Source organism: Spirillospora sp. NPDC052242 (genome assembly GCF_040679555.1).
In the GTDB taxonomy this organism is placed as follows: Bacteria; Actinomycetota; Actinomycetes; order Streptosporangiales; family Streptosporangiaceae; genus Spirillospora.
On record NZ_JBFAUZ010000011.1, the window covers coordinates 111,258 to 168,928 of the forward strand.

Sequence of the window (57,671 nt, forward strand, 5' to 3'; positions counted from 1 at the left end):
CGCCGTGGAGCGAGTTCAGCTACGGCGTGTCGGACCGCGGCGCGTCGGTGCGGATCCCGTGGCAGGTCGAGGTGGACAAGCGGGGGTACATCGAGGACCGCCGCCCGAACGCCAACGTCGACCCGTACGTGGTGACGCGGCTGATCACCGGCACCTGCTGCGAGGCGCTGGAGAAGGCCGGCCAGATCTGACGTCCCGTCCGCGGCGCGCCGTTCCCGAAGGGGCGGCGCGTCGTGCTGTTATGCCGCCAAACGTCTGCAAATTTTGGGCTTCGGGGAGTTCCCGCGAATGGGCTCGGGTAGTACCTGGTCGATTTCGCAGCGGGGGAGGGGACATGCCCGATTCGTCATTCGGGCGGCCCGGCAGGAGCCGCCCGGCGGCACGGCCGTGGGAGCGGTCGTTCCGGTGCCCCTCGACGGCGGTGCGCAGGCGGGAGGCCCCGGCCCGGCGGTTCGAGGAGTTCGTCGCCCTGCACGCCGAGAGCGAACCCGAACTGCCGCTGCGGCAGCTGTGGTGGACGGGCCTGTCGTGCGCGGCGGGCGGGTCGCTGCTGACGTTCGCGGCGGTGCTCGGCCTGCGCGGGACGTTCGGCATCGAGGTCCCGGTGTTCGCGGGGACGGACGTCGCCGTGGAGGGCGCGGCGACCAGCTACGCGCTGTGCGTCCTCGCCGCGACGGTGCAGGGCACCGCGCTGATGCATCTGCTGCTGGCGGGGGCGGCGCGTCCGGTGCGGGCGTTCGCGTTCATCGGCGGGCTCGCGGTGGCGCTGATGGTGGTCGTGCCGCTGCTGCTGAACGGGCCGCTGGACGCGCGGGTCGTCACCGCCGGGATCAACCTCGCGGGCGGGGCGGCCGTGGTGGTGGTGCTGTGCGCGGTGGTGTCGGCGTCGATGGCGTTCAGGCCCGGCCCACGGTGATCGTGAGCGGGTCGGGCGCGGCCGTGGACGCGACCCGCACGTGCCACAGCCGCCGCCACACCCGGACGTCCACGGGTTCGGCCGGCGCGAGCACGCGCAGCTCGCGGTGCATCCCCGAGAAGCCGAGGCACAGCCACGCCTCCCAGGCGCCGCGGGGCAGCGGCTGGTCGATGAACGCCCTGGTCAGCGGCAGGACGGCGGTGTAGTGCAGGCCCTCGGGGCGGTCGTCGAGCATGCAGATCACCTCGTAGGTCCGGCCGCCGCGCTCCCGCAGGTCCAGCGTCGCCGAGATCGGCGTCGCGAGCCCGGCGAGGTCGAGTCGCCCGCTGATCTCGACGTGCCCGGCCCGTTCGTCCCACGCGAGCGCGTCGGCGCGGACGGCGCCCGCGGGGTGCGTCCGCCCGCCGACGTCGATGGCGAGCGTGCCGCGGGGGCTGACGTAGGCCGCGACGGTCGTGCCGCCGTCCAGGAACCTGCGCTGCGGGGAGGCGTCGAGGCCGGGCGCGCGCCCGAGCGGCACCGCGTCCGCCGCGTCGACCGACAGTCCGGCGTCCCAGACGCCGCCGGGGAGCGGGGCGCCGCCCGCGACGGCGGCGACGTCGATCAGCGCCTCGAACGCGACGTGCGGGCCGTCCGTCCGGACGGTCGCGGGGACGCGGACGATCGCCTCGCCGCCGCGCTCGCGCAGCAGCAGCTCGAGGCGCGGGGTCCCGCGGTGCTCGAGCCGTCCGGCGAGCCGCAGGGCCGTGCCCGTCCAGCCGACCTCGGTCAGGTAGGGATCCGACGAGATTGGACCCGACATCGCCGCTCGCCTCCCGGGCGCCCCGAAACGTGCACCCGGGTCCCTTCCCGCGAACCCGCCGTTCTACCGGTCAGGGGACGACGGTGACGGGCCAGCGGCCCGCGCGCACCAGCCGGACCGCCACCGACCCCACCAGCCGGTGCCCCGCCTGCGCGGACGCGCCGACGACGACGGCGTCCGCGCGGGACTGGTCGGCGACGCGCGACAGGACCGTGTACGGGTCGCCCTGCGCGGTGACGATCTCGTAGTCGACGGGGGCCTGCGCGTAGGCGCGGCCGAGGTCCCGTTCGAGCTCCCCGACGATCTCCTCGGCGGCCTCCTGCATGACGGACGCCCCGCCCGGGGTGAGCATGGACAGCGCGGCGATCGGCGTGGCGTGCACGAGGATCAGCCGGGCGCCGCCGCGGCGGGCGAGGCCCCACGCGTACGCGGCGGCCCGCAGGGACGTGTCCGATCCGTCCACGCCCGTCACGATCACCCGGGGCCCGTCGGCGCCGTACTCGAACGGCGCCGCGTCCGGGGCCTCGCCGGGCCGTCCTTCGGCGGTCATTCGAGCAAGGGTATCGGCCGTGCCGCGACGGCCGGGCGGGAGGCGGCCCGGGTCGCGGATCCGTCAAGGGACGTCCCAATCTCCTTTGCGGTGACGCCATGGCCGCGCCCACGGGTGTGTCGTCCCGGTATTCGCTCGGTTGCCGAACGTAGTGTGACGAATCGTTGTCGAGCCGCGCCCGGTCACGGCGCGGGACGTCGGGGGGCAGTGCATGACGGCGGACAGGGGCGAGAACCGGTACGGGCGCGGGCCGGGGGGTGCCCCCCAGGCCGAGATCATCGGGGTCGCCCCGTTCGGGGGTCCGGCGCCGCGCCTGGCGGTGGCGGTCGCGCGGGCGGGCGGGCTCGGGGTCCTGGACCTCGGCACCGACCGCGCGGCGGGGCCGGCCGCGCTGGACGAGGTGGTCCGCTGGTGGCCGGGCCCGTTCGGGGTCCGGGTCGCGGCGGGCTGCCGGGTGCGGCCCGACGAACTGCCGGACGCGGTGAGCACCGTTCTCGTGGACGCACCGGTGCTCGGCGCCGCGGACGGCCCGGACGTCGCGGCGTTCGCGCGCGGGCGGCGGCTGCTGGTCGAGGTCGTCGACCCGGCCGAGGCCGCGGCGGCGCTGGACGCGGCCCGCGCGGTCGACGGGACGCGCGGCGTCGGGCTGGTCGCGCGGGGCCGCGAGGCGGGCGGCCGCGCGGACGATGTGACGACGTTCGTCCTGCTGCAGCACCTGCTGGCCCTGGACGTCCCCGCGTACGCGGCGGGCGGGATCGGGCCCCGGACGGCGGCCGCCGCGGTCGCCGGGGGCGCCGCGGGCGTCGTGCTGGACGCCCAGCTGGCCCGCGTCGCGGAGATGGACGCCGCCGCGGACGCGCCGACCGGCCCGGACGGGGCGCTCGCGGAGCGGTACAAGACCGCGGGGGGCGTGGTGCAGGCCGTGCGCCGGGGGATCGCCGAGCATCTCCGCGCGGCCGTCCGGGTCGCGCCGCTCGCCCCGAAGGACGGGCCGCACGGCGGCGAGTACCCGGTCGCGCAGGGGCCGATGACGGAGGTCAGCGACACGTCCGCGTTCGCCGCGGCGGTCGCGCAGGACGGCGGGCTGCCGTTCCTGGCGCTCGGCGCGATGGACGGCGGCGCGGTGGCGGAGCTGCTGCGCGACACCGCCGACCGGCTCGACGGGCGCCCCTGGGGCGTCGGGATGGTCGGGTTCGTCCCGCCGGAGCTGCGGGCCGAGCAGCTCGCCGCGGTCCGCGCCGCCGCGCCCCCGTACGCGCTCATCGCCGGGGGCCTGCCCGTGCAGGCCGAACCCCTCGAAGAGGCCGGGACCCGGACGTACCTGCACGTTCCGGCGCCCGAGCAGCTCGACCGCTTCCTCGCCGAGGGCGCCCGCCGGTTCGTCTTCGCGGGCATGGAGTGCGGCGGGCCCGTCGGCCCGCTCCCGAGCTTCCCGCTGTGGGAGGCGCAGCTCGACCGGCTCGACGCGTTCTGCGACGTGCACCCCGACGAGGCCCCGCGGCTGTCGGTCATGTTCGCGGGCGGCGTCCACGACGAGCGCTCCGCCGCGATGGTCGCGGCGCTCGCCGGGCCGCTCGCCGAGCGCGGCGCGGACGTCCGCGTCCTGATGGGCACCGCGTACCTGTTCACGACCGAGGCGGTCGCGGCGGGCGCCGTCCGTCCGGGCTACCAGGAGACGGCGATCGACTGCACCGCGACCGCGCTGCTCGAGACGTCCCCCGGCCACGCGACCCGCTGCGCCGTCACCCCGTACGTGCGGACGTTCGAGGAGACCCGCACCGAGCTGCTCGGCACCGGGATGTCGCGGCACGAGGCGTTCCGGCGGCTGGAGAAGCTGAACCTGGCGCGGCTGCGGATCGCCGGGAAGGGCCTGCGCCGCGGCGCGCCCGTCGACACCGACGAGCAGCGCGCCGAGGGCCTCTACCTGCTCGGGCAGGCCGCGACGCTGCGGTCGGCGAAGACCGGCGTCGCCGTCCTGCACGAGCAGGTGACGTCCGGCGCCACCGCCCTGCTCGCCGCCCGCGCCGCCGAACTCGGGCTGGACGGCCGCGGCGCCGCGGCCCGCCCCGCCGACATCGCGATCGTCGGGATGGACTGCGTGCTCCCGGGCGCCCCCGACGCCGACCGCTACTGGGCGAACGTCCTGCGCGGGTCCGGCGCCGTCACCGAGGTCGCCCACTGGGACCCGGACGTTCACCACGGCGCCGCCGAGGACGGGAAGACGCCCTCGAAATGGGGCGGTTTCCTGCCGAAGATCCCGTTCGACGCGGACGCCCGCGGAGTCCCCGCGAGCGACCTCGGCGCCATCGACCCCGCGCACCTGCTGGCCCTGGAGGTCGCGTCCTGGGCACTGGACGACGCCGGCTACGGCGACCGCGCCTTCGACCGCGCCCGCACCTCGGTGATCTTCGGGACGGAGGGCGGCGGCGACCTCGCCGCGGCCCACGCGTTCCGCGCCGCCCTCCCCGCCTGGTTCGGCGAGGTCCCGCCCGAGATCGACGAACGGCTGCCCGCGCCGACCGCCGCGTCCCTCGTCGGCGTCCGGCCCGGCGACATCGCCGCCCGGCTCGGCCTCGGCGGCGTCGCGCACACCGTCGCGGCCGGCGGCGCGTCGTCGCTCGCCGCCCTCGACGCCGCGTGCCGGGAACTCGCCTCCGGCGGCAGCGACACGGTCCTGTGCGGCGCCGCCGACCTGCGCACCGCGATCCACGACTACCTGCGGGCCGCCGCCGCCGGGACGCTGTCGCCGTCCGGCCGCTGCGCCCCGTTCGACGCCGCCGCCGACGGGATCGCGCCCGGCGAGGGCGTCGCGTGCGTCGTCCTCAAGCGGCTCGCCGACGCCGAACGCGACGGCGACCGGATCTACGCGGTCGTCAAGGGCGTCGCCGGCGCCGACGGACGGACGCGCGCGACGCTGCGGGCCCACGAGCGCGCGGGCGTCGCACCCGAACGCACCGGGCTCGTCGAGACGTCCGGCGCCGCGACCGAGCCCGCCGACCGCGCCGAACTCGGCGCGCTGGCCTCGGTGTTCGCGAAGGCCGCGCCCGGCTCCGTCGCCCTCGGCTCGGTGACGTCCCAGATCGGGCACACCGGCGCCGCCGCCGGGCTCGCCGGGCTGATCAAGTCCGCGCGCGCCCTGCACGCCGGCGTCCTGCCCGGCGCCCCGCACCTCGCCCGCCCGAACGACGCGTGGGACGCCGGCGGGCCCCTCGCGTTCGGGACGTCCCCGCGCCCGTGGGCCGTCCCGCCCGGCGACCGGCACGCGGGCGTCGCCGGATCCGGCGACGGCACGCACTACCACGCCGTCCTGTCCGGGTACGACGGCGCGCCCGAACCCGTCTCGGGGCTCGCCGAATGGCCCGCCGAACTGTTCGTGATCCGCGCGGGCACGGACGTCGAACGGCTGCGCGCCCTCGCCGCGTCCGGGCACCGGCTGCGCGACCTCGCCCGCACCGTCGCGTCCGACGAGGGCCCCGTCGTGACGGCGTTCACCGCCACCTCGCCCGACGACCTGCGCGAACGGCTCGCCGGCACGGCCGAAGCCGGGAACGATCCCGGCCAGGTGGCGTTCCTGTTCCCCGGCCTGCTCGGCCCGCGGCCCGGCGCGCAGGCCGACCTGTTCACCGCGTTCCCCCGCCTGCAGCGGCTCCTGCGGCTCGGCCGCGACTACGCGCCCGCGATGTTCCCGCCCGCCGCGTTCACGCCGGAGGACGTCCGCCGCCGCCGCGCCGCGCTCGCCGACCCCCGCGTCGCCCAGCCCGCCCTCGGGCTCGCGGGCCTCGCCGTCCACCGGCTGCTCACCGCCGTGGGCGTCCACCCCGACCTCGCCGCCGGGCACGGGCACGGCGAGATCGTCGCGCTGTGCGCCGCCGGGGTCTTCGACGACGCCGACCTGATCGAGCTGAGCGCCGCCCGCGCCGACGCGATCCTCGCCGCCGCCGGGGACGACCCGGGCGCGATGGCCGTCGTCACCGGCGGGCTCCACGAAGTGCGCGACGCCCTGTCGGACGTGTCCGACATCGCCGTCGCCGCGCAGAACGCGCCCCGCGAGATCGTGATCGCCGGAACGTCCGCGGGCGTCGACCGCGCCCTCGGCGTCCTCGCCGACCGCGGCATGCCCGCCGAACGCCTGCCCGTCGGCTGCGCCCTGCACAGCCCGCTCGTCGCCGCCGCGTCCGGGAGCCTCCGAGCCGCCCTCGCCGGCCGCGACCTGCGATCCCCGGCGTTCCCCGTGTGGTCCGGCGCGACCGCCGCACCCTACGACGCCGAACCCGCCGACCTCGCCGCGACCCTCGCGGGCCAGCTCGCCGCGCCCGTCCGGTTCGCCGAACAGATCGAGGCGATGTACGCCGCGGGCGCCCGCACCTTCGTCGAGGCCGGACCCGGCGGCGTCCTCACCCGGCTCGTCGCCGCCGTCCTCGGCGACCGCCCGCACACCACCGTGGGCTGCGACGGCCTGCACGGCCTCCTCGACGCCCTCGCGCGCCTCGCCGCCGCGGGCGTCCCGGTCGACCCGCTGCCGCTGTTCGCCGGCCGCGACGCCCGTCCCGTCGACGCGCCCGCGCCCGCACCGGCCTGGTTCGTCGACGGGCACACCGTCACGAACGCCGACGGCGACGTCCCACCCGGCGCGCCACGGCCCGCCACCCGCCTCGACGGCCCGGACGGCGACCGCCGCCGCTCCGACGCGGCCGTCCTGGAGTACCTGCGCGCCGGCCGCGAACTGATCGCCGCCCAGCGCGAGGTGATCCTCCGGCACCTCGCCGGGGGCGACGCACCCGTCCCGGCGCCGCGCCCGATCCTGCCGGGTGAGACCCTCCCGGCCGGCCCGCTCGACGCCCGCACCGCCGTGCGCGCCGCCGTCGCCGCCCGCACCGGCCGTCCCGAGTCCCGCCTCGCCGACGACCTCCGCCTCGAGGCCGACCTGGCGATCGACCCCGCCGAGCGCACCGCGCTCCTGCACGACCTCGCCGCCCGCGCGGGCGTCGAGCCCCGCACCGTCGAACCGTCCGACGTGTCCACCATCGGCGAGGCCGTCGACTGGCTCGAGCGCCTGCTCCCGCCCGCGCCCGCCCCCACCGCGCACGTGGGCACGTCCGCACTGTCCGGCGGCCCGACGCCCCCGTCCCCACGCCCACCGGCCGAACCCGCGCTCCCGGGAGCCGAACCCGGCGAGCCGGAGGAGCCCCGCCGGGCCGAGGCCACGGCGTCTGAGGTGGCTTCCGCGCCGGGTGTGGTGTCAGGTGCCGAGCGGTCGACGGCTCGGGGTGGACGGGAGTCTGCGTCCAGCGACGAGCAGGTTTCGACGCCCGCTGAGATGGGGTCGGGTCGTCCGGCGCCTGCGACGCGACCAGACGAGCCCCCGGTGCCTGCGGCGGCTTCCGCGCCGGGAGTGGTCTCGGGTGCCGAGCGGTCGACGGCTCGGGGTGGACGGGAGTCTGCGCCCGACGGCGGGGAGGTTTCTGCGCCTGCTGAGGGAGCGTCGGGCCGTCCCGAGCACGACGGGTCCGGTCGTCCGTCGTCTGCAAACCGGTTGGGCGAGGCCCCGGTGCCTGCGGCCGAGGCGGCCTCGGCGGATTCTGGGCGGAGCACGGTTTCGGATGGTGAGCGGTCGGGCGCCGTGCACCCGAGCACACCGACTCGGGACGGACGCGGGTCCGCGCCCGGCTACGAGGACGGCGCGGCGGACGCCTCGACCGAGGAGGGTCGCCCGTCGGCGGTGACGCAGGGCGAGGAAGCCGAGGACGGTGAGTCCGTGCGGGTGATCCCGCCGGGAGAGCGGCCGCGTGATGAGAACGTTTCTGCGCCCACGGCGGGACGGCGGCGGTTGCACGCGCGCCGTCCGGGACGGGCCCCGGCTGGTGAAGACGCGGACGCGCCGGCGGAGACGCCCGTGGAAGTCGAGGAGTCCGTGCGGGTGATTCCGCCGGGCGAGCGGCCCCGCACGAAGGGCACGGCTTCGCGGGACGTCAATGACCTGGTGCGCGAGTCGGTGCGGGTCATCCCGCCGGGTGAGCGACCCGACCGAAAGGCCGCGCCCGGCCGCGCCGAGGAGAGGACCGACCGGGGCCGTTCGTCCGCCGGACGGTCCGGCCACGAGGAGTTCGTGGGCGAGTCGGTGCGGATCATCCCTCCGGGTGAGCTGCCGCGCGGCCAGCGGAGCGGCGAGTCCCCGGCGGCCCGCAAGCCCGCCGCGGACGGCCCACCGGACGTGGTCGTGGCGGGTGCCGCCTTCCGCGACCGGGACGGACGTGCCGACGGGACGCAGGACGCGCCGGTCGGGCACGGTGAGTCCGTCCGGGTGATCCCGCCGCGTTCCAAGGCGCCGCGCGGGACGGCCGGTGACGATGCGCCCCGTCCGGCCAACGCCGCGAACGCGCCCGCCGAGCCGAACGCCACCAACGCGACGAATGCGGATGATGTGACGGGCGAGGCCGACGCGCCGATCGCGACGTCCGGAGACGGCTCGACGCACGCGATGGAGTCGCCGCACGCCCCGGGCGTCATGCACGAGGCCGAGTCGGCGCCCGCCGTCCGAGGGAGGACGCCCGCCACCGGCGCGCCCCACACGTCCGGCGCGGCACCCGCCCACTCAGGGACGCCCGCGACCGGCGCGCCGCGCGAAGAGGAGCGGACGCGCGCCTCTGGCACGGCACTCGCCACCGGCGAGGCATACCCCGCCGGCAGCATGCCCGCGCCCGGCGCGGCACCCACGAACAAGCGGGGGCACACTTCCGGCGCGGCACCTGCGGCGGACGATGCGCACGGGGGTGGAGGGACGTCCGCAACCGGTGCCGAGCCCGCGCCTGAGCGGGGGCGCGCCTCTGGTGCGGCCCTTGCCACCGGTGCGGCGCACGCCGCCGTAGGGGAGCCCGCGACCGGCGCGGCGTCCGTGGATGAGCGGGGGCGCGCTTCTGGCGCGGCACGCGCGACCGGCGAAGCGCACGCTGCTGGAGCGACGCCCACAACTGAGCGGGGGCACGCCTCGGGCGCGTCGCCCGCGACGGACGAAGCGCACGCCACCGGAGCGACGCCCTCGACCAACGCGGAGCCCGCGCCTGAGCGGGCGCGCGCCTCTGGCTCGGCTCTCGCCACCGGCGAGGCGCACGTCGCTGGCGGGGCGCGCGTGACCGGTGCGGCGGGCGCGAACGGGCGGGGGAGTGTCGCATCTGGTGCGGCGCCTGCGACCGGCGAAGCGCACGCCGGTGGAGCGGCGCCTGCAGCCGGTGCGGCGCCCGCGACTGAGCAGGGGACCGCCGCCTCTGGTGCGGCACTCGCCACCGGCGAGCCGCACGCTGCCGGAGGGACGCCCGCGACCGGTGCGGCCCCCGCGACCGACGCGGCACTCGCCGGCGGGGAGCCGGCCGCCGCGCCGGCGGAGTCGTCCGGTGCCGGAGTCGAGGTCGTTCGGTATGTCGTTCGGGAGAGCGTGCTCGAGCCCCTGCCGCTGCCGCCCGACTCCGGGACGGCGTTCGCCGGGCGCCGGTTCGTCATCGTCGACGACGGGTGCGGGGTGGCGCTCGAGCTGGCGGACGCGCTGGAGCGGTTCGGGGCGCAGGTGCGGACGCCGCTCGAGGTGGACGGGGCGTGCGACGGGCTCGTGCATCTCGGGGCGCTGCGGCCCGCGGGGACGGCGGTGCTGCCGGACGCGTACGGAGGCGTCCGGCGGGCGCTGCTGGACGGCCTGCGGTGGTTCGTCACGGTCGGCGGTGCGGGCGGGGCGTCCGAGCGGCGGTTCGGCGGCGGGGCCGGGGAGCCGGGGCCGGGCGCGGGGCTGCGGGGGCTGGCGCGGACGGTCGCGCGGGAGTTCCCGGAGACGATGGTGCGGGCGGTGGACGTCGACACCGGCGAGACGCCGCGCATGATCGCGTTGCGGATCATGGCGGAGCTGCTGGCGCCGGACGGTCCGGTGACCGTCGGGTACGCGGGGGAGCGGCGGCGGACGCCGGCGCTGGTCGCCGCGGAGCCGGTGGGCGACGCGGGCGTCCCGGTCGGGGCGGACGGCGTGGTGCTGCTGACGGGCGGGGCGCGGGGCGTCCCGGCGCGGGTGGCGCGGGAGCTGGCGCGGACGACCGGGTGCCATCTGGAGGTCGTGGGGCGCACGCCGGAGCCGGTGGGGCGCACGGTGTTCTCGGAGGCGCTGGACGAGGCGGCGCTGCGGCGCGCGCTGGTCGCGGACGGGACGCGGGGGCCGGAGGAGATCGAGGAGACGATCCGGCGGATCCTCGCCGAGCGGGAGGTCCAGGAGAACCTGGACGCGCTGCGGGTGCGGGCCGCGTCGGTCCGGTACCACGCGGGGGACGTTCGGGATGCGAGGTTCGTCCGGAACGTGGTCGAGGACGTGTACGTGCGCCACGGCCGCCTGGACGGTGTCGTGCACGGCGCGGGGATCGCCGAGGACCGGCTCGTCCGGGACAAGTCGCCCGAGTCGTTCGAGCGGGCGTACCGGACGAAGGTGGACGGTGCGGCGGCGCTCGCGGCGGCGGTCCGGCCGGACGTCGGGTTCTTCGTCGTGCTGGGCGCCGCCGCCGAGGGCCGGGTGCCCGCGGACCGCGCGGCCGCCGACGACGCCTGCGAGGCGCTGGCCAGGGGATGGCGGGCGCGGCTGCGGGGGCGGGTGCTCGTCGCCGACCTGGCGCCGCCGCTGGACGGCGAGCCCGCGGTGGCGGCGCTGTTCCGCGAGATCGCGCACGGCGACGAGGCGCGCGTGGTGTTCGCGGGGCCGGTCCGGTGACGGAGGAGCCGATCGCGATCGTCGGCGCCGGGGCGGTGTTCCCCGGCGCCGGGTCGGCGGCGGAGCTGTGGCGCAACGTGCTCGCCGGGTTCGACGCGATCACCGACGTGCCGCCCGGCCGGTGGGATCCCGCGCTGTTCTACGACCCCGGCGCGTACGGCCGTCCGGAGGACGACCGCTTCTACTGCCGCCGGGGCGGGTTCGTGGACGACGTCGCGACGTTCGACCCGGAGCGGTTCGGGATCGAGCCCGCGATGGTGGCGACGATGGAGCCGGACCGGCTGCTGGCGCTGCGCACGGCGGCGGAGGCGATCGCGGACGCGGGCGGCGACGACCGGTTCCCGGACCGCGAACGGGTCGGCGTCGTCCTCGGCCGGGGCGGGCACCTGACGCCCGGCGCGGCGCGCGCCGACCAGCGGGTCATGACGGCGCACCAGCTCACCGGGGTGCTGGCGGAGCTGGTGCCGGAGCTCGGCGCGGAGCGGCTGGCGGAGATCCGGCGGGCGTTCCGCGCGCGGCTCGGACCGGACGGCCCGGACGTGCCGGCGGGTTCGGCGGCCGCGCGCGTCGCGGAGCGGTTCGACCTGCGCGGTCCCGCGTACACGGTGGACGCGGCGTGCGCGTCGGCGCTGGTGGCGGTGGAGCACGCGGTGCGGGCGCTGCGGCGGGGCGAGGCGGACGCGATGCTGGCGGGCGCGGTGCACGTGGGGCACCACCCGACGGTGTGGAGCGCGTTCAGCCGGCTGCGCGCGCTGAGCCCGAGCGAGACGATCCGCCCGTTCGACCGCGCGGCGGACGGGACGCTGCTGGCCGAGGGCGCCGGGGTGGTGCTGCTGAAGCGGCTGGCGGACGCCGAACGGGACGGCGACCGGGTGCACGCGGTGATCGTCGGGGCGGGGTCGGCGAGCGACGGGCGCGCGGCGGGGATCCTGACCCCGCTGGTGGACGGGCAGGTGCGGGCGGTCGAACGGGCCTGGCGGGACGCGGGCCTCGACCCGGCGGCGCCCGGCGCGGTGGGGCTGGTGGAGGCGCACGGCACCGGGGCGCCCGCCGGGGACGAGGCGGAGCTGGCGGCGCTGCGCCGGGTGTTCGGGACGGACGGGCCGCCGATCGGCCTCGGCACGGTCAAGTCGATGATCGGGCACGCGATGCCCGCCGCGGGGATCGCCGGGCTGATCAAGGCGGCGTTCGCGCTGCGCGACGGGGTGCTGCCGCCGACGCTGCACGTGGACGATCCGCATCCGGCGCTCGACGGCGGCCGGCTGCGCCCGGTGCGGGAGACGGCCGAGTGGGGCGACGCGCCCCGCCGCGCCGTGGTGAACGCGTTCGGGTTCGGCGGCGCGAACGCGCACGTGATCTTGCAGGAGGCGCCGTCCGGACGGGCGGCGCGGGTGCGGCGCGCGCGGCGGCGGATCGAGCCGCCGGGCGCGGAGGAGGCCGTGCTGCGGATCGCGGCGCGCACCGCCGACGAGCTCGCGGCGGCGCTGGAGGCCCCGGACGACGAGCTTCTCGCGCGGGCGCACGGGGACGTCCCCGACCTGCCGTGCCGGGTGGCGATCGTCGCGCCGACGTCCCGCCGCCTCGATCTGGCGCGGGCGGTCGTGCAGCGCGGGACGCCGTGGCGGGGCCGCAGCGACGTGTGGTTCTCGCCGCGGCCGCTGCTCGCCGGCGGCGGCCGCGTCGCGTTCCTGTTCCCCGGGTTCGAGCCCGCGTTCGCCCCGCGCGTCGCCGACGTCGCCGCGCGCTGCGGCCTCCCCGAACCGGTCCTGACCGGCCGCTCCGACCCGGCCGGGCGCGCCGCGGACGTCCTGGCCGTGGGGACGCTGCTGGCGTCGGCGCTCGCGGAGGCGGGCGTGGAGCCGGACGTGACGGCGGGGCACGGCCCGGGGGAGTGGGCCGCGCTGGTCGCCGCGGGGATGTGGGACGCGGACGGCGCGGCGGACCTCCCGGCCGCCCTCGAACCGGACGACCCGGACCTCGTGTACGGCGCGCTCGGGTGCGGCGCCGCCCGCGCCGAGGAGGCCGTCGGGAGCCGCCCCGGCGTGTTCGTCAGCCACGACAACGGCCCGCACCGGTCGGTGATCTGCGGCCCGGCGCGGGACGTGCGGGACGTGCTCGAACGGCTCGGGTCGGAGGGCGTCCTCGGCCGGGAGCTGCCGCTCGGGCTCGGCCTGCACACCCCGCACGCGGAGGCGCGCGAGAAGGCGCTGCGGCGCGCGTTCGACGCGCTGGACGTCCGCGAACCGCGCGTGCCGGTGTGGTCGGCGACGACCGTCGCGCCGTTCCCCCGCACGCCCGACGCGGTCCGCGACCTGGCCGTCCGGCACCTGCTGGAGCCGGTCCGGTTCAGCGAGCTGATCGAGGAGCTGTACGGCGCGGCGCACGTCCGGGCGTTCGTGCAGGTCGGGCCCGGCGGGCTCACCGGCCTCGTCGGCGACCGGCTCGGCGACCGCGAGCACCTCGCGCTGGCCGCGACCGTCCCGGAGCGGGACGGGACGGCCCAGCTGCGGCGCGTCGTGGCCGCCCTGTGGGCCGAGGGGTACGGCGCGTCCCCGGCGGCGCCGCCCCGGTCCGGGATGCGGCTGGAGCTGGGCACGCCGATCGTCCGGCTGGCCGGGGCCGTGCCGCCCGTCCGCCTCGCCCCGTCGATCCCGCCGCTGCCGGACGACGACCCGATCATCGCGGAGCTGGAGGCGCTCCTCAACGACGCGGCGGCCGGCGCCCAGTCGGTCGCGGACGCCCTGGGCGCCGCGCCCGCGCCGCCCGACCGGGACGCGGCGGACGACCCCGCGGACGGCGGCGTGTCCCTCGACGAGCCCGCCGGACGCACCGGCGACGACCCGTCCCGCGCGGACGCCCGGACCGATGCGGGCGCCGAGACCTGCGAGGATGGGGGTTCGAGCGACGCCGATCCGGGCCGACCGGGCGCGCGCTCCGAGGAGGGCAGAGCGTTCGCGGACCCCGAGCCGAACGGCGACGCGGCAGGCGGACGAACCGGCGGCGCGGCGGACGGGCACGCCGCGGAACCGGCCGACCTCGTCGTCTCCCGGGTCTTCTCCCTCGACGCGATGCCGTTCCTGCACGACCACTGCGTCGTCCCGCAGGCCCCCGGGTGGCCCGACATGTCGGACCGGTTCCCCGTCGTCCCGCTCGGCACCCTGCTGGAGGTCATGGCGGACACCGCCCGCGAACTGCTCCCCGGCCTCGCCGTCATCGGCCTCGAGGACGTCCGCGCCGTGCGCTGGCTCGTGGCCGCGCCGCCCACGACCGCCGAGGTCCGCGCGTCCCGGCGGCCGGACGCCCCGCGCGGCGTGCGCCGCGTCCGGATCGTCGTCGCCGGGCACGCCGAGGGCACCGTCCTGCTCGCCGACCGCCACCCCGAGCCGCCGCGCCCGGACCGCACGGCGCTGACCGTGGAGAACCCGCCGATCGTGTCCGCCGCGCGGCTCTACGAGGAGCGGTGGATGTTCCACGGCCCGCGGTTCCGGGGCATCGCCGAGATCACCGCGCTGGCCGAGGACGGCGCCCGCGGCGTCCTGACGTCCCTGCCCGCCCCCGGCGCGCTCCTGGAGGCCGCCGGGCAGCTGTGCGCCCACTGGATGCAGGTCTACGGCGACACCGACCAGACGGTCTTCCCCGTCGGCATCGACACGGTCTCCCTCTACGGGCCGCGGCCGCCCGACGGGGAGGCGCTCGCGACGACCGTGTGGAACACGTCCCTCACCGACTCGACCATGTGCTGCGACGCCGAACTCGTGCGCCCCGACGGCACCGTGTGGGCGCGCGTCGACGGCTGGACCACCCGCCGCTTCTACACCGACGAGGCCCTCTGGCGGATGCGGTTCACGCCCGAGGTGTCGGGGACGGGCGAGCCGCAGCCCGGCGGCTGGTGCCTCGCGCGCCGCCGCTGGCGCGGCACCGCGTCCCGCGACCTGCTCATGCGCCGGTACCTGGGCGCGGCCGAACGCGCCGAGTACGAGCGGCTCCCGGAGGACGCGCGGGGGCCGTGGCTGCTCGGCCGGATCGCCGCCAAGGACGCCGTCCGCGACCGCCTCTGGCGGGACGGGCACGGCCCGCTGTTCCCCGCGGAGCTGGCGGTCGGGCCCGGCGACGCCGTCACCGGCCCGTTCGACGAGCCGCTGACCGTCCGCATCGCGTCCGACGACGAGCTGGGCGTGGCGCTCGTCCGTCCCGGCGGCGCACCGGCGGGCATCGGGCTCGCCGTGCACGACGGGGACGGCCGGGTCCGCGCGGCGAAGCAGGCGGTGCTGCGGGCGCTGCCCGCCGCCGACCGGTCCGCCCTGGTCGTCGCCGCCTCCGATCCCCGCCGGCTGCTGCTCGCCGGGGACGGGACGCTCACCACGGTCGAGACCCGCGAGATCGACGGACACGTCGTCGCCTGGACCGTCGACGACGACGCCCCCGACACGGAGGAGTGCACCACATGACGAACGAGTTCGACGCCGGAGCCCCGGAGGACGAGGCCGAGATCGAGGCCGAGCACGAGCACGAGGTCGACGCGGCCGAGGTGGACGAGGTCGTCCGCGTGCTGACCGACGACCTCGCCGTCGTCCTCGGCGCGGAGCCGCCGGACGCGCCCATCGGCCCCGGCAGCACGTTCTTCGAGGACATCGGCCTGGAGAGCATCGAGTTCGCCGCGCTCGCCGGCCGGATCCGCGCCCGCCACGGTGACCGGGTCGACCTCACCGAGATCGTCGCCGAACTGGACGTCGACGAGTTCGCGGACCTCACCGTCGCCGATCTCGCCCGGCACATCGCCGTGGCGCGGCACGCCCCCGCCGAGGAGACCGCCGATGACTGACCCGCCCCCGGCCGCCGTCCACCCGCGCGCCGCGCCCCCGTGCGCCGTCCGTCCGCCCGCCCCGGTCCCGCCGAGCGCGGGGACCCCCGAGCACCTGGAGGTCACGATGCCCCGGCCGATCCGCACGCCCCGGAAGGGAGGCGCCCGATGAGCGCCCGCCGCGCCCGCCGCATGCAGGTCCCGTCCCTTCTCGGCGAGCAGGGGATCCGCGCCGAGACGCCCAAGCGCCGGTTCCTGTTCGCGGTGCCGCCCGTCGCCCGGCACGTCGTCCCGACCGTGGCGCTCGCCGCCGAACTCGCCGGGCGCGGCCACAAGGTCGCCTGGACGGGCGACCGCGCCGTCCTCGAACCGCTGCTGCGCCCCGGCTCCCGGATCTACTCCGCGGCCGACGACGCGTTCACCGCGCACCTGCGCGAGACCCGCGAGGGACGGGCGCGGCTGCGCGGCCCCGCCGCGCTCCGCTCCCACTGGGAGGACGTCGTCGTCCCGCTCGGCCACGCGATGCTGCCCGGCGTCGACGCCGCGATCGACCGGTTCCGCCCGGACGCGCTGATCTGCGACCAGCGGGTCCTCGCCGGGCCCGTCGCGGCGCGGCTGCGCGGGCTGCCGTGGGCGACGGCGGCGACGACGCCCGCCGAGTTCGCCCGTCCGCTCGCCGCGACGCCCCTCCTGGAGCAGTGGGTGCGCGACCAGATCGGCGACTTCCAGTTCGACCACGGCATCGAGGACGTCCTCGACCTGCGGTTCTCCGACCATCTGGTGCTGGTGTTCTCGACCGGCGCGCTCGTCGGCAACGTCTCGTTCTTCCCCGACCACTTCGCGTTCGTCGGCCCCGCGCCGGGCCGTCCCGCCCCTGGAGCGTTCCCGTGGGAGCGCCTGGACGGGCGTCCCGCCGTCCTGGTCGCGCCCGGGACGCCCACGGGCGCGGCGGAGGCGCGGTTCCTGCGCGCCGCCGTCGACGCCGTCCGGGGCCTGGACGTCCAGGCGGTGCTCGTCGCGCCGCCGGGGACGATCGCCGACCCGCCGCCGAACGTGCTGGTCCGCGAGCAGGTCCCGCGGGTGAAGCTGCTCGAGCGGATGTCGGCGGTCGTCTGCCGCGGCGCCTTCGACACCGTCGGCGAGTCGCTCGCCGCGGGGGTGCCGATGGTGCTCGCGCCGGCCCTGGACGACGAACCGGTGGTCGCCGGGCAGGTCGAGCGGGCCGGCGCCGGGATCCCGGTCCGGTTCGCGCGCGTCACGCCCGGCGAGCTGCGCACGGCGCTCGGCGAGATCCTCACCGACCCGGCCTACCGGGACGCGGCCGCGCGCGTCCGCGACTCGTTCGCCGCCGCCGGGGGCATGGCCGAGGCCGCCGACCGCCTGGAGAAGCTGGCCTGACCAGGGCCGCCCCGGCGGCCCCCGACGTCAGCCCGAGACGGGATCCCCGCCGGTCGCGGCGGGGCCCGTCCGGCTCCGCAGGGCCGACTCGACCAGACCGACCGCGCGCCGCAGCTCCACCAGGCGGGCGCCCTCGCGCCGGTACGCCTCCAGGACGGCCTCGATGCCGTGCGGCGGGACGACCGCGCCGAGATCGACGCGGGCCGTCCGGAACCCCTCGCGGGCGGCCTCGACGGACGCGTCGACGTGGTGCCGCGCCATACGGGCGAGGACCGGCGGGTAGCGGCGCAGCACGCCGTACCGCCGGTACTCGGGCGGGACGAGATCCAGCAGCCAGGCCATCGCGGTGTCCTCGAAGCGCTCGGTGCCCGGCGGGTGCACCTGCGCGGGCCAGCCCGGCGGAACGGAGGTGCTCACCCGTCCAGGATACCTCCGCGTCGAAAGTGTGTTCGAGCTACTCCGGCGCGGGCGGCGGCGCGGCGTGCCCGGGCCCGGCGGGAGGCGTGCGGCGGATGCGGATCTTGCCCGAGTCCAGGTCGTCGCGCCCGGAACCCGTCTGCTCGTGATCGTCCTCCCGCAGCAGGCGCTGCCGCTCCTGCTCCTCCTGCTTGACCTTCCGGGAACCCTCGAACATGGCGCCGAGCTCGTCGAACATGGCGCCGCCGAAACCGGCGCCGGTCTCGCCGTCGCCGCGGATGGCGCCCATCAGGGACGTCTTACCGGTCCCCTCGTGGGGCCAGTCGACGACCTCGGGCTCGGCGGGTTCGGGCCGGTTGCCCAGCGGGCGGCCCTTGACGCGCTTACGGCGGCGAAAGGGTGACTTCACACACTCTCCAACGCGATGAGTGGCCAGATAAATCCCGGCGACGGCTCAGGGCGTGAACCTCCAGCGGGTGGGAGAACCGGTGAAGTCCCCCTGCCGCAGCCCGAACGCCCGCTGCGGCCGGACCGCGACGGTCGCGTTCACCTCCGGGTCCAGGAAATCCACACGATAGCGGGTGGCGTACTTGGAGTTCACCAGGTCGATGAACCGCTGGAGCGTCCTCGGCTCGGTGACGACCTCGGCCCGTCCCTCGATCACGACCGGGTTCTCGGCCGCCTCGGTGGTCACCACCACGTCCGGGTTGGCCCGCAGGTTCACCATCTTCCGGGACGGGACGGCGCTGCTGAACATCAGCGCCTCCCCGGACCACGCGCCCCAGACCGGCATCGCGTGCGGCCGCCCGTCCGGGCGGACCGTGCACAGCCAGAAGTTGCGCGCCGCCCGCATCCGTTCCACGGCCCAGGACCACGGGAGCAGGCCGCTCCCCTCGTGCGGTCCCCGGATGCCGTAGCCCGGCATGTACGGGCGTTCTGCCGTGGGTTCCGGTTCCGACTGGGCGTCGGAAGCCGACATGACGATCTCCCTCCGGTGCGGGCACTGCCTACGTATCGTTTCAGACGCGACCGTCCCGTGGCGATGTCCGGTGACCACGGCGGGGCGTCCCGGCGCGGTAGCCTGCGGAACGTGCGTCTTTCCCATGTCATCGCGGCCCTCGAGGAGCTCTACCCGCCGGCGTGGGCGGAGTCCTGGGACGCCGTCGGACTCGTCTGCGGCGACCCCGGCCAGGACGTCGAACGGGTGCTGTTCGCCGTCGACCCCGTCGCCGCCGTCACCGACGAGGCCCTCGACTGGGGCGCCGACCTGGTGATCACGCACCATCCGCTGCTGCTGCGCGGCGTCCACTCCGTCGCGGCGACCACCCCCAAGGGCCGGACGATCCACCGGATGATCCGGAACGGTACGGCGCTGTACACCGCGCACACCAACGCCGACGTGGCCGACCCGGGCGTGTCGGACGCCCTCGCCCGCGCCGTCGGGCTCACCGGCGACCTGCGCCCGATGGTCCCCGCCGCCGACGATCCCCGCCGCGGGCTCGGCCGGATCGGGGACCTCGCCGAGCCGGTCGCGCTCCGCGAGTTCACCGCCCGCGCCGCCGCGGGGCTGCCGTCCACCGCCTGGGGCGTGCGCGCCGCCGGCGACCCCGACCGTCCCGTCCGGACGGTCGCGGTGTGCGGCGGCGCCGGCGACTCGCTGCTCGACACCGCGCGCGCCGCGGGCGTCGACGTCTACCTGACGGCCGACCTGCGGCACCATCCCGCGTCGGAGTTCGCCGAGCACGGCGGCCCGGCCCTGATCGACGCCGCGCACTGGGCGACCGAGTGGCCGTGGCTGGCCGACGCGGAGCGGCGCCTCACCGCCGCCGCGGGGGGCGCGTTGCAGACCCGGGTGTCCACGCTCGTCACCGACGCGTGGCGCCTCCACGACGAAGGAGCACAGTGAAAGCCGCACCGCAAGCCCAGCTTCGCCTGATCGACCTGCAGGAGCTCGACAGCTCGCTGGACCGGCTGGCGCACCGCCGCCGCACCCTGCCCGAGCTGGCCGAGATCGAGCGGGCCGAGGGCCGCCTCACCGAGCTGCGCGACGCGATCGTGGCGGCCGAGACCGAGGTCGGCGACCTGCAGCGGGAGCAGAAGAAGGCCGAACAGGACGTCGACCAGGTCCGCACCCGCGCCGAGCGCGACCAGAAGCGCCTCGACTCCGGCCAGGTGACGTCCGCGAAGGACCTCAGCAGCCTGCAGGCCGAGATCGCGTCCCTGCAGCGCCGCCAGTCCGACCTGGAAGAGGTCGTCCTGGAGATCATGGAGCGGGCCGAGGCCGCCGAGACCCGCGTCGGCGAGCTGCGCGCCGAGCAGGCCGCCGCCCAGCGGGAGCTGGCCGACCTCACCGCCCGCCGCGACGCCGCGCAGGGCGAGATCGACGGCGAGTCCGGCACCACCGCCACCGCCCGCACGGCCGTCGCCAAGGACGTCCCCGACGACCTCCTCGCCCTCTACGAGAAGCTGCGCGGCCAGTTCGGCGGCGTCGGCGCGGCCAAGCTGTTCCGCGGCGCCTGCCAGGGCTGCCACCTCGCCCTCAACACCGTGGACCTCAACCGCATCCGCGCCGCCGCCGAGGACGAGGTCGTCCGCTGCGAGGAGTGCCGCCGCATCCTCGTCCGCACCCCAGAGTCGGGCCTGTGAGCCGGAAACTGATCGTCGAGGCGGACGGCGGCTCCCGCGGCAACCCGGGACCCGCCGGGTACGGGGCCGTCGTCCGCGACGCCCTCACCGGCGAGGTCCTCGCCGAGACCGCCGAGGCCATCGGGAAGGCGACCAACAACGTCGCCGAGTACCGCGGCCTGATCGCCGGGCTGACCGCCGCCGCGGCCGTCGACCCCGCCGCCCGCGTGGACGTCCGGATGGACTCCAAGCTCGTCGTCGAGCAGATGTCCGGCCGCTGGAAGATCAAGCACCCGGACATGATCCCCCTCGCCACCCGGGCCCGCCGCCTGGCCGAGGACCTCGGCGCCGTCTCCTACGGCTGGATCCCGCGCAACCGCAACGCCCACGCCGACCGCCTCGCCAACGAGGCCATGGACGCCGCCGCCCGCGGCGAGGAGTGGACGCCCGCCGCGCCGCCGGAGCCCGAACCCCCGCCCGTCCCGGCGTCCACCACCCCCACCACCACGCTCCTCCTGCGGCACGGCGAGACGCCGTTCTCGGTCGACAAGCGGTTCGCCGGCATCGGCGACGTCCCGCTCACCGCCACGGGCCTCGCCCAGGCCCGCGCGGCCGCCCTCGCCCTCAAGGACCGCGGCCTCGACGCGATCGTCACCTCGCCCCTCGCGCGCTGCCGCGACACCGCCGCCGAGGTCGCCGCCGTCACCGGCCTGGACGTCCGCGTCGAGGACGGCTTCCGCGAGACCGACTTCGGCGACTGGGAGGGCCTCACGTTCGCCGAGGCCCGCGACCGCCACCCCGCCGAACTCCGCGCCTGGCTCGCCGACCCCGAGGCCGCCCCGCCCGGCGGCGAGAGCTTCGCCGCCGTGTCCCGCCGCGTCCGCACCGCGCTCGACAAGCTCAAGGTCCGCGCCCGCCACCGGAACGTCCTGGTCGTCTCCCACGTCACGCCGATCAAGCTGCTCGTCCGCGAGGCCCTCGGCGCCCCGATGCCCGCGATCTACCGCATGCACCTCGACGTCGCGTCCCTGACGTCCATCGACTGGTACGACGACGGCCCCGCCACCCTCCGCACCTTCAACGACACCCACCACACCGACCGCTGACCCCACCCACCCCCACAGCCACCCGCGCCCACCCCGCACCCAACAACCGCCTGCTTTCCGGGGGCGTGGACGGTCTATCCTTGGGTGTGGTGGACGAGCCGGCCGGGCGGCCGCGTCGGGGAGCGATCCCCGTCGAGGAAAGTCCGGGCTCCACAGGGCAGGGTGGTCGGTAACGCCGACCCGGGGCGACCCGCGGGACAGTGCCACAGAAAGCAGACCGCCACCGGTCCGCCGGTGGTAAGGGTGAAACGGTGAGGTAAGAGCTCACCAGCGCCCACGGTGACGTGGGCGGCTAGGTAAACCCCACCCGGAGCAAGGTCAAGAAGGGGATCCGGCAGGGTCCCCGCGCAGGCGTTCGAGGGCGGCCCGCCCGAGCCTGCGGGTAGACCGCTGGAGGCCGTCGGCAACGGCGGCCCGAGATGGATGGCCGTCACCCGCCGCCGCGCGCGGCGGGCACAGAACCCGGCTTACAGGCCGGCTCGTCCACCGCCCGCCGTCCGGACGGGGCCTAGTGCCGGGCGTCGTCCAGTGGCGGGACGACGTCGAGTTGCTGGAGCAGGCGGACGAGGTCCTTGTCCGACCACTTCTCGGCGAGCCTGCCGTTCTCGATGCGGTGGATCACCGTCGCGCTCATGAGCATCTCGTTGCCGGTGGCCGGGATTCCCGGCAGGTCCCCCTCGTGGACGCCGCGGCACAGGAGCCGGGTGACCACCTTGTCGCCTTCCGCGACCTGGTCCTGGATCTCGTGCGTGCCGGGTGTCGCCTCCCAGAACATCCGGAACACCTCCTTGAGACCCTCGCGGCCCGAGGCGGATATGGGGAACGGCGGCGGCGAGTGGTCGAGGTAGTCCTCGGCCACGATTTCGTCCATGCTCTCCAGGTTGCCCGCGTCGATCTCCCGATAGAAGCGGCGCACCAGTTCCTTGTTCTCCTCGATCGACATGCTGACCTCCCCCCAGGTCGTCCCACGTGTACCCGGCCCGGGGGAGGCCAACCCGCCGCCTCGCCGGACGTCCGGGATGTGCGGGGAATCGGGTGCCGGTGTAAGAAACCGACGGTTTCGGGTCACACGACACAGTGGGGCGGAAACGGCGCGCTTAACGTCCTGGTATGGAGCCGATCGGCCTCGATCGGCGACAGGCGGCGGGACCGCGGGGACGGGTCCCGTGGAGAGGAGCGCAGATGTTCATCGCGTTCACGATCTTCGTGCTCGGTGCGGCGACGGTGACGGTGCTGGCGGTGCTGTGGAGCTTCGCGCGGGCCAGCCGGCGTGACGCGCTGTTCCTGCCCGCGAGCGACCGGAGCGCGCGGATGGCGCGCCGGGTGACGGGGATGTACGTGCGGGACTACCAGCAAGGACGGGACGAACTGCGGGGACGGGACGCCGGGCGCGAGGGCGAGCTCGTCGGACGCTGAAGGCGATGGTGAGGGCGCCGCATGGCGGTGCGGCGCCGAAGGGCATGGGCCGTCCGCGCGGGACGGCCCATGCGGGCAGGGTCACGAAGGGGTTCGCGTGTCCTGCCGGTCGCCGGCGGGGGCCTCGCCCGGGACGGGGGCGAAGGTCCCCGTCGCGCGGTCGAGGATCTCGACGTTGGCGGTCGGCAGGTCCAGGTAGAGGCCCACGAGCTCGATCTCGCCGGACTCGACGCGGTGCTCCAGCCACGGGTGGGTGAGCAGGTTGTCGAGCTGCTGGATGACGTTGATCTTGCACAGGTGGACGAGCGGGTTCTCGTCCTCGGCGAGCTCGGTGCCCAGGAAGCGGGCGATGCTGTGCCGGCCGTGCTCCAGCCACCGGGTGAGGTGGTGCAGGTGCTTGACCTCGGTCCCGCCCGCGAGCAGCGCGGCCATGGCGCCGCAGTTGGCGTGCCCGCAGACCGTGATGGTGCGGATCTCGAGCACGTTGACCGCGTACTCGACGGTCGCCATCACCGAGTCGTCCGACGGGTAGGCGCCGTGCCGCGGGACGAGGTTGCCGACGTTCCGGTTGATGAACAGATCGCCGGGGCCGCTGGCGGTGATGATGTTCGGCACCACGCGCGAGTCGACGCAGGTGATGAACAGGTTCTGCGGCTTCTGCTCCATCGCCAGCTCGGCCATGATCGGACGGACGAGCGGGGCGGTGCTGTCGTGGTATCTGCGGACGCCCGCCAGCAGCAGGTCGCTCGCCGGCAGCGGCTCGGCCTCGGATGTGGAATCGGAGTTCCGCCGGTCCGACCACGGCGCCCACCAGGGCGTCTGCGGCGGAGTCTTGCTCGGCGGGGTCGTGTCGCCTGTCACCGCTCTTTCATACCAAGCCTCGTGAACCTCGTCGATGTCGACCCTCCCGCCCTGCCGCTCGTGGGCGATCCGCCACTGGTGGACGGCGTCGAACGCGGCGTGGTCCATGAAGTCGACGTTGAGGTCGAGGTCGACGTTGGAGCCCGCGGGGATCTGCTGGAGCTGGCCGGTGACCTTCGGGACGCCGAGGAACGTGAACGTCCCCTGGACGACGACGTGCCAGCGGGGCCGAACGGGGCCGTCGCCGGGGGCGGGGACGAGCTGCTCCGAGCGGACCGACAGGGCGGTGAGCCGGCGCAGCGCGAGGATCGCCATGACGCCGATGCCGAGCAGCACGCCCTTGCCCAGCCCGAGGACGACGACGCCGCCGAGGGTGGCGAAGTAGGCGGGGGCCTCGCGGTGGTGGCGCAGGTCGCGGACGTGCGCGAGGTCCATCAGCCGGCAGCCGAGGACGACGAGCAGCGCGGCGAGGGCGGACAGCGGGATCTGCTCGATGATCGGCCCGCAGGCCAGCGCGAGCACCAGCACCCAGACGCCGTGCAGGACGGACGACAGCCGCGTGCGGGCGCCCGCCTGCAGGTTGGCGGTGCTGCGGACGATGACGCTCGCGATCGGGAGGCCGCCGAGGAAGCCCGACACCATGTTCGCGACGCCCTGGGCGCGCAGGTCCTTGTCGAGGTCGGAGCGCGGGACCCCGGCGGGCCGCATGCGGTCGACGGCGACGACGCACAGCAGCGACGCGACGGCGGCGACGACGCCGACGGAGACGACGGCGCCGACGATCCCGCCCGGCGGCCCGTGCGGCAGGACCGGTGGCGCCCAGTCCTCCATGAGCGTGGCGGGCAGGTCGACGCGGGCCGTCTCCCAGCCGAGCGTCCAGGCGGTCGCGGTGGCGACGGCGATGGCGGGCAGCGGGCCGGGCACCAGCCGCGGTAGCGCGCCGAACCGGCCGCGCTTCGGCAGCCGGTTCCAGCAGAGCAGGATGAGGATGGTCAGGCCGCCCAGCAGCGTCGTGTGGGTGTGCGGCGCGCCGAGCTGCCCGGGGAGTTCCCGCAGGTCGTCCAGGGACGACTCCTGCGGGCTGCCGCCGAGCACCACGTGCACCTGGGCGAGGACGATGACCGCGCCGATCCCCGCGAGCATGCCGTGGACCACGGCGGGGGAGATCGCGAGCGCGGCGCGGGCGACCCGGGCGGCGCCGAGCGCGAGCTGCAGCGCTCCGGCGAGCAGCGTGATGGTGCAGGTGGCGCGCCAGCCGTACTCCTGCACGAGGCTGAAGACGATCACGGTCAGGCCCGCGGCGGGACCGCTGACCTGCAGCGGGGACCCGCCGAGGGCGCCGGCGAGGATCCCGCCGACGACGGCGGCGATGAGCCCGGCCGCGACCGGGGCGCCGGAGGCGACCGCGATGCCGAGGGACAGCGGTAGCGCGACGAGGAATACCACGAACGACGCGAGCACGTCGCGCCGCAATGTGGATACGTTGAGTGTGTTTGATATCACTCAACGTATATAACCAGCGTTGGAGCGCGATATCGACTCGCGACCCGACACGGCGGGTGTATATGTCCTTTACGTACCGTTACAGCGGTATGTGGAATGCATCACGGCAACGCGAAGGGCCGCCGGACGGTTCGTCCGGCGGCCCTTCGCGTTGCGACGGCGCCCTCGGTCAGCGCCGGTAGTCGCGGTGGTTCTCCCAGTCGTCGCCCTGGTAGCCGCCCGGACGGCCGAACCCGGGATCGTAGGCCTGGGTGGAGTTCGGGTCGCCGCTCTGGGCGCCCGGGTCGTGCGGGGCGGCCAGCGGGTCGTTGCCGCTGTAGCTGCTGCCGCTGAAGTCGCCGTAGGCCCCGGCGCCGCCGGACCCGGACTCGCCGCCGTAGGAGTCGCGGCCGCCGCTCAGCGGGTCGTCGTAGCGGTTGCCCTCGCCGTACGACGGGGACGCCGGATAGCCCTCGTTCTGGCCGCCTTGCGGGTAGCCGCCGGTGTTGCCGAGGCCGCCGCCGGGGGACCAGGGCCCGGTCGACGAGCCCTGGCCCGTCCCGGGACCGGACCCGGTGGAGCCGCCGAAGGAGCCGGTGGCGAGCGGGTCGCCGAGCGGGTCGCCCAGGGACCCGCCCTGGCCCGACGGCGACCCCGTGGAGCGCTGCCGGTCGCTCTGGATGCGCTGGAGGAGCTCGTCCACCGTCGGCAGCTTGTGGTTGTCGGTGTCGGGTCCCGAGCCGCCGTGCGCAGCCGGAGCGGACGGCGCGGGCGGTGCGGGCGGCGCGGCGGGCGCGGGCGGCGCAGGGGGCGGCGGTGGTGCGGCGGGCGTGGGCGGCGGCGGCGCGGCCGCGGGCTCGTCGGTGCGGCCCAGGGGGAGCCCCAGCGGGTCGGACGGCGGCGGCGCCGGCGGGCCCTGGTTCGGGCCGGTCGATCCCGGGCCCTGGTGGGGGCCGGTCGAGCCGGGGCCGGAGGCGCCCAGCGGCATGTCGAACGCGTCCGGACGGCCCGGGGGCGGGGACGCGGGCGTCGGACGGCCGCCGGAGGCGAGCGGGTCGGAGCCGTACGGCTGCGGCTGCTCGGGCAGGCCGTACGGGGTCGGCTCCGGCGGCATGCCGGGCTGCTCCTGACCGCCGTAGGGCGGCCGGTCGCGGCCGGGCTGGTCGCCGCCGTACGGCGGCTGCTGCTCGGGCCCGCCGAAGGACGGGTCGGCGGCGCCGTACGCGGGCTGGGCGTCCTGGCCGCCGTAGACGTGCTGGTCGGGCGTGCCGGGGGCGCCGAACGGGGTGTGCCCGCCGGGACCGCCCTGCATGCCGGGGCCGCCGGCCAGGTCGGCGGGAATCGGGTCGAGCGCGGTCGCGCCCGGGTCGCCGCCGCCGAACGGGGAGCCGCCCTGGAATCCGCCGGGGCCTGCGGGGCCGCCGGGGGCCTGCTGCGGGCCGGTCGGGGCGGGCTGGCCGCCGGTCTGGCCGGGGCCGCCGTGCCCTCCGGGTCCGCCGGGTCCGCCGGGGCCGTGGGGACCCTGGTTGTGCGGGCCCTGCCCGGGGCCGCCCGGGACGCCGAAGGCGCCGCCGTCCTGGCCCAGCGTGACCGTCTGGTTCATGCCGTGGTCGGGGACCTGCGGGTCCTGCTCGGCGTACTGGTCGCCGTACTGCTGGTCCGCGTACTGCTGGTCCCCGTATTGCTGGTCGGCGTACTGATCGCCGTACTGGTCCGCGTACTGCTGGTCGCCGTACTGCTGATCCCCGTACTGCTGCTGGTCGCCGTAACCGTCGTCGCCGCCCTGCGCGTGCAGCGGGTCGCCGGCGTGGTCGCCGTCGGGGCGCTGCCCCTCCTGGTTGTGCTGCCAGGGGAACTTGGGCTTGTCGAAGGTGATCGTCGCCCAGTAGTCGTCGTCCTCCATCTCGTCGGACGCCTGACCGGAGGGCGCGGGAGCCGGCGAGCCCTGCTGGGCGGCGGGCGCGGCGAGCGGGCCGCCGCCGGCGCCGGCGACGCGGCGGTCGGGGCCGGGAGCGGGCGCACCGTAACCGCCGTCGTCGTAGCCGTAGTCGTCCGGCCCGTTCATCTCGTCCTGTTGCGCGGCGCCGCGGCGGCCGCGCGGTTGCGGCTGCTCGTCGTCCATCCAGTCGTCGTCGTCGCGACCCGCCTTGCTCGCCCGCAGACCCAGGACCACGAGGACGACGACGAGGACGACGACGACCAAGAGGCCGAAGACCACGATTGCTGAAGTCATGCCACCACCCAATGCCTTGGCCCGGCGAGCGCCGCCGGCGCGGACGTGTGGTCCGTCCCGATGGCCGCCGACGGCCGGCCGTCCTCGGAGCCGGTCCGATTCTGTCCGACCGCTATGACCGTTGTCACACCCTTAGTGCTCATAGACACCCTCACACGGTCCGCACCGATCGGTCGAACCCGCCGGTCGTCGACCCGCCGTCAGGTCCCACGGTCAACGCGCCCGTTCGGCGCCGAAGTTCCCGGTGATCCGGCCCCGGCCCACGGTGTGCTCGGCGATGGCGCCGAGCGACTCGTCCAGCGACGCGCCCTCCTCGAACGGCGCCTCGCTGTCGAGCGCGTAGATGGTGAACCGGTACAGATGCCGTTCTCCGCGCGGAGGGCACGGCGGTGCGTAGCCCACCTTGTCTCCCGTGGTCAGTCCCTCGACGGCGTTGTCCAGCCTGGCGCCCTCGACGATCTCGTGCGTGGTCCCGTCGATGCCCGCGATCACCCAGTGGACGTAGGCGCCCTCGACGTCCGGATCGTCCACGACGATCGCGAACGACCGGGTGTTCGCCGGCGCCCCCGACCAGATGAGCGGCGGGGTCTTGCCCTGCCCGCCAGGGTACGTCGTGCAGCCGTACCGCGTGGGCAAGTCGCCGCCATCGCGGAAGACCGGGCTGGTCACGGTGAACCACTCCGACAGTTCGGCGCTCTCCTGCTCGGGGCCGCCGATCAGCCCGCACCCGCTCAGCGTGCCCGCGAACGCCAGCGCGGCCGCCGCGGCCAGGACCGGACGCCGTTTTCTGCTCATCATCGATACGCTCCCGCGCGAGTTCGCACGGCGCGCTCCGGCGGTCCGACTTCGTCCCGGCCGGATGCCCGCGCGGGCGGCGCCCCCTTCCCTTCCCTCGTCCGCCCCAACCTTAGGGGTTCGGCGGTGGTGGGTCGGGACTTTCGGGCCGCGAGGCGGAGGCGTCCGCCGGACGGACGGATGTGAGGTGCATCATGCGTGCTTCGTGCCCGATCGTCGAGAACCGAGCGAAGGAGTGGTGAAGTTCACAGCCCCTGCAACGGTCTACTTTGCCGTATCGGGAAGTTCTGTAGATCTTTCCTGGTTGTCGATTGGTGCAAGGAGCATTCATCGAGTAGTTTGTGAATGTCTTCACAAGCCGACCGTGACATTGGAGGGCCGCAATGGCCAGGACCGCCGAGGAGACCCCTGGCGCTCCCCACATCCTCATCGTGGGTGGCGGCTATGTGGGCATGTACACCGCGCTTCGCCTGCAGAAGAAGCTCCGCAAGGAGCTGAAGCGGGGTGAGGTCAAGGTCACCATCGTTGACCCCAACTCGTACATGACGTATCAGCCGTTCCTCCCCGAGGCCGCCGCGGGCAACATCTCGCCCCGGCACGTCGTCGTCCCGCTGCGCCGCGTCCTGCCGAAGTGCACGGTGCGCAAGGCCCGGGTGACCGAGCTCAACCACGACGAGGGCTGGGCCATCGTCCAGCCGCTGGCGGGGCCGCCGGAGCGGATCTCCTACGACTACCTGGTCATGGCGGCGGGCGCGGTGCCGCGGCTGCTGCCGATCCCCGGCCTGGCCGAGCACGGGATCAGCCTCAAGACGGTCGGCGAGGCGATCCACCTGCGCAACCACGTGCTCGAGCAGCTCGAGATCGCCGAGTCGACGGACGACGTCGAGCTGCGCCGCAAGGCGCTCACGTTCGTCTTCGTCGGCGGCGGGTTCGCCGGCGTCGAGGCGGTCGCCGAGCTCGAGGACATGACGCGCGACGCCACCAAGTACATGCGCAAGGTCACCCCGGAGGACCTGCGCTTCGTCCTCGTCGAGGCCGCCGACCGCATCCTGCCGGAGGTCGGCCCGGACATGGGCAAGTGGACGGCCGAGCAGCTGCGCGGCCGCGGCATCGACGTGAAGATGAAGACGTTCCTGCAGTCGGCGGAGGACGAGATCATCGAGCTGTCGGACGGCAGCCGCTTCCCGGCCGGGACGCTCGTCTGGAACGCGGGCGTCAAGCCGTCGCCCGTCGTCCGCAGCGGCGACCTGCCGGTGGACGAGCGCGGCCGCGTCAAGGGCACCGAGTACCTCACGATCGAGGGCCTCGTCCGGGCGTTCACCGCCGGTGACAACGCCGCGATCCCGGACCTGACGCAGGAGGGCCAGTTCTGCCCGCCGAACGCCCAGCACGCGGTGCGCCAGGCGAAGCTGCTCGGCGACAACATCGTCCGCTCGCTGCGCGGCAAGACGCTCAAGCCGTACGTGCACAACAACCTCGGCGCCGTCGCCGGGCTCGGCCTGCACAAGGGCGTCGCGAACCCGATGGGCTTCAAGCTCAAGGGCTGGCCGGCGTGGTTCTTCCACCGCAGCTACCACGGCGCGATGGTCCCGACCTTCAACCGCAAGATCCGCGTCATCGCGGACTGGACGCTCGCGCTGTTCCTCAAGCGCGAGACCGTCTCGCTCGCCACGGTCGAGCAGCCGCGCGCGGACTTCATCCTCGCCGCGCTCGACGACGAGAAGATCCGCGAGGCGAAGGCCAAGGAGAACGCGGCCTGACCTTCCCCGCCCATCGCGGACCCGAGATGCCGGACGCCCCGGCGGTCGACCGACCGCCGGGGCGTCCGGCGTTTCCGCCCCGACCCGTGCGGGGCGCGGATCACGCGGCGGAGCGGGCGGAGGGCCTCCGGGGCCCGGAACCGGAGCCGCCGCTCGGGTTCACGCGCGCTTCTTGAAGGCGCGCAGGGAGAGGGGGGCGAAGATCAGGGAGAACCCGACGCCCCAGGCCAGCGCGATCAGCGCGTGGTCCATCACGGGACCGCCGACGAGCAGGCCGCGCATCGCCTCGACGAGCTGCGTCACCGGGCTGTTGCGCATGAAGAACGCCAGCGGGCCGGGGATGCCCTCGGTCGTCGGGATGAACGCGGTGCTCAGGAAGCTCAGCGGGAAGATCACCACGAACCCGAAGATCTGCACCTTCTCCGGCTCGTTCACCATCATCGCGATGTAGACCGAGATCCACGAGAACAGCACCGCGAACGCCAGCAGCAGGAAGAACGCGGTGATCAGCGCGAGGACGCCCGTCTCGAGCCGGAACCCGATCGCGAAGCCGACCAGCAGCAGGATCGCCATCGACCACGCCTGCTTGGCGGTGTCGGCGATGATCCGCCCCGCGAGCGGGGACAGCCGCGAGATCGGCAGGCTCCGGAAGCGGTCGAAGACGCCCTTGGTGATGTCGGTGTTGAGCCCGAACCCGGTGCTCATCCCGGCGAACAGGGCGTTCTGCGCGATGATGCCGGGGATGACGACCGGCAGGTACGCCTCGACGCTGCCGGCCATCGCCGGGCCGAACACGTAGGCGAACAGCAGCACGAACATGATGGGCTGGATGGACAGGTCCAGCAGCTCCATCGGGTTGTGCTTGATCTGCACCAGGTTCCGCCACGCCAGCGTGGCGACGTTGCGGGCGCCGGTGCCGGGCGAGACCCGTTTCGACAGGTTCTGCGGGGGGAGTGTCGCGGTGCTCATCGGGAGACCCCTTCCTTCTCCGTGGCCCGGCCGGCGTCGCCCGCCGCGTCCTGCGCCTCGGCTTCGACTTCTTCGGTGTGGTGGCCGGTGAGGGCGAAGAACACCTCGTCCAGGCTCGACTTGCGCAGCGACATCTCGCCGACCGTGACGCCCTCCTCGTCGAGGCGGCGGACCACGGCGGGCATCAGGCCCGGGTCGGTGATCGGCGCGGCGACCAGGCCGTCCTTGAACTCGGGGACGGTCTCGGCCAGCTCGCCCACGATCCGCGCGACCGCGTCGGCGTCGCTCTCCTTGATCGGGCGGACCTCGAGCACCTGCCCGCCGACCTGCGCCTTCAGCATGTCGGACGTGCCGTGCGCGATCACCGTGCCGCGGTCGATCACGATGATGTCGTCGGCGAGCTGGTCGGCCTCCTCCAGGTACTGCGTGGTGAGCAGCACGGTGACGCCGTCGTCGGTGAGGCCGCGGACGATGTCCCACAGGCCGTTGCGGCTGCGCGGGTCGAGGCCGGTGGTCGGCTCGTCCAGGAACAGGATCTGCGGCCGCCCGACCAGGCTCGCGGCCAGGTCGAGACGGCGGCGCATCCCGCCCGAGTACGTCTTCGCGGCCCGCTCGGCCGCGTCGGTGAGCTGGAAGCGGTCGAGCAGCTCCGCCGCACGGGCCTTGGAGTCGCGCCGCGACATGCCGAGCAGCCGGGCGATCAGCACGAGGTTCTCGGTGCCGGTGAGCATCTCGTCGACCCCGGCGTACTGGCCGGTGAGCCCGATCAGCTGGCGGACCTTGTGCGCCTCCTGGACGACGTCGAAGCCGCCGACCCGGGCGCTGCCCTCGGTCGGTTCGATCAGCGTGGCGAGGATCCGCGTGGTGGTGGTCTTGCCGGCGCCGTTGGGCCCCAGCACGCCCAGCACCGTCCCGGCCTGCGCGGTGAGCGAGACGCCCGCCAGCGCCTGCGTGTCGCCGAATCGCTTCACCAGGCCCTCGGCCTGGATCGCGTAGGACATGAGGTCTCCTAGGGAAATGTGGTGTGCCGGACTGTGCACCCCGCCGCGCGCGGACACGCCAACCTACGGCCTGCCCCGAGCCGGATGCATTCGGTTTTCGCCGCCCATACGCCGGCGCTCGGCGTCCCTCCAGCTTCGCATCCGCGTCTGACAGAACGCTGACGCGCCGCTGATTGCCCCCGCGCTCCCGCGCCCGGGCGCGCCGCGGCCCTTACACTCGCGGTGTGACGTCGGTGCGGCGCGACCTGCACGGGGACGGCGGGAGGTCGCACCCGCCGCGGTTGCGGGCGCCCGCGCACCGCGTCTCCCCGCGCGCGATCGCGCACTGGGCGATCGAGTACCTGCTGCTGTGGGGGCTGGGGTTCGGCCTGTCCCTCGGCGTGTCGGCCTGGCTCGGCGACACGGAGGCCGAGTGGCTCCCCGGCTGGCTCTCCGACCGCGTCGGCGTCCTGCCCTGGGCCGTGGGCGCCGCCGGGCTGCTGATGGTGACGGTCGCGCCCGTCTGGCGCTACCGCGTCCACCGCTGGGAGGTCAGCGCCGACGTCGTGTACACCCGCACGGGCTGGTTCAGCCGCGAGTGGCTGCTGGTGCCGGTGAGCCGCATCCAGACCGTCGACACCGAGCAGGGCTGGATCGAGCGGCTGCTCGGCCTGGCCACCATCGAGATCAACACCGCCTCCCACACCGGTTCCTCCGAGGTCTCCGGCCTGCCGGCCGGCGTCGCGACCCGGCTGGCGGACGACCTGGCCCACCGGGCCCACGACCTCCGCGACGACGCCACGTGACGCCCCCCGGAATACCTGACGAAGCGAAAACCCCACGTGTCTCCGACTCGCCGGACGTCCCGAAATCATCGGCGGCGGGCGAAACGGGGGTCCGGCGGCTGCATCCGCTGACGTTCGTGGTCGGGGCCGTCCGGGAGCTGATCGCGCTACTGGCGGCCGGGGCGACGGGCCTGGCGGTGGGCGGGCTGTCCACGGCGTTCTACTTCACCCTCGTGGGCCTCGGCATCGGCCTGGTGTTCCACGTGGCGAGCTGGGCGACGTTCACGTACGCGCTCCGCGACGACCGCATCGAACTCCGCCGCACGCTGATCGGCCGGTCGGTGAAGACCATCCCGCGCGACCGCATCCGCGGCGTGGACGTCAGCACGTCGCTGCCGCACCGGACACTGGGCCTCGCGGTCGTCCACATCGACGCCGGTTCGGAGGGCGGGGAGGCGGCGCTGAACGCCGTCTCGCGGCGGGAGGCCGAGCGGCTGCGCCGGGTGCTGCTGGACCGCGCGGCGGACGAACCGGAGGGGGACGCCGCCCCGCCGCGGCGCGTCCTGGCCCGGATGCGGCGCCGCTGGTACGTGTACGCCCCGCTCAGCGGCGCCTACCTGCTGACGCCGTTCGCGCTCGCGGGCAGCCTCCTCGGGACGCTCTACAACCTCGGCGACGACCTGGGGCTGATCACCCGGGAGCGCGTCGAGACCGTCGGCCACGAGGTGGTGGGGCTGCCGGCGGCCGCCGTGGTGGCGCTCGCCGTGCTGGCGCTGTTCGCGCTGCCGGTCATGTCGGTGATCGCGTTCAGCCTGTTCAACTGGGACTTCACCGTCGAGGAGCGGAACGGCTCGATCGTCGCGGAGCGGGGGCTGGCCACGCGGCGGAGCGTGTCGCTGGAGCGCCGCAGGCTGCGCGGGGTGGAGCTGGCCGACAACCCGCTGGAGCGGCTCGGCGGCGTCCTGCGGCTCGGCGCGCTCGTCACCGGGCTCGGCGACGCCGCGCACCGGGGCCGCCTGCTGCCCGCCGCGCCGCGTCCGGTCGCGGAGGAGCTGGCCGCGCGGGTCGTGGGCGCGGTGCCCGGCCCGCTGCGCCCCCATCCGCGGGCCGCGCGCGGACGCCGGGTGGTGCGGGCGGTCGCGCCGCCGGGCGCCGTCGGGCTGCTGGCGGTGGCGGCGGGCCGCCCGTGGATCGCGGCGGCCTGCGCGGTCCTGGCGCTCCTCGCGGTGCCCCTCGGCCTCGACCGGTACCGGCAGCTCGGGCACGTGACCGACGGCGAGCGGCTGAGCGTCCGGTCGGGCTCGCTGAAGCGCCGCCAGGTGGTGGTGGAGCACGGCGCGATCGTGGGCTGGCGGTTCCGCCGGACGCTGTTCCAGCGGCGGCTGGGCCTGGCGACCCTGGACGTCGCGGTGGGCGCGGGCGACGGCGGCTACCCGGCGATCGACATGTCCGAACAGGACGCGGTCGCCTTCGCCGCCGAGATCACCCCCGACTGGGTGCGCCCCTTCCTGGAGAAGTGACCACCCCGCCCACGAGGCGAGCGCGCCTCCGGCCGAACGTCCCGCCCCGCTCGTCCGGCGACCGGTGCCGGTCACGACGCGGCAAGGCGTTCACGGTCGCGAGCCCGCCCTAGCTCGACGTCGCCTCCGGCCGGGCGGTCGCGGCCGTTCGGCGGCCGGTGCCGGCCGGAGGCGCGGCGGGGCGTTCGGGGTCGCGCGCGTGCCCCGATCGGGCGCGTCACCCTTGGTGAGACCGCCCGCGCGGTGACTTGCGTTGCGGGACGGGGGTCACTCCGGGCGGCGGGCGCCGAACATGATCTCGTCCCAGGACGGCACGGAGGCGCGCTTGCCCTTGGACTTGCGTCGCGCGCGCGCCGGGCGCTGCGTCGCCGGTGAGGCGTCCGCGGCCGCGGCGGCCGGGGGCGCGGTGACGGGCTTGTCCTGGGCGGCGGGCATGGTCGGGCGCGTGGCGGGCTTCTTCTTCGGGGCCGGACGGGCGGGCTCGCGGCGCGGCGCGCGCGGCGGCGCGGCGGGCTTGGCCTGCTCGCGGGGCGCCGCCGGTTCGGCGGGCGCCTGCTCGCGCGCGGCGGGCTCCTCGCGGGGTTCCGGGCGGGCGGGCTCGGGCTCGGGATCGGCGGGCTCCTCGGCCACCGGCGCGGCCTCGGCCTCGGGCTCGTCGGCGGCCTCCGGCTCGTCCGCGGGCGTTTCGGCCGCGGTGTCCGCGGTGTCCGTGGGCTCCTCCGGCTCGTCCGCCGGTTGAGCATCGGCGTCGGCGTCGTCGCGCTCCGGGGCGGGCTCGTCGGCGGGGGCCTCGTCGGTGTCCGGGCGGGCGTCCTCGTCCGTCTCGTCCGTTTCGGCGGTGGGCTCCGGGGGCGTCTCGGCCTCGGCGGCGCGCTCCTGCGGCGTCTCGTCGGCCGCCGGCTCGTCCTCGGCCTGCGGGGCCTCCGCCGGCTCCTCGGGCTCCACCGGGGCCGTGAGGCCCTCGAGCTCTTCGAGGGACGGCTCGGGCGCGCGGCGCCACGGCGCCTCGCTCGGGCGCGTCGCGGCGGACGGCGCCTCGGGCTCGGCGTCGTCGAACGGGCGGATCGGCTCGCGGTCGGCGGCGGCCTCGCGGGGACGTCCGGGCTCCCGGCCGCCCGGGAACGCGGGGCGCGGGTCGACGATGCGGCCGCGCTCGACGATGTACTCGCGGGGTTCGGCGGCGCGCAGCGGCGGCTCGGACGCGCGCTCGAGGGGCGGCTCGGGCTCGGCGGGCAGGCCGCGCCCGAAGTCGCGCGGTCCCACCTCGCGGATCTCGCGGCCCACGTCGCGGCCGTCGGTGACGACCTTCATCGCGGGACGGCGGGGGACCAGCGGGGTGACGGTGTCGGAGAGGTCGTCGTCGTCCCAGTCGCCGGCGCTGAGCCGCGCGGCGATCTCGTCCAGCGGGGAGACGTTCCGGCGGCGCGGGTCGAACGCCCACTCGGCGGCGTGCGGGCGCCCGTTGTCGAAGAAGGAGAGGCGGACGCGCCAGGTGCCGTCGTCGCACTTCCAGGCGTCCCACTCGACGTCTTCGAGGTCGACGCCGCCGCGGCCGAGGCGCTCCTCGACGGTCTCGCCGAGCGGCGGGCCGGGCGTGGACTCGCCGGGCCGCCGGACGGTGACGCGCTGCGCCTGCTGCGCCATGTACTCGCGTTCCTGCAGGACCGGACCCTCGAACCAGCGGACCCGCTCCACCGGGATGCCTGCGGACTCGGCGATCTCCTCCGCGGTCTCGCCGGACCTGATGCGGGCCTGGATCTCCTTGGGGCGCAAGGGACTCTCCACTTCGATCTCGAACTGGCCGAGGCGGGAGAAGTGCCCACGGACCGCGGCGCGGAGCCGGTCGTCGACGGGCAGGGTGAACCGGGTGCCTCGGCCCGCGGTGGCCAGGACGAGGTACGTACCGTCCTCGCTGACCGCGACGAGGCGCAGCTCCTGCATGCGTGTCCTTCCTGCCCTGTCCTGACGGCACGGAGGGCGCCGGACCGCGTTTCGGGTGCGAGCGCGTCACCGCTCCCGCACCGCCCGGCCGTCCGATGCCCGCCGAGGGCGCATGCGTGCCCTTCCCCCGGGTTCCCGAGTCTCTCTTCCGGACACACCTGCTGCCAGCACCGTACCCGGCATGTCCGAACATCGCCGCTCTCGAAGCCCCCTCCACGTCGAGGAAGAGGCGCCTGACCAAGCTTGCCGGTGCCCGGGTCCGGCCGAAGGCGCTCTGTCTGAATCTTGAGGAACCTTTTCCCCACTGTGCCGCACGCGGACGCCCGTCTCCACCCCGTTCGCGTAGCGAGCGTCACGTTGCGGTTCGGAACACCGTGATCGTCCGGTTAGTTTCGATTCCGGACACTATGGGGGATTCAACGGGGGTGAATCGGGGTAATGCGCCGCAAGCTTCCCGATCTGAGCACGACGCAGGTGATCGCGAGCGGGGTCGCGACGGCCGTCGCCGCGATCGGCGCGTCCTTCCTGGGGGTGTACGGGACGATCATCGGCACCGCGCTGATGAGCGTCGTCTCGACCGCGGGGGCGGCCGTCTGCAAGCACTACCTGGACCAGGGGCGCGACCAGATCCGGGACATGTCCCACGTGCACGGCGCCGCGCGCCGCCGGGAGGCGGCCGAGGACGCGGCCGAGGAGGCGACGAGCGCCGACCCGACCCGGACCATGGTCTGGCCCGCGGGCGCGGACCCGGCCCGCACGATGGTCCGGCCGCCCGGCGGGGACCCGAACGCGACGCGGCTGGACGCGGGCGCGGGCCTCGGCGACCTGACCGGCGACCCGAACGCCACCCGGCTCGACGGCCCGCACGGCGACCCGAACGCGACGCGGGCCGACCCGTCCCGGACGGTCGCCGGCGCGCTCGCGGCGGAGGCGGGCGACGAGGCCCGGCGGCGGGTCGCCCGGCGCTCCGCGCTGGACGAGACGCTCGCGTGGGCGAAGCAGAACTGGGTGAAGCTCGCGGCGTCGTCCGCCGCGGTGTTCGCGGTGGTGCTCGGCGGGATCACGATCTACGAGGCGACGACCGGCGGCCCGATCGGCGGCGGCAGCGGCGGCGGCGGCCTCACCGTCACGCACGTCCTCGGCGGCGACGGGAACGGGTCGGGCGGGCAGGTCGAGGAGACCCCGACGGACGCGCCGACCGGTGACGGCACCGCGCCCGCCGAGTCCCCCGGCGCGAGCCCGACGGGGGAGGCGCCGACCGGCGGTACCGGCGAGTCCGGCGACGAGTCCGGGACGGACCCGACGGGCGGCGCGACGCCCGGACCGTCCGACGGCGAGCCCACCGGCGGGACGACGGACGCGCCGACCGACCGGCCCACGACGACGGCGCCCGAGACGCCCGGCACGCCCGCGCCGTCCCAGTCGTCCGGCGGGGGCCAGGAGCAGCAGAACGGGACGGACGCGCAGCGGCGCGGCGACACGGGCACCGGGAACTGACGCGGGCGCCGGGACCGGCGCGCGAGCCGGGACCGGCGCTCAGTCGCCGAAGACCCGCCGGGTGTAGGGGTTGGCGAAGCGGCGGTCGGGGTCGAGTTCGTCCCGCAGCGCCCGGAAGTCCGCGAACCGGGGGTAGGCCTTCTCCAGGTACGCGGCGTCCCGGGTGTGCAGCTTGCCCCAGTGCGGGCGGCCGCCGACCGCCGTCAGGACGTCCTCGACGCCGCGGAAGTAGTCCTCGTGGGCGTCGCGGTTGTACACGTGGACGGCGATGAACGCGGTGCGGCGGCCGTGCGCCATCGACAGCCAGGCGTCCTCGGGCGGGAGCAGCCGCACCTCGATCGGGAAGCTGATCCGCCAGTCCCGCCGGGCGAACTGGGAGCGGATCTCCCGCAGCGCCGGGACGAGCTCCTCGCGCGGGATCGCGTACTCCTGCTCCTTGAAGCGGACGGTGCGCGGGCTGGTGAACACCTTGTAGGACGTGTCGGTGTACGTGCGGGCGCCCAGGGCCTTGGCGGAGACGCCGTTGACGAACGGGGTCGACGCGGGCACGGCGTGCGTGAGCCGGTTGACGACCCCGAAGACGGTGTTGGACAGGAACCGGTCGTCCAGCCAGTACCTGAACCTCGACAGGGGCTGGGCGGGCCCCTCGACCCGGTTGTTCCGCTTGGTGAGGCAGCCCTCGGTGTGCGGGAACCAGTAGAACTCGAAGTGCTCGTTGGCGTCGTCGAACTCGTCGATCCGCGCGAGGACCTCGTCCCACTTCATGGGCTCCTCCCGCGCGCGCAGCCGGAACGCGGGGACGGTCCGCCACGTGACGGCGGTGACGATCCCGAGGGCGCCGAGGCCCGCGCGGGCGGCGTCGAACAGGTCGGGACGCTCGTCCCGCGAGCACGTCACGGTCGTCCCGTCGGCGAGCACCAGCTCCAGCGCGGCGACCTGGGAGACGAGCCCGGCGGCGTCCCGTCCGGTGCCGTGCGTCGCGGTCTGGATCGCCCCGGCCGCGGTCTGCTCCTGGATGTCGCCCATGTTGGCGAGGGCGAGCCCGTGGTCGTCCAGCAGCCGGTTCAGCCGGTGCAGCGGGAGGCCCGCCTCGACGGTGACGAGCCCGGTCGCGGTGTCGACGGACCGGACCGCGGTGAGGGCGGACGGGCGCAGCAGCACGCCCTCGGCGACGGCGGCGCCGGTGAAGGAGTGTCCGGTCCCGGTCATCCGGACCGTGCGGCCCTCCTCGGCCGCCGCGCGGACGGCCGCGGCGACCTCGTCGGCCGTCCGCGGCGTCGTGACGCGGTGCGGGCGGACCTGCTGGTTTCCGGCCCAGTTCCGCCACGTTTGGTTGCTCACGGGTGACATGCGGCGACTCTACTCGGCAATCGATCGTGAGGAAAGTTCACGTTTACTGACCGTTCACCGGTCCGTCCGGACGTTCCGGGAAGACCCTCGCGGGGACGGATCGGGCGATACCGTACGATCCGGTAACCGCGGGCGCGGCCCCGCACGGGGGACCCGGGTCTCGCGGTGAACATTCCGCGACGTCACCCCCTTGATCGGGGTATGTCGGGGCAAGAAGTGCGCAGACGTGTAACCGACCGCTAGTGACGCTCGTTGGGAAATGTTGTGGCTCCTCCATCCGTGACACGCCCGCCGAAGCGCAGGCCGGAGAAGAAGAAGCGGGACCGCGCCGGGGCACGGCCCCCGGGGCGGACGCTCCGCGGCCTTCCCCTGATCATCGCGGGGATCGCGGTCCTCGCGGTCGGCACCACGTCCGGCGGCGTGTACGCGGCCCTGACGGCGGCCGAGAGCGGCGCCGGGGAGACGGGCGGCGGCGACGGCGGCGGGCGCACGGTCGTCCCGCCGAGCGCGGCCCGCGGGGAGCCGGTGACCGTGGCCGACGGCGGCGACGTCGCGCCGCTGCGCCGGGTGGTGCCGCCGGACGTCCTCGCGGTCGGCTCCGCGACGATCCCGGACGCCAAGATCAAGCGGCTGGCGAAGCTGAAGCGGGTCGGCGAGGTCACGGCGGTCGCGGGCGGCGCGATCCAGCTGCAGAACCGCGCGGTGAACGCGCTGGCCGTCGACCCGTCGGCGTTCCGCTCGTGGACGCCGCCCGGCACCGCCCGGAACACGGCCCTGTGGACGGCCCTGGCCGCGGACGAGTTCGTCACCACCCCGGACGTCGCCGAGGAGCTCCGGCTCGCCCGCGGCACCCGGTACCCGGTGGTCGGCCGGACGATGCCGAACCTCGTGATGGGCGGATCGGGCGAGCTGGGGCTTCCCGGCGTCAACATGCTGGTCAGTGAGAAGGCCGGCGCGGACATGGGCCTGGTCCCGAACGTCGCGGTCCTCGTCAACGCCCCGGGCGTGGACCCGGCCACCACCGTCAAGGCGGTGAAGCAGATCCTCGGCGGCGGCGTGGAGGTCGTGAACCTGCACGCCAGCCAGTACCGGACGCCCGGCAGCGGCCGGGCGACCGACTACCTCGACCTGTACAAGCGGGCCGCGACGACCTGCCCCGGCCTGTCCTGGACGGTCCTCGCCGCGATCGGGCAGGTCGAGAGCAGCCACGGGCGCAACGTCGGCCCGTCCAGCGCCGGGGCGCTCGGCCCCATGCAGTTCATGCCCGCCACGTGGAAGGCGTACGGGGTGGACGGCGACGGCGACGGCAAGGCCGACATCATGAACCCCTACGACGCCATCCCGGGCGCCGCGAAGTACCTGTGCGCGAACGGCGCCGGGCAGGGCGGGCGGCAGCTCTACCGGGCCGTCTGGCACTACAACCACGCCGACTGGTACGTGCAGAAGGTGCTCAACCTCGCCAAGGCCTACGCGGACGCCTACTCCTGAGCCCACCGGACGGACGGGCCCGCGCGCCCGCCCCGGCGCCCCGGTGTGGCCTTGATGACACGTGAGCCCGCCGGAACCGGCCACCGGAAGTCGGCTGGTTGGATGGAGGGCATGACGTCGTACGACGCTTTGCTGCTGATCTCCTTCGGCGGGCCCGAAGGGCCCGACGACGTGATCCCGTTCCTCGAGAACGTGACCCGCGGGCGCAACATCCCGCGCGAGCGCCTGAAGGAGGTGGGGGAGCACTACTACCTCTTCGGCGGGGTCAGCCCGATCAACCGGCTCTGCCGCGAGCTGAAGGCCGCGATCGAGGCCGACTTCGCGGCCCACGGCGTCGACGTCCCGGTCTACTGGGGCAACCGCCACTGGGACCCGTACCTGGCCGACACCGTCCGCCGGATGAAGGACGACGGGATCCGGCGCGCCGCGGCGTTCGTGACGTCCGCCTACAGCGGCTACTCGACCAACGACCAGTACCTCGAAGACATCGCGCGCGCGCGGGAGGAAGTCCCGGGAGCCCCTGAGATCGACAAGCTCCCCGTCTACTGGGACCGCCCCGGCTTCCTCGACCCGTTCACGGACGCCGCGATCGGCGCCCTGAGCGGGCTTCCGGACGACGCGCGCCTCGTCTTCACCGCGCACAGCGTGCCCCTCGCGCAGCCGAACCGCGAGGCGTACGTCGCCGAGCTGGAGGAGGCCGCGCGCCGCGTCGCCGCGAAGGCCGCGCCCGGCAGGCCGTGGGACCTCGTCTACCAGAGCCGCAGCGGCCCCCCGTCCCAGCCGTGGCTGGAGCCGCAGATCACCGACCACCTGGACGCCCTGCACGGCGCGGGCGTCCGCGCGGTCGCGGTCGTCCCGATCGGGTTCGTCTCCGACCACATGGAGGTCAAGTTCGACCTCGACGTGGAGGCCGCCGACCGCGCCGCCGAACTCGGCATGGCGTTCGCGCGGGCCGGCACGCCCGGCGCCGATCCCCGCTTCGCCGCACTGGCCCGCGAGCTGCTCACCGAACAGAGGAACGCATGAGCCTGCCCGAGGAACTGCTGGACCTGGCCGTCGCGACCGCCCGCGAGGCCGGCCGGATGCTCGTCGACAAGCGTCCCGCCGACGGCCCGGACGTCGTGCAGACCAAGTCGAGCCCGACCGACGTCGTCACGCAGATGGACCGCGCCGCCGAACAGCTCATCGTCGAGCGGATCCGGGCGGTCCGCCCGGACGACGCCTTCCTCGGCGAGGAGGGCGGCACGCGGGCCGGCGGCAGCGGCGTCCGCTGGGTGGTCGACCCGATCGACGGCACCGTCAACTACCTGTACGACCTGCCCGACTGGGCCGTCAGCATCGCCGCCGAGGTGGACGGACGCGCCGTCGCCGGGGCGGTCGAGATGCCGCGCCGCGGCGAGACCTACACGGCCGTGCGCGGCGGCGGCGCGTTCCTGCACACCGCCTCGGGCGTCCGCGAGCTGCGCGTGAACACCGGCGTCCCGCTCGACCGCGCGCTCGTCGCCACCGGGTTCGGGTACGCCGCCGCGCGCCGCGCCCGCCAGGCCGAGGTGCTCACGGGGATCCTGCCGCACGTCCGTGACATCCGCCGCGGCGGATCCTGCTGCGTCGACCTGTGCTCCCTCGCCGCGGGCCGGGTGGACGCCTACTACGAGCGCGGCGTCCAGGCGTGGGACATCGCCGCGGGCGCGCTGATCGTCGAGGAGGCGGGCGGCCGCGTCGAGGGCATGCACGGCGCTCCCGCCGGCCCCGAGTTCACGATGGCCGCCGCCCCGGACGTCTTCGACGCCCTCCACGACGGCCTCCTGGCGCCCCTGGACCCCACCCGCGACTGACCCGTTTCCGGTGAGCGGTGAGCGTCGTCCCCCGGAACGCGGAGAGCCCGGGACCGTGGGGTCCCGGGCCGTGTGGCGGGGGTTTCGATCAGTGATGGTCCCCGGGGGCGTCCCCGGCGGACCAGTCGCAGGGAATCAGTCGCAGCGGGGTGGTTCGATCCCGATGTCGTGGTTCGCTGCGATCCGGCGCAGTTCGCTGATCTCCTCCCGGCGGATGTCCGCCAGGTAGGTGTCCCCATCTGCGTGGGCGCTCCGCAGCGACGCGTACGCGTCGTCGAGCCGCTGCTGGATAGTGCGTGTCAACTCGCCCATGAGCCTCCTCCCGGATCCTGCCCATCCCTACCCACACGTACGCTTGAGGCAAACCTGTTCGCCGATGCAATTTTCGCGGATTCTTGCGTACGGGGCCCGGCGGCGTCTTGAACGCCTGCTTACGGGGGTCTTACGGCTCGCATGGCATATCTGTAACGCGGGGCGGCCGGGCCCGTCCCACCGGAGGGGGAACGAGTGCGTGTTCTAGTCGTCGAGGACGAGCGGGTGCTCGCCGACGCGATCGCCACCGGCCTGCGCAGGGACGCGCTGGCGGTGGACGTGGCCTACGACGGCGCCGGGGCGCTGGAGCGGGCGGGCGTGAACGACTACGACGTGATCGTCCTGGACCGCGACCTGCCGAAGGTCCACGGCGACGACGTCTGCAAGCAGCTCGTCGCCCAGCGCTACCCCGCGCGGATCATCATGCTGACCGCGGCGGGCGAGCTGGACGACCGTGTGCAGGGCCTGCAGATCGGCGCGGACGACTACCTGGCGAAGCCGTTCGCGTTCGCGGAGCTGATCGCGCGCGTGCGGGCGCTGGGCCGCCGCGCGGCGGCGCCGCTGCCGCCCGTGCTGGAGCGGTCGGGCGTCAGCCTGGACCCGGGTCGGCGGGAGGTCGCGCGGGACGGGCGGCAGGTCGATCTGACGCGCAAGGAGTTCGCGGTCCTGGAGGTGCTGCTGAGCGCGGACGGCGCGGTCGTCAGCTCCGAGCAGCTCCTGGAGAAGGCGTGGGACGAGCACATCGACCCGTTCACGAACGTCGTGCGGGTCACGATGATGACGCTCCGCAAGAAGCTCGGCGACCCGCCGGTCATCGAGACGGTTCCGGGCGTGGGGTACCGGCTGTGACGCCCCCCGAGGGAGACGCCAAGGACCGGCCCGGCGCGACCGCGGCCGGCGCGACGGACACGCAGCCCACGCCGGTGCGCCGCACCGGCCCCTGGCGGCGCCCGGGGCCGCAGCAGGTCCCGCCCCCGCCCGGCCCCAAGGGCGTGTGGCGCGCGGACGGCGACGGGGGCTCGGCCGTCCAGGCGCTGCCGAGCCGGATGAGCGTCCGGCTGCGGCTCACCCTGCTGTACGGGCTGCTGTTCTTCATGGCCGGGGCGCTGCTGCTGTTCGTGGTGTCGATCCTGGTGGCGAACATCCTCAGCAACGTCCAGGTGATCGGGCTCGGCATCTCGCAGGAGGAGGCGGCGGCGCTGCAGCGCCAGTTCGTCGAGCAGACGATGCAGCAGCTCGTCGGGCGGTCGCTGGTGGCGCTCGCCGGGGTCGGGATCATCACGCTGGTGCTGGGCTGGTTCGTCGCCGACCGGGCGCTCAGCCCGCTGCAGCGGGTGACCGCGACGGCGCGGCGGCTGTCGGAGAGCACCCTGCACGAGCGGATCGCGCTGGAGGGCCCCGAGGACGAGATCAAGGAGCTCGCCGACACCTTCGACGCGATGCTGGAGCGGCTCGGGGAGGCGTTCGACTCGCAGCGCCGGTTCGTCGCGAACGCCTCGCACGAGCTGCGCACGCCCCTCGCGATCAACCGGACGCTGCTGGAGGTCGCGCTCGGCGACCCGGAGGTGTCGGACGACCTGCGCGCCGTCGGGCGGACGCTGCTGGCGACGAACGCGCGGCACGAGCGGCTCATCGAGGGCCTGCTGCTGCTGGCCCGCAGCGAGCGGGAGCTGACGACCCGTGCCCCGGTGGACCTCGCGGACGTGGCGTCGACCGTCCTGGAGCACTCGGGACGCCGCGAGCACGACAACGACGTCGCGGTGCACCCGGAGCTGACGTCCGGCACCGCGTCGGGCGATCCGGTCCTGCTGGAGCACCTGGTGTCGAACCTGGTGGAGAACGCGATCAAGCACAACGCCGACGGCGGCGAGCTGTGGATCCGCACCGGGCTGCTGGACGGCTACGCGACCGTCCAGGTCGAGAACACCGGCCCGGTGGTGCCCGCGTACGAGGTGGAGCGGCTGTTCGAGCCGTTCCGGCGGCTGAACGCCGACCGCGTCGAGTCGGCGAAGGGCGCGGGCCTCGGCCTGTCGATCGTCCGGTCCGTGGTGCTGGCGCACCGCGGGGCCGTGTACGCCGCGCCCCGGCCGGGCGGCGGGCTGATCGTCACCGTCCGCCTGCCACCGGGCTGACGGGCCCGCCCGGCCGCCGCCCCTGCGGTCACTTCAGGGCGGCGGTCGCGAGCGTCGGGTCGCCGTCGTAGTCCATCTCGAGGTTGACGTACCGGTCGCCGACCAGCGCGGCCGCCCCCTCGTTGATCAGCGGGACGAGGGCCATGTCGTCCAGCGCCATCTTCTCCGCCTGCTTGTACAGGTCGGTGCGCTCCTGCCCGGAGGTCGTGCGGACGGCCTGCCCCATGACCTCGTCGAACCGGGAGTTCTTCCAGCCGGACAGGTTGTTGTAGTCGTTGTCGCCGGTCGCCACGAGCGTCCCGCCGAGCAGCGGCCACAGCAGCGTGTAGGGGCTCGCGTAGTCCGGGCCCCAGGCGTACAGGGCCAGCCCGGACGCGTCGTCGGCGACCAGACCCTCGCGGAACTCGGCGTACTCGGTGATCGGCGTGGCCTTCATCTCGATCTTCCAGCCGAACACCTGCTCCAGCCGCTCCTTGATCACCTCGGCGAGCCGCTGCTCGTCCCCGGTGGTCCGGAACGACAGCCGGACGGTCGTGCCCGTCCCGAGGTCGGCCTCCGCGGCGAGCTGCTTCGCCCGCTCGACGTTCGCCGCGTCGCAGGACGCGCACACGCCGGGCCGCCCGAACCCGGGCAGCGACTGCGGCACCAGGCCGCGCGCCGGGACGTCGCCGCCGCCGGTCACCCGGGCGAGCGCGGCGCGGTCCAGCGCGTACGACACCGCGAGGCGGGCCTCCCGCGACTCCATCGGCCCGCGCGCCGTGATCGGCACCAGCATCCGGACGTAGGGGAGCGTGCGCGTGGTGAAGGCCGGGTCGCTCGCGGCGGCGCCGACATCGTTCGCGCCGGTCAGGTGGCCCCAGCCGATCTCTTCCGCCTGGAACAGCGCGCGCGACACCGCGGTGTCGGGGACCAGCCTGACCTCGACGCGGTCCAGCTTGGTCTCGCCGAACGCCCACGTCTCGTTGCGGGCGAGGACGGCCTCCTTGCCCGGGGTGTAGCTCTCCAGCAGGAACGGCCCGTTGCCGATCGGCCGCCGGTTGAACGCCTCGTTGTCGGGCCCGCCGGCGGACGCCGGCAGGGGGGCGAAGACGGGATCGGCGAGGCGCGCGGGGAAGTCGCAGTTCGGCGAGGTGAGCCGGACGGTCAGGCCGTTCGGCGTCGTCTTGACCCCGGAGAACGTGTCGGCGTCGCCGCCCGACACGGCGTCGAACCCCTCGATGTCGGCCATCAGGTAGGGGCCGGCGCCCTCCTCGGTGGCGGCGGCGCGGGCCCACCCGCGGGCGAACGCCTGCCCGTCCACCGGCGTCCCGTCGCTGAACGTCGTCCCGTCGCGCAGCACGATGTGCCACTCCCGGCAGCTCTCCTCCGGCCGGATCTCGGTGGCGAGCATGTTGCGGACGCGGCCGTCGGTGCCGACGGCGGTCAGGCCGGTATAGAGCTGCTTGCCGAAGAACCGCTCGGTGCCGCCGTAGCTGTGCGAGGGGTCGATCCGGTCGCCGGACCCGAGCAGGGCGGGCGCCGTCATCGCCAGGGTGCCGCCCGTGCGCCCGGTCGGCGGATCGGTCTCCTCGCCGTCACCGCCCATCCGCACCAGGATCACGGTGCCGACGAGCACCAGCGCGACGAGCGCGGCGCCGCCCGCGCCCGCGAGCACGCGCATCCGGGACCGTCCGCGGCCTCCCCGGGACGGCTCGGTGAACTCGCCGCCCGGCCCGGACGGCGTCGCCCGGCCCGGCCACGTGCCGCCCGGCCCCGGCCGTCCGGACGCCGGGCCCGCCGGGAGCGGGTGCGCGCCGGGCCAGCCGGCCGCGGCCCCCGGCCGTCCGGGGACGGCGGGCGGCTGCGGGCTCGGGCCCGGCGCGGGCAGCGCGGGCAGCCCGCCGGGCACCGCCCCCGGATGCCCGGGCGGCGGCGTCGACGCGCCCGGGTGAGCGGACGAGCCCGGCGGCGGCGTCGACGCGCCCGGATGGGCGAACGACCCCGGCGGCGGCGTGGACGCCCCCGGGTGGGCCGGCGAGCCGGGCGGCGGCGTCGGCACCGCCCGCAGCCGCGCCGACTCCGCGGCGGCCGTCTCGGCGCCCTTGGTGAGCATCTCCGCGTCCCCGGTCGCCGGGGCGGACCCCGGCCGCCGCAGGCTCCCCGCGAGCGTCAGCAGGTGCGCCAGCACCTGCTGGGACGCGGGCCGCAGCGCCGGGTTCTTGGCCAGGCACGCCAGGACGAGCCCGCGCAGCGGCTCCTGGAGGCCGCCGAGGTCGGGCGGGAGGTTCAGGATGCGGTTCATCACCGCGGGGATGGAGTCCTGCCCGAAGGCGGGACGCCCGTTCGCCGCGTACGCCATCGTCGCGCCCCACGACCAGACGTCCGCGGCGGGACCCACCTGGTTGCCGGAGATCTGCTCGGGCGACATGTAGGCGGGGGTGCCGACCGCGACGCTGGACATCGTCCCGGTGGCGTCCAGCGCCCGCGCGATCCCGAAGTCGATCACGCGGGGGCCGTCCGGGGCGAGCAGCACGTTGCCGGGCTTGAAGTCGCGGTGCACCACCCCGGCCTGGTGGATCGCGGCCAGCGCCGTCATCGTGCCGATCGCGAGCCGGTCCAGATCGGCGCCGCGGCGCGGGCCGTCCTCGGCGAGCACCGCCGACAGCGACGGGCCGTCGATGAACTCGCTGACGATGTAGGGCCGGTCGCCCTCGACGTCGGAGTCCAGGACGCGCGCGGTGCAGAACGGCGAGACCCGCTTGGCCACCGCGACCTCGGCGGCGAACCGGGAGCGGGCCTTCGGGTCGCCGCTGAACCGGGCGTGCAGCAGCTTGACGGCGACCGCGCCGCCCTCCTCGTCCTCGCCGAGGAAGACGGCGCCCTGCCCGCCCTCTCCGAGCAGCCCGGTGAGCCGGTACGGACCCAGGTGATCCGGATCGCCCGGTCGGAGGGGCGCGGCCTCGGGCATGTGGCGTCCTTCCGGGGGAGGAGGGCGACGTCCTTGTCTCGCGACTTTACGCGATCATCGTTCGGACGATCATCACTTGGAAACGGTGCCGTACGCGGACGGGCTCGGCTCCGACCGGTTCTGGCGCCACTCCCACCGCGCGGACCGGTCACCGGTCAGGTTGAAGGTGACGTAGCCGGGGGCGCAGTCCTCCTTCTCCTGCCCGGCCATCGGGCTCTCCTGGTACTCGACCTTGGTGCCGGACTCGCTCAGCAGCTCCAGCCGGGTGTAGCAGGTCGGGTGCGAGGAGCTGTAGGTGTACCGCGCGGTGCCGCTGGAGTAGATCAGCGCGAACTGCACCGTGAAGTTGCGGCCGTCCGCGGGCGCCGCGGGCTGCGTCCCGTTGCCCTTCCACACCCCGACGAGGCCCTCGCCGGTGCCCGGCGACGACCCGGTCGACGGCTCGCTCGACGGCGTGTACGGGTCCTCCGTCTCCGACGTCGGCAGGGTGGTCGGCGGGTCGTAGTCGTCGTCGGAGTTCGCGGCGACCACGACGAACACGATCACCAGGATCAGGATCACCGCGAGGGCGCCGCAGCCGATCGCGATGATCGGCCCCGCGTTCGACTTCTGCCGGCCGAACTGCTGCCCCGGCGGGACGGCGCCGTGGCCGTGCGGCTGGCCGGGCATCGGCGGCCGCGGCGGGAGCGGCGGCTGCATTCCCGGCTGCATCCCCGGCTGCGGCTGCGCCGGCGGCCCGGGCGGCATCCCCGCGTTCTGGTACATCGGCATGGGCGGCGGCGTGATCGGCTGCGGCGGGGGCGTCGTCGGCCCCTGCGCGCCGTGCGCGCCCGGCATCCCGGCCTGGTGCATCGGCATCGGCGGGGGAGTGATCTGCTGCTGCGGCTGCCGCGCCGGCGGGACCTGCGGCGGCGCCGGGAGCTGCGCGGCGATCCGGGTGCCCTGGTCGAGCAGGTTCGCCTCGCCCGTCCCGGACGGGGCCGCGCCGACGTGCCCGAGCAGGTTGAGCAGGAGCTGCGGGGCGGACGGGCGCAGGCCGGCGTCCTTGTTCAGGCAGCGGCCCACGAGGTCGCGCAGCGGCCCGGCGGGCAGCGCCGACAAGTCCGGGTCCTCGTTGAGGATCCGGTTGATGATCACCGGCAGCGTGTCCGCCTCGAACGGCGACTGCCCGGTCGCGGCGAACACCATCGTCGCGCCCCACGCGAAGATGTCGACCGCGGGGGTGAGGGCGCCGCCGGTCAGCTGCTCGGGCGCCAGGTAGCCGGGGGTGCCGACGACCATGCCGGTCGCGGTGACGGCGCTCTCCTGCGAGTTGACCGTCCGGGCGATGCCGAAGTCGACGACGCGCGGGCCGTCGGCCGCCAGCATGACGTTGTTGGGCTTGAAGTCGCGGTGGACGATCTCGGCCTCGTGGATGGCGGCGAGCGCCGTCGCGGTGCCGATCGCGAGCCGCTCCAGGTCGGCGGCGTTGCGCGGGCCCTCGTGCGCGACGACGTCGTGCAGGGACGGGCCGTCGATGAACTCGCTGACCACGTAGGGCTGGTCGCCGTGGACGTCGGCCTCGAACACGCGCGCGGTGCAGAACGGCTCCACGCGCTGCGCGGCCGACACCTCGCGGACGAACCGGGCACGCGCGGACGGGTCGTTCGCCGTCTGCGCGTGCAGCAGCTTCACCGCGACGTACTCGCCGCTCCCCGGCGCCCTGCCCAGGAAGACCGCGCCCTGCCCACCGGCGCCGAGCCGCCCGATGACCTCGTACTGTCCCAGCGCCCGGGGATCGCCTGGCTCCAGCGGAGCGGCATCCGGCATCTGACCCTCCCGTGACCCGCGGTATGGTTCCGCGATATTGTGCGCCGGACCCGGCCGCGAGGTCACCTCCCGGCCGTGTGCCGGACGCCCCTGCGCGGGGGTCCGCCCCCTAGCTCTCCGAGCGGGCACCATATCGCGTTAGTTCAGACGTTTCACCGGACCGTCCGGTTCAGTGTCCGGGCCGCCTTCCGCGGACGGGGCGGCGCGCCGCGGCCGGTCGGTGCGCGCCCGGCCCCGGGGACCGATATGATCCCCGCCGCCGCGGGATCCCGTTGGTCGTCGTCCGGTACGCGAACGCAGTGCTCGCAGAGCGCTCGCCGTGCCGTGGACGCCCGGCGGGCGTGTGATGGAAGACACATCGCGAGGAAGAGAACCGGGTGATGGGTGTCACTCGTGGGAACGGTCGCGCCTCGTGTGTCGTACGTCACCAACCGTGACAGAATTTCCCGCCCGGATCGGGCACAAGAACGGTCCCTCGAGCGTTAGTTCCGCGCGACGGGGCGCATAAAGCACTGAGGGGGATGGAGATAGAAGATGGCGACCGACTACGACAGCCCGCGCAAGACAGACGACGACATCAACGAGGACAGCCTCCAGGAGCTCCAGGCCCGTCGCGCCGACAAGGCCGCGAGCATCATCGACGAGGACCTCGACGCCGGTGAGGTCGCCGACCTGCCGGGCGCGGACCTGTCGAACGAGGAGCTCACGTTCCGCGTCGTGCCGCGGCAGGCGGACGAGTTCACCTGCACCCGCTGCTTCCTGGTGCACCACCGCAGCCAGCTGGCCAAGGAGAAGAACGGCCAGCCCATCTGCCGTGAGTGCGCCTGACCCGGGGGCGGGCCGGTGACGGGAGACCTGGAGAAACGGCGGGACGACGAGGTGGAGCCGGCGCACGTCGGCGGCTCCGCCGAACTCGGTGAGCTGGTCGGCCGGCTCACCGCCGACGAGGACATGGACCGCGAGACCCGCGGCCGCCTCCTCGGGCGACTGGCGAGACTGCTCGGCCAGAACGCCCGCAGGGCGGGGGCCGCGGGCATCGCGCGCGGTCGCTGGCTCGGCGACCTGCTCGTCGAGGTGGCGCCGCACATCCCGGTCCGCGACCGGGAGACCCTGAGCGCCCACCACCACGGCCTGACCGGGGAGGCGCTGGCCGACAGCCTGGTCCGGGTCGCGAGCAACGCCACCACCGGCGTCGGCGCCGCCGGGGGAGCGCTCGCCGCGGTGCAGTTCACCGCACCGCCGCTGCTGCTGACCGCCCCCGCGCAGCTCGCCGCCGAGACCCTGGTGGTGGCGGCGATCGAGGTCAAGCTGATCGCCGAACTGCACGAGGTGTACGGCATCCGCGTCGAGGGCCCGGGCACCGTGCGGGGCCGCGCGTTCGTCACGTCCTGGGCGCGGCAGCGCGGCATCAACCCGCTGGAGGCGGGCACCCTCGGCAGCGCGCTCGGCTCGGCCGCCAAGGCCGCGCTGCGCAAGCGGATGCTGAGAGTGTTCGGCCGCAGCATGAGCACCATGGGGCCGCTGCTCACCGGCGCGGCGGCGGGGGCCGCCCTCAACCGGAGCGCGACGAAGGCCCTGGCCAACACGATCCGCACCGACCTGCGCGCCTCAGCGGGCGTGCCGCCCCCGCTTGCGGGGGAGCATCCGCGGCTGCCGGCCGGGGACTGATCCGGGACGATCGGCGCGGGCCCGAACCGGACACGCCCCCCTCGTGACCGGAGCCGGCCTCGAACCCGGGCCCGAGCCGCGTCCGAACCCTGCCCGAACGAATTCCGCCCGAACGAACCCTGCCCGAAGCCGGTTCCCGGCCCCGGTTCCGGCCGACGCGCGAACGGCGGGCGCGGCGGGGGCGCGGAGCGCGCCGCCCGCCCTCGCCCGCCGCCGTCAGCCCTCGACCTTGAAGTGGGACGGGGGCGCACCGGTGCCCTTGGCCCACTGGTGCGCGACGGCGCGGGTGGCGAGCAGCCGCGCCACCTCCATGCCGACGCCCATCATCACGGCCCAGCCGATCGCCTCGGCGAGCGCCACGTCGGGCGACTCGGGGTTGGTCGGCGGCTCCTTGCCGGTGCTCTTCTTCCAGGCCATCGTGATGACCTTCTTCGCGACGAAACCGCCCGCGAAGGCCGCGGCCCCGGCCGTCAGCCGCCAGCCGAGTTCGCCCTTGTCCGCCATGTTCGTCCTCCAGTCGTCCTGTCGTCTCCGACGCTACCGGACCGTGCCCGTCCCGGACGGGCGGCCGACGCGGCCGCGTCGCGCGCGGGGAAATGCGTATGCGCCCGGGGGCGATGTCAATACGATTGGTGCATGACAGAGCGTCCGCGTACCCCGCATGTTCCGGCCAAGCCCTCACTCGACGGCCTGGAGGACAAGTGGGTACGCGCGTGGGACGAGCAGGGCGTCCACCGCTTCGACCGCACCCGGCCGCACGCCGAGGTGTTCTCGATCGACACGCCCCCGCCCACGGTCAGCGGCTCCCTCCACGTCGGCCACGTCTTCTCCTACACCCACACCGACGCCGTCGCACGGTTCCAGCGCATGCGCGGTCGAGCGGTCTTCTACCCGATGGGATGGGACGATAACGGCCTGCCCACCGAGCGGCGGGTGCAGAACCACTTCGGCGTCCGCTGCGACCCGTCGCTGCCCTACGACCCCGATTTCGAGCCCCCGGCGAAGCCCGACCCGAAGCGCCAGGTCGCGGTGTCGCGGCGGAACTTCATCGAGCTGTGCGAGCGGCTCACCGAGGTCGACGAGAAGGCGTTCGAGGAGCTGTGGCGCCGCGTCGGCCTGTCGGTCGACTGGGACCACCTCTACACCACGATCGGCGACGCGTCCCGCACGGCTTCGCAGCGCGCGTTCCTGCGCAACCTCGCGCGCGGCGAGGCGTACGTCGCCGAGGCGCCGACGCTGTGGGACGTCACGTTCCGCACGGCCGTCGCGCAGGCCGAACTGGAGGACCGCGAGCAGCCCGGGGCGTTCCACCGCCTCCGCTTCCACGCGCCCGAACGGCCCGTCTACATCGAGACGACGCGGCCCGAGCTGCTGCCCGCGTGCGTCGCGCTCGTGGCGCACCCCGACGACGAGCGGTACGCGGAGCTGTTCGGCACGACCGTCCGCACGCCGCTGTTCGGCGTCGAGGTGCCCGTCCTCGCGCACCGGCTCGCCGAGCCCGACAAGGGCTCGGGCATCGCGATGATCTGCACGTTCGGCGACGTCGCCGACGTCACCTGGTGGCGCGAGCTCGACCTGCCGACCCGCGCGGTGATCGGCTGGGACGGGCGGCTGGCCGCCGAACCGCCGCGCGGCGTCCCCGCGGAGCCGTACGCGGAGCTGGCGGGCAAGACGGTGTTCTCGGCGCGCGAGCGGATCGTGGAGATGCTGCGGGAGTCCGGCGATCTGGACGGCGAGCCGCGCAAGGTCACGCGGGCGGTGAAGTTCTACGAGAAGGGCGCCAAGCCGCTCGAGATCGTCACGACCCGGCAGTGGTACATCCGCAACGGCGGCCGCGACGCGGGGATGCGCGCCGAGATGCTGGCGCGCGGCGCCGAGCTGAACTGGCACCCGCCGCACATGCGGGCCCGCTACGACAACTGGGTCGAGGGCCTCAACGGCGACTGGCTGATCTCCCGGCAGCGGTTCTTCGGCGTGCCGATCCCCGTCTGGTACCGGCTGGACGAGTCGGGCGAACCGGTCTACGGCGAGCCGATCGTGCCCGCCGAGGACGAGCTGCCGGTCGACCCGTCGTCGGACGTCCCGCCCGGGTACGCCGAGGAGCAGCGGGGCGTGCCGGGCGGGTTCGCCGGCGACCCGGACGTCATGGACACGTGGGCGACGTCGTCGCTGACCCCGCAGATCGCGGGCGGCTGGGAGCGCGACGCCGACCTGTTCGGCCGCGTGTTCCCCTACAGCCTGCGGCCGCAGGCGCACGACATCATCCGCACCTGGCTGTTCTCCACGGTCGTCCGCTCGCACCTGGAGCACGGGTCGCTGCCGTGGACGGACACCGCGCTGTCCGGCTGGATCCTCGACCCCGACCGCAAGAAGATGTCGAAGTCGAAGGGCAATGTCGTCACGCCGATCGACCTGCTGCGCGAGTACGGGTCGGACGCCGTCCGGTACTGGGCGGCGAGCGGGCGGCCGGGCACCGACACCGCGTTCGACACCGGGCAGATCAAGGTCGGCCGCCGCCTCGCGATCAAGGTGCTGAACGCGTCGAAGTTCGTCCTCGGGCTGGGGGACGTGACGGACGAGGGGCCGGCCGCGGTCGTCGAGCCGCTGGACCGGGCGATGCTCGCGGCGCTCGCGGGCGTCGTCCGCGACGCCACCGAGGCGTTCGAGGGCTACGACTACACGCGCGCGCTCGAGCGGACGGAACGGTTCTTCTGGGAGTTCTGCGACGACTACCTCGAACTGGTGAAGTCGCGGGCGTACGGGGACGGGCCGGAGGCGCGGTCGGCGCGCGCGGCGCTGCGGACGGCGCTGTCGGTGCTGCTGCGGCTGTTCGCGCCGGTGCTGCCGTTCGTCACCGAGGAGGTCTGGTCGTGGTGGCGGCACGGGTCGGTGCACGCGGCGGCGTGGCCGACGCCGGCCGAGCTGCCGCCGGGCGGCGACCCGGCGGTGCTGGCCGCGACGGGCGAGGCGCTGCGGCAGGTCCGCAAGGCGAAGTCGGAGGCGCGGGCGTCGATGCGCGCCGACGTCGCGCGCGCGGTCGTCCGGGGCGCGGAGGTGGTGCGCATCGCCCGTCCCGACCTGGCCGCCGCCGGGCGGATCGCGGACCTCACCCTCGAGGACGCGCCCGCCGAGCTGACGGTCGAGGTCGAGCTGGCGCCCGCCACGTAGCGCCGCTCCGCGCGGCCGGTTCCGGGTAACGGCCGTCACACGGTCGCGGCCTTGACTTCCCCCGGCCCGCTCCAGATATTAGACGGCACATCTAATTGTTGGGCGGGCCGGGGAGGACGCGCATGACCGAGATCGACGAGCGGCACCCCGACATCACCCCGCGGCGGGTGAAGTTCGACTGGGCGGACACGCCGCTGCACTGGATCCCCGGCGAGCCGGTCGCCACGCACTTCATCAACGTGCTCCACCTGCTGCTCCCCGCCGGGGAGCGCTGGTTCGTGCACGTCTACAAGCAGGCGCTGCCGCTCGTGGAGGACGACGAGCGCCTGTACCGGGAGGTCAAGGGGTTCATGGGCCAGGAGGCCGTGCACGCCTACTCCCACCAGGGCGTCCTCGACCGGCAGATGCGCGAGCAGGGCCTCGACCCGCGCCCGCTGACCCGCCGCATCGAGTGGCTGTTCAAGAGCCTGCTCGGCGACCGGCCGCCGATCCCCGGGCTGTCCCGGCGCCGCTGGCTGACGCTGCGGATCGGGATCATCGCGGGGATCGAGCACTACACCGCCGTCCTCGGCCAGTGGATCCTGGACGCCCGCGCGCTCGACGACGCCGGCGCCGATCCCACGATGCTGGACCTGCTGCGCTGGCACGGCGCCGAGGAGGTCGAGCACCGCTCCGTCGCGTTCGACGTGTACGACCACGTCGCGGGCGGATACGCGCAGCGGGTGCGCTCGTTCGCCATCGGCCTCGTCGCCATGCCGCTCGCGGTGTACGTCGGCGCCGCGTACCTGTGCCGTGCGGACCCGACCCTGCACGGCGTCCGGCCGCGCGTCCGCGACTACCGGCGGGCCGTGCGCCGCGGCCTGTTCCCGAGCAACCGGTTCATGATGGCCGCGGCCCGCACCTACCTGCGGCGCGACTACCACCCGTCCCGCGAGTGCTCCACGCGGCGGGCCGTCGAGTACCTGGCGACCTCGCCCGCCGCGCTCGCCGCCGGGCGCGGGACGTCCTGAGCCGCGGCGGTCCCGGGCGCCGTGACAACGCGCCCGCGACGTCCGGGACCGTCGCTCCGAACACTCCGGTGCGGGGCTCAGTAGGTGAACGGCAGGTGCTTGATGCCGTTGATGAAGTTCGAGTAGAGCCGGTCGGGCCGCCCGTTCGCCCGGATCTCGGGGACCCGCGTGAACAGCTCCCGGAACATCACCGTGATCTCCCGGCGGGCCAGGTTCGCGCCCAGGCAGAAGTGCGGGCCGGGCCCGCCGAACCCGACGTGCGGGTTCGGCGACCGGGTGATGTCGAAGACGTCGGGGTTCTCGAACACCGCGGCGTCCCGGTTGGCGGAGTTGTAGAACAGCAGGACCTTCTCGCCCGTCCGGTAGGTGTGGCCGTTCATCTCGTGGTCGCGGGTGACCGTGCGGCGCATCTGGATTACGGGCGTCGCCATCCGGACGATCTCCTCGACGGCGCCGGGGGCGTGCGCCTCGAAGTCCTCCAGCAGCAGGGCCCGCTGCTCGGGGTTGTCGGTGAGCAGCTTCAGGCCGTGCGACATCGCGTTCCGGGTCGTCTCGTTCCCGGCGACCACGAGCAGGATGAAGAACGACCCGATCTCCTTGTCGGTGAGCCGCTCGCCGTCCACCTCGGCGGTGACCAGCGCGGACATCAGGTCGTCGGCGGGGGTGCGGCGCCGCCGCCGGGCGAGCTTCATCGCCAGGTGGTTCAGCTCGTACGCGGCCGTCACCACGCGCACCAGGGCGTACAGCGCGCCGATGCGCGTGATCTCGCCCCGGAAGTCGCGGCCCGCGGTGTACTCGGGGTCGCCGATGCCCAGCAGCGTGTTCGTCCGGTCGAACACCATGGGCCGGACGGCCTCGGGGACGCCCACCATGTCGCAGATGACCGTCAGCGGGAGCCGCGCCGCGACATCGGTGACGAAGTCGCCGCCGGGCCCGCGCTCCAGGACGTCGTCCACGATCCGGGTCGCCGTCGCCTGGATATCGGTGTCCAGCTTCTCCAGGACCCGCGGAGTGAACGCGCGCGACACGATCCGCCGGATCTTGGCGTGCCGCGGATCGTCCATGTTGATCATCGAGCCGAGGTAGCGGGCGATGTACCCCGGCATGTCCGGGATGGTGGTGGAGGTGGGCTCGCTGCTGAACACCTGCGGCGTCCGGCTCGCCTCCACCACGTCCGCGTGCCGGGTGAGCGCCCAGTAGCCCGACCCCTGCTTGATGAACGGCAGGGCCAGCTCGGGGAAGAAGGCCGGGTGCTCCCGTTCCCGCAGCCGGGCGAACGCCGCCAGGCGCTCGCGCTGCGGCCGGGACCAGAACTCCAGGTCCGACAGGTCGGTCGCCGGGTCCAGCGTCGTCGTCGCCACTTCGCACCGTCCTTGGGGGGCTCGTCTCCGAACGGAGTTCGGTTTCCATGGAACCGAGGCCGCCCGGCGACGTCAAGGATCACTTACCCGGCCGGAGCCGTGTCGCGGCGGCGTTTCAGGGCGGGGACGGGTGCCCGGAGTCGGTATTGTCAGGTGGTTTCCGAGGCGGTCCGGCGCGAGCGAGAGGTGAACGGGTGGGCAAGGTCGACGTACTGATCAAGCGGCTCGATCCGGAGCTGCCGCTGCCCTCGTACGCGCACGCGGGCGACGCGGGGGCCGACCTCGTCGCCGCCGAGGACGTCGAACTGCCGCCGGGCGAGCGCGCGGTCGTCCCCACGGGGATCGCGATCGCCCTGCCGGACGGCTACGCCGCTTTCGTTCACCCGAGGTCCGGTTTGGGCGCTAGGTTGGGGGTGACCATAGTCAACGCACCCGGTACGGTCGATGCCGGCTATCGGGGTGAGATCAAGGTGACCCTGCTGAACACCGACCCCCGCGCCACGGTCCGGCTGCGGCGCGGCGACCGCATCGCGCAGATGGTCGTGCAGCGGGTGGAGACGGCGGTGTTCCACGAGGTCGCCGCCCTTCCCGGATCGGCGCGCGGAACCGGCGGGTTCGGCTCCACGGGTGGGTACTCCCACCCCGATGAAGGTTGAGAGAAGGAGTGTGAGTCGTGGCTTTTGGACGTCGCCGACGGGCCGAGGAGGGCCGTGCGGAGCCCGAGGTGACCGAGGAGCCGGCGCAGCAGGACGCCGAGGACGTCGCCGAGGAGGCCACCGCCGAGGCCGAGGCCGAGTCCGGTTCGGGAGGTCCCTGGGACTCCGAGGACTCCTTCCCCGAGATGCAGCGGCTCGACTTCGGGTCCCTGCGGGTGCCCGTCGCGCCCGGCCTCGGGTTCCAGGTGAACTTTGAGGCGACCCGGGTCGACGATCAGGGCAAGCCGCTCGACGGCCGCCCCGTCGCCGTCCTGGTGCAGCACCAGGAGAGCGCGATGCAGCTCCAG

The 57,671-nt window shown here is 75.0% G+C and carries 44 protein-coding genes and 1 other RNA gene (2 of these 45 cut by a window edge); 27 read left to right on the forward strand and 18 right to left on the reverse strand.

Annotation, left to right across the window (positions count from 1 at the left end; all coding sequences use genetic code 11):
- Both glnII and AB0L25_RS11800 read left to right on the forward strand, forming a co-directional pair.
- Positions 1 to 191, forward strand: partial view of a glutamine synthetase gene (gene glnII, locus AB0L25_RS11795; RefSeq protein ID WP_500171120.1) — the final stretch only. The gene continues 823 nt to the left of window position 1, outside the view; the window shows 191 of its 1,014 coding nt (coding positions 824-1,014); the start codon falls outside the window, past its left edge; it ends in the stop codon at positions 189 to 191.
- 143 nt (positions 192 to 334) lie between these two features.
- Positions 335 to 916, forward strand: coding sequence for a hypothetical protein (locus AB0L25_RS11800; RefSeq protein ID WP_500171121.1), 582 nt, complete (start codon positions 335 to 337; stop codon positions 914 to 916).
- Here the strand turns inward: AB0L25_RS11800 and AB0L25_RS11805 are convergent.
- A complete protein-coding gene (locus AB0L25_RS11805; protein ID WP_500171123.1) occupies positions 897 to 1,718 on the reverse strand; it encodes a hypothetical protein in 822 nt (273 codons plus the stop codon). The two genes, AB0L25_RS11800 and AB0L25_RS11805, sit on opposite strands and share 20 nt — an antisense overlap.
- A gap of 70 nt (positions 1,719 to 1,788) precedes the next feature.
- Positions 1,789 to 2,268 (reverse strand): universal stress protein, encoded by a 480-nt coding sequence (locus AB0L25_RS11810; protein ID WP_500171125.1) that lies wholly within the window; start codon positions 2,266 to 2,268, stop codon positions 1,789 to 1,791.
- A gap of 211 nt (positions 2,269 to 2,479) precedes the next feature.
- Between AB0L25_RS11810 and AB0L25_RS11815 the strand changes: the two genes are divergently transcribed.
- Genes AB0L25_RS11815 through AB0L25_RS11835 form a run of 5 tightly spaced genes read left to right on the forward strand, consistent with a single transcriptional unit; the run spans position 2,480 to position 17,201 of the window.
- Positions 2,480 to 11,002 (forward strand): SDR family NAD(P)-dependent oxidoreductase, encoded by an 8,523-nt coding sequence (locus AB0L25_RS11815; protein WP_500171127.1) that lies wholly within the window; start codon positions 2,480 to 2,482, stop codon positions 11,000 to 11,002.
- Positions 10,999 to 15,450, forward strand: a complete 4,452-nt coding sequence (locus tag AB0L25_RS11820) for a beta-ketoacyl synthase N-terminal-like domain-containing protein (RefSeq protein WP_500171129.1) — start codon at positions 10,999 to 11,001, stop codon at positions 15,448 to 15,450. Before AB0L25_RS11815 ends, AB0L25_RS11820 begins: the two co-directional genes overlap by 4 nt.
- Positions 15,447 to 15,824: an acyl carrier protein gene (locus AB0L25_RS11825; protein ID WP_500171130.1), complete on the forward strand. Its 378-nt coding sequence runs from the start codon at positions 15,447 to 15,449 to the stop codon at positions 15,822 to 15,824. The genes AB0L25_RS11820 and AB0L25_RS11825 overlap by 4 nt, the downstream gene beginning before the upstream one ends.
- On the forward strand, positions 15,817 to 15,975 hold the full coding sequence (locus AB0L25_RS11830) for a hypothetical protein (RefSeq protein WP_500171132.1): 159 nt from the start codon (positions 15,817 to 15,819) through the stop codon (positions 15,973 to 15,975). Before AB0L25_RS11825 ends, AB0L25_RS11830 begins: the two co-directional genes overlap by 8 nt.
- Positions 15,972 to 17,201 (forward strand): glycosyltransferase, encoded by a 1,230-nt coding sequence (locus tag AB0L25_RS11835; RefSeq protein WP_500171134.1) that lies wholly within the window; start codon positions 15,972 to 15,974, stop codon positions 17,199 to 17,201. Before AB0L25_RS11830 ends, AB0L25_RS11835 begins: the two co-directional genes overlap by 4 nt.
- A gap of 27 nt (positions 17,202 to 17,228) precedes the next feature.
- On the opposite strand, the gene AB0L25_RS11840 is transcribed toward AB0L25_RS11835, so the two are convergent.
- The 3 genes from AB0L25_RS11840 to AB0L25_RS11850 are packed head-to-tail and all read right to left on the reverse strand — an operon-like array spanning position 17,229 to position 18,597.
- A complete protein-coding gene (locus AB0L25_RS11840) occupies positions 17,229 to 17,618 on the reverse strand; it encodes a hypothetical protein (RefSeq protein ID WP_500171136.1) in 390 nt (129 codons plus the stop codon).
- A gap of 37 nt (positions 17,619 to 17,655) precedes the next feature.
- Positions 17,656 to 18,027, reverse strand: coding sequence for a DUF6191 domain-containing protein (locus AB0L25_RS11845; RefSeq protein WP_500171138.1), 372 nt, complete (start codon positions 18,025 to 18,027; stop codon positions 17,656 to 17,658).
- 45 nt (positions 18,028 to 18,072) lie between these two features.
- Positions 18,073 to 18,597, reverse strand: a complete 525-nt coding sequence (locus AB0L25_RS11850; protein WP_026400682.1) for a pyridoxamine 5'-phosphate oxidase family protein — start codon at positions 18,595 to 18,597, stop codon at positions 18,073 to 18,075.
- Positions 18,598 to 18,660: 63 nt separating this feature from the next.
- Between AB0L25_RS11850 and AB0L25_RS11855 the strand changes: the two genes are divergently transcribed.
- The 4 genes from AB0L25_RS11855 to rnpB all read left to right on the forward strand — a co-directional run bounded on the left by AB0L25_RS11855 (position 18,661) and on the right by rnpB (position 21,835).
- Complete coding sequence (locus tag AB0L25_RS11855) at positions 18,661 to 19,524, forward strand: Nif3-like dinuclear metal center hexameric protein (protein ID WP_500171140.1); 864 nt, start codon at positions 18,661 to 18,663, stop codon at positions 19,522 to 19,524.
- Entirely contained in the window at positions 19,521 to 20,264 is a 744-nt protein-coding gene (locus AB0L25_RS11860; protein WP_500171142.1) for a zinc ribbon domain-containing protein, read from the forward strand. The genes AB0L25_RS11855 and AB0L25_RS11860 overlap by 4 nt, the downstream gene beginning before the upstream one ends.
- Positions 20,261 to 21,349, forward strand: a complete 1,089-nt coding sequence (locus AB0L25_RS11865; RefSeq protein WP_500171144.1) for a bifunctional RNase H/acid phosphatase — start codon at positions 20,261 to 20,263, stop codon at positions 21,347 to 21,349. Before AB0L25_RS11860 ends, AB0L25_RS11865 begins: the two co-directional genes overlap by 4 nt.
- A 94-nt stretch (positions 21,350 to 21,443) precedes the next feature.
- An RNA gene (gene rnpB, locus AB0L25_RS11870) (RNase P RNA component class A) lies at positions 21,444 to 21,835 on the forward strand.
- Between the two features lie 22 nt (positions 21,836 to 21,857).
- Here rnpB and AB0L25_RS11875 read toward each other — a convergent pair.
- Positions 21,858 to 22,292 (reverse strand): ester cyclase, encoded by a 435-nt coding sequence (locus AB0L25_RS11875; RefSeq protein WP_500171146.1) that lies wholly within the window; start codon positions 22,290 to 22,292, stop codon positions 21,858 to 21,860.
- 239 nt (positions 22,293 to 22,531) lie between these two features.
- On the opposite strand from AB0L25_RS11875, the gene AB0L25_RS11880 reads away from it, so the two are divergent.
- Complete coding sequence (locus AB0L25_RS11880) at positions 22,532 to 22,765, forward strand: hypothetical protein (protein WP_500171147.1); 234 nt, start codon at positions 22,532 to 22,534, stop codon at positions 22,763 to 22,765.
- Between the two features lie 81 nt (positions 22,766 to 22,846).
- Here the strand turns inward: AB0L25_RS11880 and AB0L25_RS11885 are convergent, their stop codons facing one another.
- From AB0L25_RS11885 to AB0L25_RS11895, 3 genes are all read right to left on the reverse strand, one after another.
- Positions 22,847 to 25,099, reverse strand: a complete 2,253-nt coding sequence (locus tag AB0L25_RS11885; RefSeq protein ID WP_500171149.1) for a SulP family inorganic anion transporter — start codon at positions 25,097 to 25,099, stop codon at positions 22,847 to 22,849.
- A 199-nt stretch (positions 25,100 to 25,298) separates the two neighbouring features.
- Positions 25,299 to 27,341, reverse strand: coding sequence for a hypothetical protein (locus AB0L25_RS11890; RefSeq protein WP_500171151.1), 2,043 nt, complete (start codon positions 27,339 to 27,341; stop codon positions 25,299 to 25,301).
- Between the two features lie 213 nt (positions 27,342 to 27,554).
- A complete protein-coding gene (locus tag AB0L25_RS11895; protein ID WP_500171152.1) occupies positions 27,555 to 28,136 on the reverse strand; it encodes a YbhB/YbcL family Raf kinase inhibitor-like protein in 582 nt (193 codons plus the stop codon).
- 452 nt (positions 28,137 to 28,588) lie between these two features.
- Here AB0L25_RS11895 and AB0L25_RS11900 point away from each other — a divergent pair, with 452 nt between their 5' ends.
- Complete coding sequence (locus AB0L25_RS11900; protein ID WP_500171216.1) at positions 28,589 to 29,896, forward strand: NAD(P)/FAD-dependent oxidoreductase; 1,308 nt, start codon at positions 28,589 to 28,591, stop codon at positions 29,894 to 29,896.
- Positions 29,897 to 30,055: 159 nt separating this feature from the next.
- On the opposite strand, the gene AB0L25_RS11905 is transcribed toward AB0L25_RS11900, so the two are convergent.
- Both AB0L25_RS11905 and AB0L25_RS11910 read right to left on the reverse strand, forming a co-directional pair.
- Entirely contained in the window at positions 30,056 to 30,865 is an 810-nt protein-coding gene (locus AB0L25_RS11905) for an ABC transporter permease (RefSeq protein WP_500171154.1), read from the reverse strand.
- A complete protein-coding gene (locus AB0L25_RS11910) occupies positions 30,862 to 31,866 on the reverse strand; it encodes an ATP-binding cassette domain-containing protein (protein WP_500171156.1) in 1,005 nt (334 codons plus the stop codon). Before AB0L25_RS11910 ends, AB0L25_RS11905 begins: the two co-directional genes overlap by 4 nt.
- Before the next feature lie 224 nt (positions 31,867 to 32,090).
- Between AB0L25_RS11910 and AB0L25_RS11915 the strand changes: the two genes are divergently transcribed.
- Together AB0L25_RS11915 and AB0L25_RS11920 are read left to right on the forward strand one after the other, a co-directional pair.
- Complete coding sequence (locus tag AB0L25_RS11915) at positions 32,091 to 32,651, forward strand: PH domain-containing protein (RefSeq protein ID WP_500171158.1); 561 nt, start codon at positions 32,091 to 32,093, stop codon at positions 32,649 to 32,651.
- 116 nt (positions 32,652 to 32,767) lie between these two features.
- Entirely contained in the window at positions 32,768 to 34,150 is a 1,383-nt protein-coding gene (locus AB0L25_RS11920) for a PH domain-containing protein (RefSeq protein WP_500171159.1), read from the forward strand.
- Between the two features lie 267 nt (positions 34,151 to 34,417).
- Here the strand turns inward: AB0L25_RS11920 and sepH are convergent, their stop codons facing one another.
- Positions 34,418 to 36,091: a septation protein SepH gene (sepH, locus tag AB0L25_RS11925; protein ID WP_500171161.1), complete on the reverse strand. Its 1,674-nt coding sequence runs from the start codon at positions 36,089 to 36,091 to the stop codon at positions 34,418 to 34,420.
- A 438-nt stretch (positions 36,092 to 36,529) separates the two neighbouring features.
- Here sepH and AB0L25_RS11930 point away from each other — a divergent pair, with 438 nt between their 5' ends.
- Complete coding sequence (locus tag AB0L25_RS11930; RefSeq protein ID WP_500171162.1) at positions 36,530 to 37,588, forward strand: hypothetical protein; 1,059 nt, start codon at positions 36,530 to 36,532, stop codon at positions 37,586 to 37,588.
- Between the two features lie 39 nt (positions 37,589 to 37,627).
- Here AB0L25_RS11930 and AB0L25_RS11935 read toward each other — a convergent pair whose 3' ends face one another.
- Positions 37,628 to 38,938, reverse strand: coding sequence for a D-arabinono-1,4-lactone oxidase (locus AB0L25_RS11935; RefSeq protein WP_500171164.1), 1,311 nt, complete (start codon positions 38,936 to 38,938; stop codon positions 37,628 to 37,630).
- 279 nt (positions 38,939 to 39,217) lie between these two features.
- Between AB0L25_RS11935 and AB0L25_RS11940 the strand changes: the two genes are divergently transcribed.
- From AB0L25_RS11940 to AB0L25_RS11950, 3 genes are all read left to right on the forward strand, one after another.
- The gene (locus AB0L25_RS11940; RefSeq protein ID WP_500171166.1) at positions 39,218 to 40,426 is read left to right on the forward strand and encodes a lytic transglycosylase domain-containing protein; all 1,209 of its coding nucleotides are present in this window, start codon (positions 39,218 to 39,220) and stop codon (positions 40,424 to 40,426) included.
- Positions 40,427 to 40,537: 111 nt separating this feature from the next.
- Positions 40,538 to 41,452, forward strand: coding sequence for a ferrochelatase (locus AB0L25_RS11945; RefSeq protein WP_500171168.1), 915 nt, complete (start codon positions 40,538 to 40,540; stop codon positions 41,450 to 41,452).
- Positions 41,449 to 42,261, forward strand: coding sequence for an inositol monophosphatase family protein (locus AB0L25_RS11950; protein ID WP_500171170.1), 813 nt, complete (start codon positions 41,449 to 41,451; stop codon positions 42,259 to 42,261). The genes AB0L25_RS11945 and AB0L25_RS11950 overlap by 4 nt, the downstream gene beginning before the upstream one ends.
- Before the next feature lie 135 nt (positions 42,262 to 42,396).
- Here the strand turns inward: AB0L25_RS11950 and AB0L25_RS11955 are convergent, their stop codons facing one another.
- On the reverse strand, positions 42,397 to 42,573 hold the full coding sequence (locus AB0L25_RS11955) for a hypothetical protein (protein WP_158079106.1): 177 nt from the start codon (positions 42,571 to 42,573) through the stop codon (positions 42,397 to 42,399).
- Between the two features lie 195 nt (positions 42,574 to 42,768).
- Between AB0L25_RS11955 and AB0L25_RS11960 the strand changes: the two genes are divergently transcribed.
- Both AB0L25_RS11960 and AB0L25_RS11965 read left to right on the forward strand, forming a co-directional pair.
- Positions 42,769 to 43,422, forward strand: coding sequence for a response regulator transcription factor (locus tag AB0L25_RS11960; protein WP_500171172.1), 654 nt, complete (start codon positions 42,769 to 42,771; stop codon positions 43,420 to 43,422).
- Positions 43,419 to 44,705: a sensor histidine kinase gene (locus tag AB0L25_RS11965; protein WP_500171174.1), complete on the forward strand. Its 1,287-nt coding sequence runs from the start codon at positions 43,419 to 43,421 to the stop codon at positions 44,703 to 44,705. Before AB0L25_RS11960 ends, AB0L25_RS11965 begins: the two co-directional genes overlap by 4 nt.
- A gap of 28 nt (positions 44,706 to 44,733) precedes the next feature.
- On the opposite strand, the gene AB0L25_RS11970 is transcribed toward AB0L25_RS11965, so the two are convergent.
- Together AB0L25_RS11970 and AB0L25_RS11975 are read right to left on the reverse strand one after the other, a co-directional pair.
- Positions 44,734 to 47,652: an ABC transporter substrate-binding protein gene (locus AB0L25_RS11970; protein ID WP_500171176.1), complete on the reverse strand. Its 2,919-nt coding sequence runs from the start codon at positions 47,650 to 47,652 to the stop codon at positions 44,734 to 44,736.
- 72 nt (positions 47,653 to 47,724) lie between these two features.
- Positions 47,725 to 49,461, reverse strand: coding sequence for a serine/threonine-protein kinase (locus AB0L25_RS11975; protein WP_500171177.1), 1,737 nt, complete (start codon positions 49,459 to 49,461; stop codon positions 47,725 to 47,727).
- Between the two features lie 534 nt (positions 49,462 to 49,995).
- On the opposite strand from AB0L25_RS11975, the gene AB0L25_RS11980 reads away from it, so the two are divergent.
- Complete coding sequence (locus AB0L25_RS11980; protein WP_026400666.1) at positions 49,996 to 50,289, forward strand: DUF4193 domain-containing protein; 294 nt, start codon at positions 49,996 to 49,998, stop codon at positions 50,287 to 50,289.
- A 15-nt stretch (positions 50,290 to 50,304) separates the two neighbouring features.
- Positions 50,305 to 51,129 carry a hypothetical protein gene (locus AB0L25_RS11985; RefSeq protein ID WP_500171179.1) on the forward strand — a complete coding sequence of 275 codons (825 nt, stop codon included), beginning with the start codon at positions 50,305 to 50,307 and terminating at the stop codon, positions 51,127 to 51,129.
- 216 nt (positions 51,130 to 51,345) lie between these two features.
- On the opposite strand, the gene AB0L25_RS11990 is transcribed toward AB0L25_RS11985, so the two are convergent.
- A complete protein-coding gene (locus tag AB0L25_RS11990) occupies positions 51,346 to 51,633 on the reverse strand; it encodes a DUF4235 domain-containing protein (RefSeq protein WP_026400665.1) in 288 nt (95 codons plus the stop codon).
- 132 nt (positions 51,634 to 51,765) lie between these two features.
- Here AB0L25_RS11990 and valS point away from each other — a divergent pair, with 132 nt between their 5' ends.
- Positions 51,766 to 54,297: a valine--tRNA ligase gene (valS, locus tag AB0L25_RS11995; protein WP_500171182.1), complete on the forward strand. Its 2,532-nt coding sequence runs from the start codon at positions 51,766 to 51,768 to the stop codon at positions 54,295 to 54,297.
- A gap of 122 nt (positions 54,298 to 54,419) precedes the next feature.
- Positions 54,420 to 55,307: a metal-dependent hydrolase gene (locus AB0L25_RS12000; protein WP_500171183.1), complete on the forward strand. Its 888-nt coding sequence runs from the start codon at positions 54,420 to 54,422 to the stop codon at positions 55,305 to 55,307.
- Positions 55,308 to 55,384: 77 nt separating this feature from the next.
- Here the strand turns inward: AB0L25_RS12000 and AB0L25_RS12005 are convergent, their stop codons facing one another.
- Entirely contained in the window at positions 55,385 to 56,668 is a 1,284-nt protein-coding gene (locus tag AB0L25_RS12005) for a cytochrome P450 (RefSeq protein ID WP_500171185.1), read from the reverse strand.
- Positions 56,669 to 56,862: 194 nt separating this feature from the next.
- On the opposite strand from AB0L25_RS12005, the gene dut reads away from it, so the two are divergent.
- Both dut and AB0L25_RS12015 read left to right on the forward strand, forming a co-directional pair.
- Positions 56,863 to 57,324 (forward strand): dUTP diphosphatase, encoded by a 462-nt coding sequence (dut, locus tag AB0L25_RS12010; RefSeq protein WP_378306190.1) that lies wholly within the window; start codon positions 56,863 to 56,865, stop codon positions 57,322 to 57,324.
- A 17-nt stretch (positions 57,325 to 57,341) separates the two neighbouring features.
- Positions 57,342 to 57,671: the beginning of a DUF3710 domain-containing protein gene (locus AB0L25_RS12015; RefSeq protein ID WP_500171187.1), read on the forward strand. Its footprint extends 510 nt past the window's final position; 330 of the gene's 840 nt are visible here — the first part of the coding sequence; it begins with the start codon at positions 57,342 to 57,344; its stop codon lies beyond the right edge, outside the window.

Coding starts and splice junctions, on each gene's coding strand:
- AB0L25_RS11800 (WP_500171121.1), top strand. CDS start 335: ATGCCCGATTCGTCATTCGGGCGGCCCGGCAGGAGCCGCCCGGCGGCA.
- AB0L25_RS11805 (WP_500171123.1), bottom strand. CDS start 1,718: ATGTCGGGTCCAATCTCGTCGGATCCCTACCTGACCGAGGTCGGCTGG.
- AB0L25_RS11810 (WP_500171125.1), bottom strand. CDS start 2,268: ATGACCGCCGAAGGACGGCCCGGCGAGGCCCCGGACGCGGCGCCGTTC.
- AB0L25_RS11815 (WP_500171127.1), top strand. CDS start 2,480: ATGACGGCGGACAGGGGCGAGAACCGGTACGGGCGCGGGCCGGGGGGT.
- AB0L25_RS11825 (WP_500171130.1), top strand. CDS start 15,447: ATGACGAACGAGTTCGACGCCGGAGCCCCGGAGGACGAGGCCGAGATC.
- AB0L25_RS11830 (WP_500171132.1), top strand. CDS start 15,817: ATGACTGACCCGCCCCCGGCCGCCGTCCACCCGCGCGCCGCGCCCCCG.
- AB0L25_RS11835 (WP_500171134.1), top strand. CDS start 15,972: ATGAGCGCCCGCCGCGCCCGCCGCATGCAGGTCCCGTCCCTTCTCGGC.
- AB0L25_RS11850 (WP_026400682.1), bottom strand. CDS start 18,597: ATGTCGGCTTCCGACGCCCAGTCGGAACCGGAACCCACGGCAGAACGC.
- AB0L25_RS11855 (WP_500171140.1), top strand. CDS start 18,661: ATGTCCGGTGACCACGGCGGGGCGTCCCGGCGCGGTAGCCTGCGGAAC.
- AB0L25_RS11875 (WP_500171146.1), bottom strand. CDS start 22,292: ATGTCGATCGAGGAGAACAAGGAACTGGTGCGCCGCTTCTATCGGGAG.
- AB0L25_RS11880 (WP_500171147.1), top strand. CDS start 22,532: ATGTTCATCGCGTTCACGATCTTCGTGCTCGGTGCGGCGACGGTGACG.
- AB0L25_RS11890 (WP_500171151.1), bottom strand. CDS start 27,341: ATGACTTCAGCAATCGTGGTCTTCGGCCTCTTGGTCGTCGTCGTCCTC.
- AB0L25_RS11895 (WP_500171152.1), bottom strand. CDS start 28,136: ATGAGCAGAAAACGGCGTCCGGTCCTGGCCGCGGCGGCCGCGCTGGCG.
- AB0L25_RS11900 (WP_500171216.1), top strand. CDS start 28,589: ATGTACACCGCGCTTCGCCTGCAGAAGAAGCTCCGCAAGGAGCTGAAG.
- AB0L25_RS11905 (WP_500171154.1), bottom strand. CDS start 30,865: ATGAGCACCGCGACACTCCCCCCGCAGAACCTGTCGAAACGGGTCTCG.
- AB0L25_RS11910 (WP_500171156.1), bottom strand. CDS start 31,866: ATGTCCTACGCGATCCAGGCCGAGGGCCTGGTGAAGCGATTCGGCGAC.
- sepH (WP_500171161.1), bottom strand. CDS start 36,091: ATGCAGGAGCTGCGCCTCGTCGCGGTCAGCGAGGACGGTACGTACCTC.
- AB0L25_RS11930 (WP_500171162.1), top strand. CDS start 36,530: ATGCGCCGCAAGCTTCCCGATCTGAGCACGACGCAGGTGATCGCGAGC.
- AB0L25_RS11935 (WP_500171164.1), bottom strand. CDS start 38,938: ATGTCACCCGTGAGCAACCAAACGTGGCGGAACTGGGCCGGAAACCAG.
- AB0L25_RS11945 (WP_500171168.1), top strand. CDS start 40,538: ATGACGTCGTACGACGCTTTGCTGCTGATCTCCTTCGGCGGGCCCGAA.
- AB0L25_RS11950 (WP_500171170.1), top strand. CDS start 41,449: ATGAGCCTGCCCGAGGAACTGCTGGACCTGGCCGTCGCGACCGCCCGC.
- AB0L25_RS11955 (WP_158079106.1), bottom strand. CDS start 42,573: ATGGGCGAGTTGACACGCACTATCCAGCAGCGGCTCGACGACGCGTAC.
- AB0L25_RS11970 (WP_500171176.1), bottom strand. CDS start 47,652: ATGCCCGAGGCCGCGCCCCTCCGACCGGGCGATCCGGATCACCTGGGT.
- AB0L25_RS11975 (WP_500171177.1), bottom strand. CDS start 49,461: ATGCCGGATGCCGCTCCGCTGGAGCCAGGCGATCCCCGGGCGCTGGGA.
- AB0L25_RS11980 (WP_026400666.1), top strand. CDS start 49,996: ATGGCGACCGACTACGACAGCCCGCGCAAGACAGACGACGACATCAAC.
- AB0L25_RS11990 (WP_026400665.1), bottom strand. CDS start 51,633: ATGGCGGACAAGGGCGAACTCGGCTGGCGGCTGACGGCCGGGGCCGCG.
- valS (WP_500171182.1), top strand. CDS start 51,766: ATGACAGAGCGTCCGCGTACCCCGCATGTTCCGGCCAAGCCCTCACTC.
- AB0L25_RS12000 (WP_500171183.1), top strand. CDS start 54,420: ATGACCGAGATCGACGAGCGGCACCCCGACATCACCCCGCGGCGGGTG.